The sequence below is a fragment of the Rhizobium sp. FG113 genome (assembly GCF_057809895.1).
The window spans coordinates 54,545-109,926 of record NZ_JBMDKV010000020.1 but is presented as its reverse complement, the minus strand read 5'-3'; the positions used below and the strand labels follow the sequence as shown (position 1 = coordinate 109,926).

General features: G+C 62.7%; 53 protein-coding genes and 1 pseudogene (2 of these 54 running past the window's edge). 30 read left to right on the top strand and 24 right to left on the bottom strand.

Annotated elements, in window-relative coordinates:
* The 4 genes from ACODTZ_RS30565 to ACODTZ_RS30550 all read left to right on the top strand — a co-directional run.
* A protein-coding gene (locus ACODTZ_RS30565) for an OsmC family protein (RefSeq protein WP_018902456.1) crosses the window boundary here: on the top strand, positions 1–368 show its 3' portion. The gene continues 64 nt to the left of window position 1, outside the view; the window shows 368 of its 432 coding nt (coding positions 65–432); its start codon lies beyond the left edge, outside the window; its stop codon occupies positions 366–368.
* Between the two features lie 341 nt (positions 369–709).
* Positions 710–1,318 carry a TetR/AcrR family transcriptional regulator gene (locus tag ACODTZ_RS30560; protein WP_489030352.1) on the top strand — a complete coding sequence of 203 codons (609 nt, stop codon included), beginning with the start codon at positions 710–712 and terminating at the stop codon, positions 1,316–1,318.
* A 55-nt stretch (positions 1,319–1,373) separates the two neighbouring features.
* Positions 1,374–2,522 (top strand): efflux RND transporter periplasmic adaptor subunit, encoded by a 1,149-nt coding sequence (locus tag ACODTZ_RS30555; RefSeq protein ID WP_489030350.1) that lies wholly within the window; start codon positions 1,374–1,376, stop codon positions 2,520–2,522.
* Between the two features lie 24 nt (positions 2,523–2,546).
* Positions 2,547–5,693 carry an efflux RND transporter permease subunit gene (locus tag ACODTZ_RS30550; RefSeq protein WP_489030349.1) on the top strand — a complete coding sequence of 1,049 codons (3,147 nt, stop codon included), beginning with the start codon at positions 2,547–2,549 and terminating at the stop codon, positions 5,691–5,693.
* 208 nt (positions 5,694–5,901) lie between these two features.
* On the opposite strand, the gene ACODTZ_RS30545 is transcribed toward ACODTZ_RS30550, so the two are convergent.
* The 3 genes from ACODTZ_RS30545 to ACODTZ_RS30535 form a co-directional block, all read right to left on the bottom strand.
* Positions 5,902–6,822, bottom strand: coding sequence for an ROK family protein (locus tag ACODTZ_RS30545; RefSeq protein ID WP_489030347.1), 921 nt, complete (start codon positions 6,820–6,822; stop codon positions 5,902–5,904).
* A gap of 73 nt (positions 6,823–6,895) precedes the next feature.
* Positions 6,896–8,230: a sensor histidine kinase gene (locus ACODTZ_RS30540; protein ID WP_489030345.1), complete on the bottom strand. Its 1,335-nt coding sequence runs from the start codon at positions 8,228–8,230 to the stop codon at positions 6,896–6,898.
* A complete protein-coding gene (locus ACODTZ_RS30535) occupies positions 8,227–8,886 on the bottom strand; it encodes a response regulator (RefSeq protein WP_111565273.1) in 660 nt (219 codons plus the stop codon). The genes ACODTZ_RS30540 and ACODTZ_RS30535 overlap by 4 nt, the downstream gene beginning before the upstream one ends.
* Positions 8,887–9,135: 249 nt before the next feature.
* Here ACODTZ_RS30535 and ACODTZ_RS30530 point away from each other — a divergent pair, with 249 nt between their 5' ends.
* From ACODTZ_RS30530 to ACODTZ_RS30495, 8 genes are all read left to right on the top strand, one after another.
* The gene (locus ACODTZ_RS30530; protein ID WP_111565274.1) at positions 9,136–10,086 is read left to right on the top strand and encodes a sugar-binding transcriptional regulator; all 951 of its coding nucleotides are present in this window, start codon (positions 9,136–9,138) and stop codon (positions 10,084–10,086) included.
* A gap of 150 nt (positions 10,087–10,236) precedes the next feature.
* Positions 10,237–11,550 (top strand): ABC transporter substrate-binding protein, encoded by a 1,314-nt coding sequence (locus tag ACODTZ_RS30525; RefSeq protein ID WP_047509795.1) that lies wholly within the window; start codon positions 10,237–10,239, stop codon positions 11,548–11,550.
* A 129-nt stretch (positions 11,551–11,679) separates the two neighbouring features.
* The gene (locus ACODTZ_RS30520) at positions 11,680–12,552 is read left to right on the top strand and encodes a carbohydrate ABC transporter permease (protein WP_047509793.1); all 873 of its coding nucleotides are present in this window, start codon (positions 11,680–11,682) and stop codon (positions 12,550–12,552) included.
* A gap of 1 nt (position 12,553) precedes the next feature.
* Positions 12,554–13,384: a carbohydrate ABC transporter permease gene (locus ACODTZ_RS30515; protein WP_047509791.1), complete on the top strand. Its 831-nt coding sequence runs from the start codon at positions 12,554–12,556 to the stop codon at positions 13,382–13,384.
* A gap of 18 nt (positions 13,385–13,402) precedes the next feature.
* Positions 13,403–14,383, top strand: coding sequence for an ABC transporter ATP-binding protein (locus ACODTZ_RS30510; protein ID WP_047509790.1), 981 nt, complete (start codon positions 13,403–13,405; stop codon positions 14,381–14,383).
* A gap of 102 nt (positions 14,384–14,485) precedes the next feature.
* On the top strand, positions 14,486–15,967 hold the full coding sequence (locus ACODTZ_RS30505; RefSeq protein ID WP_018902444.1) for a mannitol dehydrogenase family protein: 1,482 nt from the start codon (positions 14,486–14,488) through the stop codon (positions 15,965–15,967).
* Between the two features lie 77 nt (positions 15,968–16,044).
* Entirely contained in the window at positions 16,045–16,734 is a 690-nt protein-coding gene (locus tag ACODTZ_RS30500) for an HAD family hydrolase (protein ID WP_489030341.1), read from the top strand.
* Positions 16,734–18,317, top strand: a complete 1,584-nt coding sequence (locus tag ACODTZ_RS30495) for an FGGY-family carbohydrate kinase (RefSeq protein WP_489030339.1) — start codon at positions 16,734–16,736, stop codon at positions 18,315–18,317. The genes ACODTZ_RS30500 and ACODTZ_RS30495 overlap by 1 nt, the downstream gene beginning before the upstream one ends.
* Before the next feature lie 11 nt (positions 18,318–18,328).
* Here the strand turns inward: ACODTZ_RS30495 and ACODTZ_RS30490 are convergent, their stop codons facing one another.
* Complete coding sequence (locus ACODTZ_RS30490) at positions 18,329–19,183, bottom strand: MurR/RpiR family transcriptional regulator (protein WP_289729645.1); 855 nt, start codon at positions 19,181–19,183, stop codon at positions 18,329–18,331.
* A 219-nt stretch (positions 19,184–19,402) separates the two neighbouring features.
* Here ACODTZ_RS30490 and ACODTZ_RS30485 point away from each other — a divergent pair, with 219 nt between their 5' ends.
* On the top strand, positions 19,403–20,116 hold the full coding sequence (locus ACODTZ_RS30485) for a sulfate transporter family protein (RefSeq protein WP_112981789.1): 714 nt from the start codon (positions 19,403–19,405) through the stop codon (positions 20,114–20,116).
* 3 nt (positions 20,117–20,119) lie between these two features.
* On the opposite strand, the gene nth is transcribed toward ACODTZ_RS30485, so the two are convergent.
* On the bottom strand, positions 20,120–20,902 hold the full coding sequence (gene nth / locus ACODTZ_RS30480) for an endonuclease III (RefSeq protein ID WP_489030337.1): 783 nt from the start codon (positions 20,900–20,902) through the stop codon (positions 20,120–20,122).
* A 22-nt stretch (positions 20,903–20,924) separates the two neighbouring features.
* Between nth and ACODTZ_RS30475 the strand changes: the two genes are divergently transcribed.
* The 3 genes and pseudogenes from ACODTZ_RS30475 to ACODTZ_RS30465 form a co-directional block, all read left to right on the top strand.
* Positions 20,925–21,437, top strand: coding sequence for a DUF2244 domain-containing protein (locus ACODTZ_RS30475; RefSeq protein ID WP_489030374.1), 513 nt, complete (start codon positions 20,925–20,927; stop codon positions 21,435–21,437).
* An 80-nt stretch (positions 21,438–21,517) separates the two neighbouring features.
* The gene (locus ACODTZ_RS30470) at positions 21,518–22,390 is read left to right on the top strand and encodes a methylated-DNA--[protein]-cysteine S-methyltransferase (protein WP_489030335.1); all 873 of its coding nucleotides are present in this window, start codon (positions 21,518–21,520) and stop codon (positions 22,388–22,390) included.
* Between the two features lie 11 nt (positions 22,391–22,401).
* Positions 22,402–22,558 (top strand): annotated as a pseudogene (locus tag ACODTZ_RS30465) (endonuclease domain-containing protein); the annotation flags it as partial.
* A gap of 26 nt (positions 22,559–22,584) precedes the next feature.
* Here the strand turns inward: ACODTZ_RS30465 and ppk2 are convergent.
* From ppk2 to ACODTZ_RS30445, 4 genes are all read right to left on the bottom strand, one after another.
* Positions 22,585–23,502: a polyphosphate kinase 2 gene (gene ppk2 / locus ACODTZ_RS30460; protein ID WP_018902013.1), complete on the bottom strand. Its 918-nt coding sequence runs from the start codon at positions 23,500–23,502 to the stop codon at positions 22,585–22,587.
* A 207-nt stretch (positions 23,503–23,709) separates the two neighbouring features.
* Positions 23,710–25,014, bottom strand: a complete 1,305-nt coding sequence (locus ACODTZ_RS30455) for a DUF3422 family protein (RefSeq protein ID WP_209191768.1) — start codon at positions 25,012–25,014, stop codon at positions 23,710–23,712.
* Positions 25,015–25,167: 153 nt separating this feature from the next.
* On the bottom strand, positions 25,168–25,596 hold the full coding sequence (locus ACODTZ_RS30450) for a DoxX family protein (RefSeq protein ID WP_489030332.1): 429 nt from the start codon (positions 25,594–25,596) through the stop codon (positions 25,168–25,170).
* Positions 25,597–25,661: 65 nt separating this feature from the next.
* Positions 25,662–26,645 carry a sugar-binding transcriptional regulator gene (locus tag ACODTZ_RS30445; RefSeq protein ID WP_047509771.1) on the bottom strand — a complete coding sequence of 328 codons (984 nt, stop codon included), beginning with the start codon at positions 26,643–26,645 and terminating at the stop codon, positions 25,662–25,664.
* A gap of 421 nt (positions 26,646–27,066) precedes the next feature.
* Between ACODTZ_RS30445 and tal the strand changes: the two genes are divergently transcribed.
* Entirely contained in the window at positions 27,067–28,032 is a 966-nt protein-coding gene (gene tal, locus ACODTZ_RS30440) for a transaldolase (protein ID WP_113200039.1), read from the top strand.
* 81 nt (positions 28,033–28,113) lie between these two features.
* Here tal and ACODTZ_RS30435 read toward each other — a convergent pair whose 3' ends face one another.
* Positions 28,114–28,953 (bottom strand): amidohydrolase family protein, encoded by an 840-nt coding sequence (locus ACODTZ_RS30435; protein ID WP_489030330.1) that lies wholly within the window; start codon positions 28,951–28,953, stop codon positions 28,114–28,116.
* Between the two features lie 189 nt (positions 28,954–29,142).
* Here ACODTZ_RS30435 and ACODTZ_RS30430 point away from each other — a divergent pair, with 189 nt between their 5' ends.
* The 3 genes from ACODTZ_RS30430 to ACODTZ_RS30420 all read left to right on the top strand — a co-directional run bounded on the left by ACODTZ_RS30430 (position 29,143) and on the right by ACODTZ_RS30420 (position 31,923).
* Complete coding sequence (locus tag ACODTZ_RS30430) at positions 29,143–29,874, top strand: SDR family oxidoreductase (protein WP_018902007.1); 732 nt, start codon at positions 29,143–29,145, stop codon at positions 29,872–29,874.
* A gap of 70 nt (positions 29,875–29,944) precedes the next feature.
* Complete coding sequence (locus ACODTZ_RS30425) at positions 29,945–30,634, top strand: DUF1345 domain-containing protein (RefSeq protein ID WP_489030328.1); 690 nt, start codon at positions 29,945–29,947, stop codon at positions 30,632–30,634.
* An 80-nt stretch (positions 30,635–30,714) separates the two neighbouring features.
* Entirely contained in the window at positions 30,715–31,923 is a 1,209-nt protein-coding gene (locus ACODTZ_RS30420) for an adenylate/guanylate cyclase domain-containing protein (RefSeq protein ID WP_489030326.1), read from the top strand.
* Positions 31,924–31,933: 10 nt separating this feature from the next.
* Here the strand turns inward: ACODTZ_RS30420 and ACODTZ_RS30415 are convergent, their stop codons facing one another.
* A complete protein-coding gene (locus ACODTZ_RS30415) occupies positions 31,934–32,107 on the bottom strand; it encodes a DUF1328 domain-containing protein (RefSeq protein ID WP_047509759.1) in 174 nt (57 codons plus the stop codon).
* 174 nt (positions 32,108–32,281) lie between these two features.
* Here ACODTZ_RS30415 and ACODTZ_RS30410 point away from each other — a divergent pair, with 174 nt between their 5' ends.
* Genes ACODTZ_RS30410 through ACODTZ_RS30400 form a run of 3 tightly spaced genes read left to right on the top strand, consistent with a single transcriptional unit; the run spans position 32,282 to position 33,512 of the window.
* On the top strand, positions 32,282–32,611 hold the full coding sequence (locus ACODTZ_RS30410) for an ArsR/SmtB family transcription factor (protein WP_489030372.1): 330 nt from the start codon (positions 32,282–32,284) through the stop codon (positions 32,609–32,611).
* Positions 32,608–33,078 carry an SRPBCC family protein gene (locus ACODTZ_RS30405; protein WP_489030324.1) on the top strand — a complete coding sequence of 157 codons (471 nt, stop codon included), beginning with the start codon at positions 32,608–32,610 and terminating at the stop codon, positions 33,076–33,078. Before ACODTZ_RS30410 ends, ACODTZ_RS30405 begins: the two co-directional genes overlap by 4 nt.
* 20 nt (positions 33,079–33,098) lie before the next feature.
* On the top strand, positions 33,099–33,512 hold the full coding sequence (locus ACODTZ_RS30400) for a GFA family protein (protein ID WP_489030322.1): 414 nt from the start codon (positions 33,099–33,101) through the stop codon (positions 33,510–33,512).
* Positions 33,513–33,573: 61 nt separating this feature from the next.
* Here the strand turns inward: ACODTZ_RS30400 and ACODTZ_RS30395 are convergent, their stop codons facing one another.
* From ACODTZ_RS30395 to ACODTZ_RS30370, 6 genes are all read right to left on the bottom strand, one after another.
* Positions 33,574–35,001 carry a gamma-aminobutyraldehyde dehydrogenase gene (locus ACODTZ_RS30395; protein WP_489030320.1) on the bottom strand — a complete coding sequence of 476 codons (1,428 nt, stop codon included), beginning with the start codon at positions 34,999–35,001 and terminating at the stop codon, positions 33,574–33,576.
* A gap of 52 nt (positions 35,002–35,053) precedes the next feature.
* The gene (locus ACODTZ_RS30390) at positions 35,054–35,869 is read right to left on the bottom strand and encodes an ABC transporter permease (protein WP_489030318.1); all 816 of its coding nucleotides are present in this window, start codon (positions 35,867–35,869) and stop codon (positions 35,054–35,056) included.
* On the bottom strand, positions 35,859–36,827 hold the full coding sequence (locus ACODTZ_RS30385; RefSeq protein WP_489030316.1) for an ABC transporter permease: 969 nt from the start codon (positions 36,825–36,827) through the stop codon (positions 35,859–35,861). Before ACODTZ_RS30385 ends, ACODTZ_RS30390 begins: the two co-directional genes overlap by 11 nt.
* Positions 36,824–37,810 (bottom strand): ABC transporter ATP-binding protein, encoded by a 987-nt coding sequence (locus ACODTZ_RS30380; RefSeq protein WP_489030314.1) that lies wholly within the window; start codon positions 37,808–37,810, stop codon positions 36,824–36,826. Before ACODTZ_RS30380 ends, ACODTZ_RS30385 begins: the two co-directional genes overlap by 4 nt.
* Before the next feature lie 252 nt (positions 37,811–38,062).
* A complete protein-coding gene (locus ACODTZ_RS30375; RefSeq protein WP_018901999.1) occupies positions 38,063–39,220 on the bottom strand; it encodes an ABC transporter substrate-binding protein in 1,158 nt (385 codons plus the stop codon).
* 140 nt (positions 39,221–39,360) lie between these two features.
* Positions 39,361–40,269, bottom strand: coding sequence for a LysR family transcriptional regulator (locus ACODTZ_RS30370; protein ID WP_018901998.1), 909 nt, complete (start codon positions 40,267–40,269; stop codon positions 39,361–39,363).
* A 179-nt stretch (positions 40,270–40,448) separates the two neighbouring features.
* On the opposite strand from ACODTZ_RS30370, the gene ACODTZ_RS30365 reads away from it, so the two are divergent.
* Positions 40,449–41,159 (top strand): hypothetical protein, encoded by a 711-nt coding sequence (locus ACODTZ_RS30365; protein ID WP_113009201.1) that lies wholly within the window; start codon positions 40,449–40,451, stop codon positions 41,157–41,159.
* A gap of 305 nt (positions 41,160–41,464) precedes the next feature.
* Here ACODTZ_RS30365 and lysS read toward each other — a convergent pair whose 3' ends face one another.
* From lysS to ACODTZ_RS30350, 3 genes are all read right to left on the bottom strand, one after another.
* Positions 41,465–42,961: a lysine--tRNA ligase gene (lysS, locus tag ACODTZ_RS30360; protein WP_489030311.1), complete on the bottom strand. Its 1,497-nt coding sequence runs from the start codon at positions 42,959–42,961 to the stop codon at positions 41,465–41,467.
* Positions 42,962–43,188: 227 nt separating this feature from the next.
* The gene (gene gltX / locus ACODTZ_RS30355; protein WP_112944181.1) at positions 43,189–44,643 is read right to left on the bottom strand and encodes a glutamate--tRNA ligase; all 1,455 of its coding nucleotides are present in this window, start codon (positions 44,641–44,643) and stop codon (positions 43,189–43,191) included.
* Positions 44,644–44,874: 231 nt separating this feature from the next.
* Positions 44,875–46,644, bottom strand: coding sequence for an SLC13 family permease (locus ACODTZ_RS30350; RefSeq protein ID WP_018901994.1), 1,770 nt, complete (start codon positions 46,642–46,644; stop codon positions 44,875–44,877).
* A gap of 198 nt (positions 46,645–46,842) precedes the next feature.
* Here ACODTZ_RS30350 and ACODTZ_RS30345 point away from each other — a divergent pair, with 198 nt between their 5' ends.
* Positions 46,843–47,103 carry a hypothetical protein gene (locus ACODTZ_RS30345; protein ID WP_489030309.1) on the top strand — a complete coding sequence of 87 codons (261 nt, stop codon included), beginning with the start codon at positions 46,843–46,845 and terminating at the stop codon, positions 47,101–47,103.
* A 165-nt stretch (positions 47,104–47,268) separates the two neighbouring features.
* Here the strand turns inward: ACODTZ_RS30345 and ACODTZ_RS30340 are convergent, their stop codons facing one another.
* Entirely contained in the window at positions 47,269–48,027 is a 759-nt protein-coding gene (locus ACODTZ_RS30340) for a bestrophin-like domain (protein WP_209233849.1), read from the bottom strand.
* 153 nt (positions 48,028–48,180) lie between these two features.
* Here ACODTZ_RS30340 and ACODTZ_RS30335 point away from each other — a divergent pair, with 153 nt between their 5' ends.
* A complete protein-coding gene (locus ACODTZ_RS30335) occupies positions 48,181–48,729 on the top strand; it encodes a glutathione peroxidase (protein WP_047509736.1) in 549 nt (182 codons plus the stop codon).
* A 5-nt stretch (positions 48,730–48,734) separates the two neighbouring features.
* On the opposite strand, the gene ACODTZ_RS30330 is transcribed toward ACODTZ_RS30335, so the two are convergent.
* A complete protein-coding gene (locus tag ACODTZ_RS30330) occupies positions 48,735–49,565 on the bottom strand; it encodes a helix-turn-helix domain-containing protein (protein WP_489030306.1) in 831 nt (276 codons plus the stop codon).
* Positions 49,566–49,657: 92 nt separating this feature from the next.
* Between ACODTZ_RS30330 and ACODTZ_RS30325 the strand changes: the two genes are divergently transcribed.
* Positions 49,658–50,584, top strand: a complete 927-nt coding sequence (locus tag ACODTZ_RS30325) for a phytanoyl-CoA dioxygenase family protein (protein WP_489030304.1) — start codon at positions 49,658–49,660, stop codon at positions 50,582–50,584.
* A gap of 54 nt (positions 50,585–50,638) precedes the next feature.
* Here the strand turns inward: ACODTZ_RS30325 and ACODTZ_RS30320 are convergent, their stop codons facing one another.
* Positions 50,639–51,403 (bottom strand): TerC family protein, encoded by a 765-nt coding sequence (locus ACODTZ_RS30320; RefSeq protein WP_047509731.1) that lies wholly within the window; start codon positions 51,401–51,403, stop codon positions 50,639–50,641.
* Positions 51,404–51,607: 204 nt separating this feature from the next.
* Positions 51,608–52,279 (bottom strand): TetR/AcrR family transcriptional regulator, encoded by a 672-nt coding sequence (locus tag ACODTZ_RS30315; RefSeq protein WP_489030301.1) that lies wholly within the window; start codon positions 52,277–52,279, stop codon positions 51,608–51,610.
* A 154-nt stretch (positions 52,280–52,433) separates the two neighbouring features.
* Between ACODTZ_RS30315 and ACODTZ_RS30310 the strand changes: the two genes are divergently transcribed.
* From ACODTZ_RS30310 to ACODTZ_RS30300, 3 genes are all read left to right on the top strand, one after another.
* Positions 52,434–53,621: an HlyD family secretion protein gene (locus ACODTZ_RS30310; protein ID WP_018901985.1), complete on the top strand. Its 1,188-nt coding sequence runs from the start codon at positions 52,434–52,436 to the stop codon at positions 53,619–53,621.
* Positions 53,622–53,666: 45 nt separating this feature from the next.
* A complete protein-coding gene (locus tag ACODTZ_RS30305; RefSeq protein ID WP_111564930.1) occupies positions 53,667–55,262 on the top strand; it encodes a DHA2 family efflux MFS transporter permease subunit in 1,596 nt (531 codons plus the stop codon).
* A gap of 100 nt (positions 55,263–55,362) precedes the next feature.
* A protein-coding gene (locus ACODTZ_RS30300; RefSeq protein WP_489030299.1) for an alpha/beta fold hydrolase crosses the window boundary here: on the top strand, positions 55,363–55,382 show its beginning. 976 nt of this gene lie beyond the right edge of the window; 20 of the gene's 996 nt are visible here — the first part of the coding sequence; its start codon is at positions 55,363–55,365; its stop codon lies off the right edge, out of view.

Here is a 55,382-nt window from a genome sequence, read left to right as displayed (position 1 = left end):
TCTCGACGCAGAGCGGCGCGCTCAAATCCTACCCTTATGGCTTCGCCAGCCGTTTCGAAGGTCTCCCAGGCACCAATCCCGAAGAGCTTATCGGCGCCGCCCATGCCGGCTGCTTCACCATGGCGCTGTCGCTGATACTCGGCGAGGCCGGCTTTACCGCGACCAGCATGGAAACGACGGCGAAGGTGACGCTCGAAAGCGTCGAGGGCGGCTTCGCGATCAGCGCCATCCTCTTGACGCTGCGCGGCACGGTTCCGAATTGCGACGAGAAGACCTTCATCGAGCTCGCCGGCAAGGCCAAGGCCGGTTGCCCGGTTTCCAAGGCGCTGGCCGCAGTGCCGATCACGCTGGATGCGCAGCTGGCGTAAGCTGGTATTTATCGATTGTTTGAAATGCCGCGGTGCTTTGTGCCGCGGCATTTTTCGTTTGTGGGTGTGGTGATGACCCCTCCCCAACCCCTCCCCACAAGGGGGAGGGGCTAAACCGTGGCACCCGCAGCGTCCAACACTCAAGATCGTGGCTGTTGAGAGGTTGCGGCTTTCGGCAAGACATCTCGCCCAGCAAAGCCCCTCCCCCTTGTGGGGAGGGGTCTTTTGCGAGGGCGAGGCGGGGACTTTGCCGCAACGCAAAAGATTGACTTTCACCTCCTGATGCCTTACGACTGACGAAAATCGAAATTCGTCAGTCGTAAGGCAGCACGGCAGAAATCATGAGCGACACCGCCGAAAGCATTCTCGAAGCGACAAGACAGGAGAATGTGACCCGCATTCTCGATGCGGCCGAGCGTCTGTTTCGTCACTATGGCTACGCCAAGACCACGGTCGCCGATATCGCCCGCGATCTCGGCATGTCGCCGGCCAATGTCTATCGCTTCTTCTCCTCGAAAGTAGAAATCCACCAGGCGATCTGCGGGCGCATGTTGGCTGCGAGCTATCAGCAGGCCTACGAGATCTGCCATCTGCCGCTCAGCGCTTCCGAGCGGCTCAGCCGTTTCGTGCGCGGGCAGTACCAGATGACGGTCGAGACCATGCTTGACCAGGAAAAGGTGCACGAGATGGTGGTCGTCGCCATCGAGCGCGACTGGCATGTCATCGAGAAGCATGTCGACAGCATTCACGATCTGCTGGCCGAGGTGATCCGCGAGGGTATCGAGACCGGTGAGTTCGTCGATCAGGATCCCGCGACCGCGTCGCGTTGCTTTGGCGCCGCCACGGTGACGCTCTGCCACCCGATCATGGTGGCGCAATGTCTTGCCAAGACCAATCGAGCGACGGTGGACGAGCTGATCGACTTCTCCATCAGGGCTTTGAAGAGATAATCGGGCGGCACGGCCGCCAACAATTCAACACACAAACATACCGGGAGTGCGAAAGATGATTTCGCTGAAGACAGTCAAGTTGCCGTCCGTTGCCAGTTTCGCGCTCCTTGGCGCCGTTTCGCTCGCGCTTTCGGGCTGCAGCGAGGAGAAGAAGGCGGAGACCAAGGAGATCCTGCGGCCGGTCAAGGTCGTGGAAATCGCCAAGGCCGGCGAGACCCGAGCGCTTGATTATTCCGGTGCGGTGAAGGCGCGCGTCGAGATGAACCTCGGCTTTCGCGTGGCCGGAAAGATCACCGAGCGCCGCGTGAATATCGGCGACCGTGTCCAGCCGGGTGATGTAATCGCGCGCATCGATGCGACCGATTACGAGCTCGCGACGAAGACGGCTGAGGCCAATCTGGCGGCGGCCGAAAAGGGTGTCGGCACGGCGGATCTCGCCAACAAGCGCGCCCAGCAGCTGTTCGACAAGAGCGTGACGGCGAAGTCGCAGCTCGAGCAGGCGTCGCTCAGCTATGACCAGGCCGTCTCCACGCGCGACGCGGCTCGCTCCTCTCTCGATCAGGCGAAAAACCAGGTGAGCTACGCCGAGCTGAAGGCCGACCAGAGCGGTATCGTCACCGCGATCAGCGCCGACACCGGCACGGTCGTTGCCGCCGGCACGCCGGTCGCCACCGTCGCCCTCGACGGTGAAAAGGAAGTGCAGATCGCGGTGCCTGAGAACGACATCGCCGAGTTCAAGCCGGGCAAGACGGTCAAGGCGAGCTTCTGGTCTTCGGCCAAGCTGGTGCTCGACGGCAAGGTGCGCGAGGTCTCCGGCAGCGCCGACGCGCAGTCGCGCACTTTCGCGGTTCGTGTGAGCCTGCCGCATGACGATCGCGTCCTGCTCGGCATGACGGCGACGATCGAGGCCAGCGTCAGCAACTCTAACACCCATGTCGCCATCCCGCTCGCCGCACTTGCCGAAAAGGACGGCAAGAAGATCGTCTGGGTGGTCGATCGCGACCAGCAGACCGTGCATGCCCGCGACGTCACGATCGCCGATTTCACCGGCGACGGCGTCAATATTGCCGACGGGTTGAAGACCGGCGATCTCGTGGTTGCCGCCGGCACGCAGTTCATGACCGACAATCTCAAGGTCAAGCTGCCGGGCCAGCAGTCGGCATCCGCCGAAACTGCGGCCGAGACCGGCGACGTCGTTCGCTAAGCGGTCAGGAGAGGGAACGGGACAATGGACAATTCCACCACCGAGAAGAAGCCCTTCAACCTGTCGCGCTGGGCAATCGGCCATCCGAGCATCGCGCGCTTCCTGTTCGGCCTGATCCTCATCACCGGCGTGCTCGGGCTGATGCGGATGGGGCAGAAGGAAGACCCCGATTTTACCTTCCGCGTCATGGTCGTGCAGGCCGTGTGGCCGGGCGCCTCGATCCAGGAAATGCAGGATCAGGTCGTCAACAAGATCGAGCGCAAGCTGCAGGAAACCCCGCATATCGACTGGGTGAAATCCTATACGCGCGCCGGCTCCGCCGTCATCACGCTGCAGATCAAGGGCGATACCAACGGGGCTGATGTCGCCGACGCCTTCTACCAGGTGCGCAAGAAGGTCGGCGATATCTCCAACGAGCTGCCGTCAGGCCTGCTCGGCCCCTATTTCAACGACGAATTCGGCGATACCTTCATCACGCTGCAATCGATCAGCGGCGATGGCTACAGCTATCCGGAACTGAAGAAATTCGCGATCCAGGCGCGCGACATGCTGTTGACGACGCCGGGTGTCGAGAAGGCCGTGATCATCGGCGACCAGCCGGAGAAGATCTTCATCGACGTGTCCTCCCAGGCGCTCGCCGAACGCGGCCTGACGATCGTCGATCTGCAGAACGCCATCAAGGGCCAGAACAGCGTCGACCCCGCCGGCTCCGTCGATACCGGCACGCGCTCGGTGCGCATCGCCGTCGAAGGCGACGTGACCAAGGCCGCCGATATCCGCGAGCTCCGCCTCAAGGCCGGCAACCAGGTGACCCGCCTCGGCGATATCGCCACGGTCTATTCCGGCCTTCAAGACCCCTATCAGCGCAAGTACCGCTTCAATGGTCATGAGAGCGTCCAGGTCGGTGTCGTCATGGCCAAGGGCTACAAGGTCACCGATGTCGGCAAGGATGTAGAAGCGACCTACAAGCGCTTCGAGGAATCGCTGCCTTACGGCGTGTCGGTCGACCAGATTTCCAACCAGCCGGATGTCGTGACCGATGCTGTCAGCGAGTTCATGCATGCGCTCGGTGAAGCGCTGGCCATCGTTCTCGTCGTCTCGTTCCTGTCGATCGGCTGGCGTTCGGGCCTCGTCATCGCCATCGCCATTCCGCTGGTGCTGGCTGCCACTTTCGCCATCATGTACGAGCTCGGCATCGACCTGCAGCGTATCTCGCTGGGAGCGTTGATCATCGCGCTCGGGCTGCTTGTCGACGACGCGATGATCGTGGTCGAGTTGATGGAGCGCAAGCTTGAAGAGGGGCTCGTCAAGATCGAGGCGGCGAGTTTCGCCTATTCCTCCACCGCCTTCCCGATGCTGACGGGTACGCTGATTACCACGGCCGGCTTCATCCCGGTTGGCTTTGCGGCCTCCACCGCCGGGGAATACGTTCGTACGCTGTTTTATGTCGTCGGCATCGCGCTCGTGGTCTCGTGGTTCGTCGCGGTCTATTTCACGCCGTGGCTCGGCTACATGATCCTGAAGCAGCGCCAGCATGCCGGCGGCGCGCATCATGATGCCTTCGACACCAGCTTCTATCGCCGGCTGCGGTCGACGGTGGGCTGGGCCGTGCGCCACCGCATCATCGTCGTCGCCATGACGCTGGTGACCTTCGCCACCAGCCTCTGGGCCTTCCAGTTCATTCCGCAGAACTTCTTCCCGCAGTCCTCGCGTCCCGAGATTCTCGTCGATCTCTGGCTGCCTGAAGGTACCAGCATCAAGGAAGTCGAGACGCAATCGAAGGCGCTCGAAGCCAAGATCATGGATGACAAGGACAAGAAGTTCGTCGCCACCTATATCGGCGAGGGCGCGCCGCGCTTCTTCCTGCCGCTCGACCAGCAGCTTCCGAACCCGAACTTCGCGCAGCTGCTGATCATGGCTAATGACGAACCGGCCCGCGAACGGCTGATCGTCAAGCTCAGGACCATTCTCGCCGAGGACTTCCCCGATATCCGTGGCAAGGTCGACCGCCTGTTCCTCGGTCCGCCGACCGGCTGGCCGGTGCAGATGCGCGTCATGGGTCCGGATCGCCAGGAAGTCCGCAGAATAGCCGACCAGGTGAAGGCGAAGTTCCAGGAAAATCCGCTGCTTGGCGCCATCCATGACGACTGGCTGGAGCAGGTGCCGGCGATGAAGCTGGTGATCGACCAGGACCGCGCCCGTGCGCTCGGCGTCACCTCGCAGCGCGTCCGCCAGATGCTGCAGACGGCGATGTCCGGCGCGCCGCTCGACGATTTCCGCGACGGCGAGGAGACGGTGTCGATCGTCGCCCGCGAGCCGGAAGCCAATCGTTCGCTGCTGTCGGCCGTCAACTCGGTCTATGTGCCCACCGATTTCGGCGGCTTCGTGCCGGTCTCGCAGATCGCCAAGGTGGTGCCGGTTCTCGAACAGGGCATCGAATGGCGGCGTGATCGCCTGCCGACGATCAGCGTGCGCGCAACGCTGCCTGATGGCGTGCAGTCGAACGACGTGGTCATGAAGATGTATGCCGACCTGCAGCCGCTGCGCGACAGCCTGCCTGCCGGCTACAAGGTCGAGATCCAGGGCGGTGCCGAGGATTCGGCCGAAAGCCAGGCCTCGATCGCCGCCAAGGCGCCGATCATGCTTGTCGTGATCGTGCTTCTCCTGATGGCGCAGCTGCAGCACTTCGGCAAGGCGATGCTGGTGCTGGCGACCGGTCCGCTCGGGATCATCGGTGCCGCAGCAGCCCTCCTTATCTCCGGCGCGCCGTTCGGGTTCGTTGCGATCCTCGGCGTCATCGCGCTCTTGGGCATCATCATCCGCAACTCGATCATCCTGATCGACCAGATCGACCAGGACATCAAGGCGGGGATGCACCGGCAGGAAGCGATCGTCGGCGCGGCCGTGCGCCGTTTCCGCCCGATCATGCTGACGGCTTTGACGGCTGTCCTCGCGCTGATCCCGATCTCGCGCGGCGTCTTCTGGGGCCCGCTCGCCTACGCCATGATGGGCGGCATCCTGGTCGCCACGGTGCTGACGATCCTGGTTCTGCCGGCGGCCTATGCGCTGTTCTTCGGCAAGGAGCCGAAGGGCAAGGAGGATGAGGCAGTTCCGTCCGCTGAGGATGATGCGGTGGATCACGGGCATCCGCCGGCGATGGCGGCGGAGTGAGAATGCGGACGGCGCGGTGAGAACCGCGCCGTTTTTGTATAGGATTATTAATTGAGAACTGAGGGTGTGGCCCCCTCATCCGCCTGCCGGCACCTTCTCCCCGCTGGGGAGAAGAGACTCGGAGCTAGCGGCTCGCTCCCCCTCTCCCCTCGGGGAGAGGGTAGGGTGAGGGGGCTGCAGGCTCTGCGCCTTCGATTTGAGGTAGCCTCTACCCCGCCATCTCCGCTTCCGCCTTCAATCCCAGCAACGCCGCCCCAATCAACCCGGGCTCGACACGGCACTCACTGCGCACCACCAGCGGGCGGTCGAATTTGCGCAGGATGCGCTGGCGCACGGCCTTGTCGAGCTCATCCAGCAGCGGCTCCACATTGGAGAGCCCTCCGGCAACGGGGACGATGGTGGCGCCGGTGATGTTGACTGTTAGCGCCAGAGGAGAGGCGAGGAGATCAATGAAGACGTCGATCGTGCGGGTCGCCTTTTCCTCGCCGCGCAGCCACTGGCCGATGATCTCCTCGCTGGTGAAATCGAGACCATGGAGGGTCTTGTGCAGGCGTTCCATACCGCGCGCGCCGCCGACGGAATCGACGCAGCCGCTCTGGCCGCAGCCGCAGGCATAATGCGGGATCTCGACCGGCGGGTGGCCGGCGCGCAGCGCGACGATCGGGCCGTGGCCCCATTCGCCGGCAAAGCCGCCCGCCTCGTTGATCAGTCGGCCATTGGCGATCACGCCGCCGCCGACGCCGGTGCCGAGGATGACGCCAAGCACGATGCGGTGGCCTCGACCGGCGCCGAGGCCGGCTTCGGCCATGGCGAAGCAGTCGGCGTCGTTGGCGACCAGGACCGGCACGCCGAGCTCGGCCTGAAGATCGGCGGCGATGGTGCGCTGGTGAATGCAGGGAATGTTGGCGCAGGTGAGCAGCTGCGTATCCGGATCGACGACGCCGGCGATCGAGATCGACAGCAGCGTCGGCGTGCCGCCGGCTTCCGCGATGAAGGTTCTCAGCGTGTCGACGAAGGCGCCGAAATCATCGAGGGGGGTCGGGCGGCGGCCGAGCGGCGTGATCTCGGTTTCGGAAAGGGCAACGCCGCCCTTGATTGCCGAGCCGCCGATGTCGAAGGAGATGATCATTCGTATTCTGCTTGTTCCAAACGGTTAGAATCTGCTCGCATCGTTCGGTGCGATTTGCAAGCCTAAACCCTGATCAGGCAGGCAGCGTGATGCGGGCCTCGAAGCCGGAACTCTGGCCGCTGGCCGGCGAGATCAGGTCGAGCGTTCCGCCCATCTGCGAGACGATGCGATCGGCAATTGCCAGCCCAAGTCCGGAGCCTGAGGCGCTGGTGTTGCCGCGCCGGAAGCGCCTCTTCAGCGTCGCGATATCGCTTTCAGGCACCAAGGGCCCGCCATTGACGACACGCACGACACCATTCGCATCGAGATTGACATCGACCGATAGCTCCGGGTCGCCATGAACCAGGGCGTTCTCGATGAGGTTGCGCAGGATGATGCCGAAGGCGTCCATGTCGGCGTTGCGGACCAGCTTTGTCGCAGGGGCGGCGGTGTAGCGCAGGCGACCCTGCGAGCGGCTGTCGCGTTCGTAGTCGGTGACGATCATGTCGAGCACCGGGCGAAGATCCGTTGCCGTGGCGCTGCCACCGATGCCGGCCTCGGCGCGGGCGAGCTGCAGCAGTTTTTCGGCGAGGCGCCCGAGATTGACCAACGAGCTCTCAACCTGATGGGCGCGGGCCTTGGTTGGTCCTGGGGGCAGCTCCTCGGCAAGGCGCTGCGTCTGCGCCAGCGCGCCGGCGATCGGCGTTCTGAGTTCGTGGGCGCTGTTGGCGGTAAACTCGCGCTCGGCCTCAAGCGCGGAGCGCAGACGTCCGAGCAGCAGGTTCACGGAGCGGGCGATCGGCTTCAGCTCTTTCGGCAGACCGGCGCTCTCCACTTCCGCCAGATTGCCGCCGTCCTTGGTGCCGATATCCTGGCGCAGCGTATCCAGCGGCTTCAGCGCGCGGCCGACGATGAACCAGATGGCAAAGATGCTGGCGGGGATTAGCGCGATCAGCGGAATGAGCAGCGTGACGGCGCTCTCGCGCACGGCCTCGCGCCGGTTCTTGAAGCGGTCGGCGACTTGCAGGAAGAGCGAGCCGTCGGATGTCTTTTCCGTGTAGATACGCGCGGTCGCGCTGTCGAAGAAGCCTGTTTCGAGCGGGGCGGGGAAGGGTTCGGCAAGCGCGTCATTGGAGCGCAACACCACCTTTCCTGATGGATCACGAACCTGATAGGTCAGATACTCGCGGTTGGCGGCGGTGTTCAGCATGGCGATGCCATGCGGGTCGCCGATGCCGCGCTGGTCCATGTCGTCGAGGATCAGCGCCAGCAGCCGTTCCGTCGTTTCCTGCTGGGCGCTGTCGAAGATCTCGTCGAACTCATGCTGCATGACGCGGATGCTGAGGCCGATGGCGATAAGCCAGAAGATGACCATGACGGTCGTCAGTGCGGTGATGAGCGGGCGGGTGATACTGCGTTCGCGCTTCATTGTGATCCGAGTGTGTAGCCGATGCCGCGGGCCGTGCGGATGCGATCCTTGCCGATCTTCTTGCGCAGCCGGCTGACATAGACCTCGACCGTGTTGCTCTCGATTTCCGAGCCGAAGGCGTAGAGCGCCTCCTCGATGCGGTCCTTGGAGACGATCGCGCCGGGACGTGCGGTCAGGAGGTCAAGCACCGCCCATTCGCGGCTGGTAAGGATGACGGAAATACCGTCGACGGAGAGCTTGTGCTGCGGCCGGTTGATTTCGATATCGCCGATCTGCACCACCGGATGCGGGTTGGCGTCGTAGCGGCGGGCGACCGCCATGATGCGGGCTTCCAGCTCGCCAAGGTTGAACGGCTTGACGAGATAGTCGTCGGCGCCGGCGTTCAATCCCTCGATGCGGTCGGAGATCTGGTCTCGCGCGGTGAGGATGATGACGGGCGCGCGGATGTCGCGGCTGCGCAGCTTGCGCAGGAAATCGACGCCGCTGCCATCGGGAAGATTGAGGTCGAGCAGCACCAATCCATATTCGACGGGGCCCGTGGCGGCTTCCGCATCGGCGAGGTTCTTCACCCAATCGACGGCATGGAAGGACGCGGCGACGTGATCGCGCACCGCCTCGCCAATCATCTTGTCGTCCTCAACCAGCAGAATTCGCACGATTTTTCCCTCTGGCGCATAGTTAGCGTGCCGTTCGATGTCAGGTCAAGCATGGCTTCGCGGGCAAAGATGGCGCTGCAATGGCGGGGCTGAGCACCATCCACTGCTTGCGTTGAGGCTAAAATAGATTGTGCAATTTCTCAATGCACTCGACATTTGCCCGAATTTTGTTTTGATCTGGCGCGAACATAGCTTCAACCACATGCTTTGCCGGCGAAAGCCGGCGCAGTCGCGCGCAATGGATAGTCGATGGTGAAAAAGTCCGAAACTTCTGGTCGTCTCGATGACGCGGCGCGCGCCGGCTGGCTCTATTATGTGGCAGGGCGCACGCAGGACGAGATCGCCTCGTCCATGGGGATTTCGCGACAATCGGCGCAGCGGCTGGTGTCGCTTGCCGTGGCCGAGCGGCTGATCAAGGTGCGGCTCGATCACCCGATCGCCGCCTGTCTGGAACTCGCCAACGCCGTGCGCAACAAATACGGGTTGCGGCAGGTGGATATCGTGCCGAGCGATCCGGGCGCCGGCGCCGCGACCGTCGGCATCGCCGAGGCGGCGGCGGCCGAGATCGAGCGCTGGCTGAAGAAGACCGACCCGATCGTTCTTGCCGTCGGAACCGGGCGAACGCTGAAGGCTGCGGTCGATCAGCTGCCGGCGATCGAGTGCATCAATCATCGCATCGTCTCGCTCACCGGCAACATCGCGCCCGACGGATCGGCCGCCTATTACAACGTCATCTTCAGCATGGCCGACGCCGTCAAGGCGCGGCATTTCCCGATGCCGCTGCCGGTTCTCGTCACTTCCGCGGAAGAGCGCGAGACATTGCATGCCCAGCAGCTGGTGCGCTCGACGCTCGACATGAGCGCGCAGGCCGATGTGACCTTCGTTGGTATCGGTGAGCTCGGCATCGACGGGCCGCTTTGCGTCGACGGCTTCCTCGAGAAGGGCGAGATGATGGAGTTGATGGACAATGGCGCCGTCGGCGAGATCTGCGGCTGGATTTTCGACAGTGAAGGCAGGCTGCTCGACAACCCGATCAACGAGCGCGTCGCGTCCGCTCCGATCCCCTCGCGCGAGACCTCCGTGGTCATTGGAATCGGCAAGGGCAAGCGCAAGATGAAGGCGATCAAGGCGGCCGTGACCGGTCATCAGATCAACGGTTTGATCACCGATGAAGAGGTTGCCGAGTATTTGCTCACCTAGTGGGCAAAAATTTATTTCTTTTTAAATCAGTGTTTTAACTCATCGTTTCGCGGCTGCAGCAACGATTGGAGCTTGACATTTGTCGTCTGTCATTGAGTAATTGCCCATGAGCAAAGCGAATGCTCGCTAACATCTTCTGGGAGGAAGATCATGACATTTAAAACTTTTCTGCTCGGCGCCTGCTCCGTCCTGGCGTTCGCGGGCATGGCTTCGGCTGAAACGCTGACGATCGCGACCGTCAACAACGGCGACATGGTCCGCATGCAGAAGCTCACGGATGACTTCAAGGCAAAGAACCCCGGCATCGATCTCGAGTGGGTAACGCTCGAAGAAAACGTGCTGCGCCAGAAGGTCACGACCGATATCGCGACCAAGGGCGGCCAGTATGACGTTCTGACGATCGGCAACTACGAAGTTCCGATCTGGGCCAAGCAGGGCTGGCTTCTGCCGCTCGACAACCTCGGCGAAAAGTATGACGCCAAGGATCTGCTGCCCGCGATCAGCGCCGCGCTGACCGTCGACAACAAGCTCTACGCCGTGCCGTTCTACGGCGAAAGCGCGATGATCATGTACCGCACCGACCTCTTCGAAAAGGCCGGTCTGAAGATGCCCGACGCGCCGACCTGGGACTTTATCGCCGATGCGGCGAAGAAGATCACCGACAAGAGCGGCGAAGTCTACGGCATGTGCCTTCGCGGCAAGGCCGGCTGGGGTGAGAACATGGCGTTCATCACCGCGCTCGACAACTCCTTCGGCGGTCGCTGGTTCGACGAAAACTGGAAGCCCCAGTTCGATAGCCCCGAGTGGAAGGAAGCGCTTGGCTTCTACGTCAACCTTATGAAGGAAGCCGGCCCTCCCGGTGCATCCTCGAACGGCTTCAACGAAAACCTGGCGCTCTTCCAGACCGGCAAGTGCGGCATGTGGATCGACGCGACGGTCGCCGCTTCGTTCGTCTCCAACCCGAAGGAATCGAAGGTTGCCGACAAGGTCGGTTACGCTCTGTTCCCGACCAAGGGCGAGATGAAGAACCACGGCAACTGGCTGTGGTCTTGGAACCTCGCCATCCCTGCGACCTCGACCAAGGCTGAAGCCGCGCAGAAGTTCGTCGCCTGGGCGACCGACAAGGCTTACGGCGATCTGGTTGCGAGCAAGGAAGGCTGGGCAAACGTTCCTCCGGGCACGCGCACCTCGCTCTACGAAAACGCCGACTACCAGAAGGCCGCTCCGTTCGCCGCCAAGACGCTTGATGCGATGAAGGCAGCCGACACGCAGAAGCCGACCGTCAAGCCGGTGCCTTACACCGGTGGCCAGTTCGTCGCGATCCCTGAGTTCCAGGGCATCGGTACGGCCGTCGGCCAGCAGTTCTCGGCAGCTGTCGCCGGCCAGATCTCCGTCGATCAGGCCCTGCAGAGCGCTCAGCAGCTGACGACCCGCGAAATGACGAAGGCTGGTTACCCCAAGTAAGCCTCCCGAGACATGCGGCGTGCGCCTGCACGCCGCACCCCTAGGCCGCCGAATTGCCCGAACTGCATCGGCGGCCCTTTTTGTCCCTAAGGCCTTGCAGCCATCCGCTTTCAGAAAAGACGGTGAACCATGGCAACGTTACACACCCGCTCCGCGGCGCGCATGATGATGGCACCTTCGGTGCTCCTGCTCTTCGCGTGGATGATCGTCCCGCTCGTGATGACGATCTACTTCTCGTTCATCGACTACAATCTCCTGATGCCGAGCGACAATCGCTTCCTCGGCTTCCTCAATTACGAATTCTTCCTGACGGACCCGGCCTTCTTCGATGCGTTGATAAACACGCTCGTGCTGGTCTTGAGCGTCCTCGTCATCACCATCGTCGGCGGCATCGCGCTGGCGCTTCTGCTCGACCAGCCGATGTTCGGCCAGGGGATCGTGCGCATTCTCGTGATCGCGCCGTTCTTCATCATGCCGACCGTTGCTGCGCTGGTGTGGAAGAACATGTTCATGAACCCGGTCAACGGGTTGTTCGCCTATATCTGGCGTCTGTTCGGCGCGCAGCCGGTCGATTGGCTCGCCAACATGCCGCTGTTTTCGATCATCCTGATCGTTGCCTGGCAGTGGCTTCCCTTTGCCACGCTGATCCTCTTGACCGCGCTGCAGTCGCTGTCGGAAGAGCAGAAGGAAGCGGCCGAGATGGATGGCGCGGGCTTCTTCTCGCAGTTCGTCTACATCATCCTGCCGCACATGGCGCGCGCGATCACCGTCGTCATCCTGATCGAGACGATCTTCCTGCTGTCGGTCTTCGCCGAAATCCTCGTCACCACCAATGGCGGTCCCGGCACGAGCAGCACGAACCTGACCTACCTCGTCTATAACAGGGCACTCCTGCAGTTCGACATCGGCGGCGCTTCGGCGGGCGGTATCATCGCGGTCATCCTCGCCAATATCGTTGCTATCTTCCTCGTCCGCATCGTCGGCAAGAACCTGGAGACTTGAGATGGCCAGACGCATCACAACCCAGCGCAAGGTGATCGTCACGGCGGTCGCCTGGACCATCGGCATCGTGCTCTTCTTCCCGATCCTGTGGACCTTTCTGACAAGCTTCAAGTCGGAAGCCGACGCCATCGCATCGCCGCCGCAGTTCCTGTTTTTCCACTGGACGACGGAGAACTATCTGGAGGTGCAGAGCCGATCGAACTACTTCAGCCACTTCCTGAACTCGGTGATCATCTCCTTTGGCTCGACGCTTCTCGGCCTGATCATCGCGGTCCCGTCCGCCTGGGCGATGGCGTTCTCGCCGACCAAGCGCACCAAGGACGTCTTGATGTGGATGCTGTCGACCAAGATGATGCCGGCAGTCGGCGCGCTCATCCCGATCTATCTGTTGTTCCGCAATACCGGTCTGCTCGACAGCCGCATCGGCCTCGTCGTGGTGCTGATGCTGATCAACCTGCCGATCATCATCTGGATGCTCTACACCTACTTCAAGGAAATCCCCGGCGAGATCCTTGAGGCGGCGCGCATGGATGGCGCCTCGCTCAGCAAGGAAATCATCTACGTGCTGACGCCGATGGCGGTGCCGGGGATCGCCTCGACGCTTCTTCTCAACATCATCCTGTCCTGGAACGAAGCCTTCTGGACGCTCAACCTCACGGCCTCCAAGGCTGCGCCGCTGACGACGTTCATCGCTTCCTATTCCAGCCCGGAAGGACTTTTCTACGCCAAGCTTTCGGCAGCATCGACCATGGCAATCGCCCCGATCCTGATCCTCGGCTGGTTCAGCCAGAAACAACTCGTCCGCGGCCTGACGTTCGGCGCGGTGAAATAAGAAACAAGGGAGAGAAACATGGGCAGCATTACCCTTCAGAAAGTTTCGAAGGTCTTCGGCGAAGCCAAGGTCATCCCTTCGATCGATCTCGAAATCAAGGACGGCGAGTTCGTCGTCTTCGTCGGCCCGTCGGGCTGCGGCAAGTCCACGCTGTTGCGTCTGATCGCAGGCCTCGAGGATGTCAGCGGCGGTAAGATCGTCATCGACGGCAAGGACGCCACCGAGAGCGCGCCGTCGGAACGCCGGCTCGCCATGGTGTTCCAGTCCTACGCGCTCTATCCGCATATGAGCGTGCGCAGCAACATCGCCTTCCCGCTGAAGATGGCGGGCATGGCGAAGCCCGAGATCGACAAGAAGGTGGCGGACGCAGCCCGTGTCCTCAACCTCACCGACTATCTCGACCGCAAGCCGCGCGCGCTTTCGGGCGGCCAGCGCCAGCGTGTCGCGATCGGCCGCGCCATCGTGCGCCAGCCCTCGGCCTTCCTGTTCGACGAACCGCTATCGAACCTCGATGCCGCGTTGCGCGTCAACATGCGCCTCGAGATCAGCGAGCTGCACCAGCAGCTGAAGACGACGATGATCTACGTTACCCACGACCAGGTCGAAGCCATGACCATGGCCGACAAGATCGTGGTGCTCAACCGCGGCAACATCGAGCAGGTCGGCTCGCCGATGGAGCTCTACTCCAAGCCGCGCAACCTCTTCGTCGCCGGCTTCATCGGCTCGCCGAAGATGAACTTCGTGCCGCAGGGCTCGCAGACGCTGGGCGTGCGCCCCGAACATATCCAGCTTTCGATGGAGAGCGGCGAGTGGAAGGGCAAGGTCGTGGTCGCCGAACATCTCGGCTCCGACACCTTCCTGCATGTCAACGTCGAGGGCATCGGCCAGATGACGGCGCGCGGCGACGGCAGCTTCCCGGCCAAGGCCGGCGACACCGTTTACCTGACCGCAGACAAGGCTCGCATTCACAGGTTCAACGAGCAGGGCCTCGCCATCTGAGCGAGGCATCCGGGGTGGGGAAGAGCGCGCGTGCCGGACGAGGTGCCCGGCGCGCCAGTACCGGGGTCTTTAGACCCTGAAGACCTTCAAGAGGACTGAGACATGACGTGCAAACTATCGCTGGCAACGCTTTCCGACGCGGCTAAGACAGCCGCCGTACCGGCCTATGAGCGGGCGTCGCTGAAGGCGGGCATCGTGCACTTCGGCGTCGGCAACTTCCACCGCGCCCACCAGGCAATCTATCTCGACGACCTGTTCAACAAGGGTGAGGCTCACGACTGGGCGATCATCGGCGCCGGCATCCTGCCGTCCGATGCCGCCATGCGCGACAAGCTCGCCGCCCAGGACTTCCTGACAACAGTCGTCGAGCAGGACAACAACAAGACCTCGGCGCGCGTCACCGCGCCGATGATCGACATCTTGCCGGTCGGCGATGCCAAGACCATCATCGCCAAACTCGCCGATCCCGAAATCCGCATCGTCTCGATGACGATCACCGAGGGTGGCTACTTCATCGACGCGTCGGGCAAGTTCAATCCTGATCATCCGGCAATCGCAGCTGACGGCAAGAACCCCGCCGATCCGAAGACCGTGTTCGGCCTGATCGTCGCCGGTCTCAAGGCGCGCAAGGACAAGGGCCTTGTGCCTTTCACCGTCATGTCGTGCGATAACATTCCGCACAATGGCGTCGTCACCCGCAACGCCGTGGTCGGCACGGCGGCGCTGTCGGATCCCGCCTTCGCTGAGTGGATCAAGGCCAATGTCGCCTTCCCGAACGCCATGGTCGACCGCATCACGCCGGCCACCGGCCAGCGCGAGATCGATCTCCTGAAGGACGTCTTCGACATCGAGGACAACTGGCCCGTCTATTGCGAAGAGTTCAAGCAGTGGGTGCTGGAAGACAAGTTCACCGCCGGTCGTCCGGCGCTGGAGAATGTCGGCGTCACCTTCGTGCCTGACGTTACGCCCTACGAGCACATGAAGATCCGCATCCTTAACGGCGGCCATGCGGCGATCGCCTATCCGGCGGCGCTGATGGACATTCATTTCGTGCACGACTCGATGGAAGACCCGCTGATCCGCGCCTTCCTCGCCAAGCTCGAGAAGGACGAGATCATCCCGATCGTGCCACCGGTGCCGAATACTTCGCTGACGGACTATTTCGCGCTGATCGAGCACCGCCTGCTCAACCCGAAGATCGCCGACACCATCCCGCGCCTTGCGCAGGACGGCTCCAACCGCCAGCCGAAGTTCATCCTGCCGTCCACGCTCGACAACCTGAACCAGGGTCGCGACGTGATCGGCCTGTCGCTGGTCTCCGCACTCTGGTGCCGCTACTTCGCCGGCAAGACCGATACCGGCCAGGATATCGTCTTCAACGATGCCAGCGCCGACCGGCTGCATGCCGCGGCCATCAAGGCCAAGGACGACCCGATGGCGTTTCTCGCCTTCGACGACATCTTCGGCGAGGTTGCCAAGTCCGAGCTCTTCCGCAAGCGCTTCGCGCATGCGCTGAAGACGCTGTGGGAAAAGGGCACGCGCGAGACGCTGCAGCTTTACCTCGACAACAAGCTCGCGGCATAAGCATCAGGCGGCGGGCGTTCCCCGCCGCTATCCACCCATCTCTGCCTGCAATGTCTTGAACCCTGATTGGATGTGTCATGGCTGATGCTGAAACACGGCTTGTGATCTTCGACTGCGACGGCGTCCTCGTCGACAGCGAGCCGATCTCCGTCACCGTTCTCGTCAAGGCCATGAACGATCTCAACGTGCCGATCACCGAGGACGAGGTGTATGGCCGCTTTCTCGGACGCAGCCTCGCGACCGTGATAGAGACGATGAAGACGGAATATAACGTCCATCCCGGCGAAGCCTTCCTTGAGCAGATCCGCACCGATCTCTATGCGCGCTTCCGCACTGAGCTGAAGCCGATCGGCGGCATCGCGGATACGATCGATGCGCTCGATATCCCCTGCTGCGTCGCCTCGTCCAGCCAGGTCGAGCGTATCCGTCTGTCGCTGACAGTCACCGGGCTGATCGACCGGCTGCCGAATATCTTCAGCGCCTCGATGGTGAAGAACGGCAAGCCGGCGCCGGATCTGTTTCTGCATGCGGCAAGCCAGATGCAGGTCGATCCCGCTAACTGCGTGGTGATCGAGGACAGCCCCGCCGGCATCGAGGCCGCCAAGGCCGCCGGCATGACCGTCTTTGCCTTCACCGGCGGCTCGCATGCCAATTTCGCCGGCTATCGCGACGAGCTTGACCGCCTTTCCCCCGACGCTACGTTTGACGTCATGCCGGATTTGATCCACCTTATCAAAAAACATCAGCGGGACGGGAACGACCTTTAATGCCTCAGCATGTGGTTGCTGTTGATATCGGCACGGGCAGCGCACGCGCCGGCGTCTTCGATGCGCGCGGCCAGCTGCTGGGCAAGGCCGATCATCCGATCATCATGAACCGGCCTCGCGAAAACCACGCCGAGCACGATTCCGAGGATATATGGTCGGCGGTGTGCATCGCGGTGCGCCGCGCGATGGAGCAATCGGGTGCCGCACCCGAGAGCATCGGCGCGATCGGTTTCGACGGCACCTGCTCGCTTGTGGTTCGGGATATCGATGGCGGGCAGATCAGCGTGTCGACGGGCGGCGAGCGTCGTTTCGACACCATCGTCTGGCTCGATCACCGGGCGCTGAAGGAGGCGGATTTCTGCACGGCGACCGGCCACGAGGTGCTGGAGCATTCCGGGCATTTCATGTCGCCCGAGATGGAAATGCCGAAGCTGATGTGGCTGAAAAAGAAGCTGCCCGGCACATGGGCGAATACCGGCTATCTCTTCGACCTCGCCGATTTCATGACCTGGAAATCCACCGGCTCGCTGGCGCGGTCGCGCTGCACGCTGACGTCCAAGTGGAACTATCTGGCTCATCTCCAGGATGGCTGGCGCAAGGATTTTCTCGAGCAGATCGGCCTCGATGACCTGCAGGCGCGCGGGCGGCTTCCCGACGACACCGTTGCGGTCGGCGGCAGCGTCGGCACGCTGACGAAGGAGGCGGCCTCGGCGCTCGGTCTCACCACGGCCTGTCACGTCTCTTCCGGCATGATCGACGCCTATGCCGGCGCGCTCGGAACGCTCGGCGGCGACGCGCATGATCCGGAACGGCTGGAACGGCAGCTGGCGCTGATCGCCGGCACATCGAGCTGCATCGTCTCGTTTTCGCGCAAGCGGCGCCCGAGCCACGGCATGTGGGGCCCCTATTACGAAGCCGTGTTTCCCGGTACCTGGCTTGTCGAGGCCGGGCAGTCGGCGACGGGGGCTCTGCTCGACCATGTCGTCAGGATGCATGCGGCCGGCGGCGAGCCGACGGCGGCGTTGCACCAGAAGATCGTGTCGCGGATATCGCAGCTGCGCTCGGAAGAGGGCGATGCCTTCGGCGCCAGGATCTTCGTGCTGCCTGATTTTCACGGCAACCGCTCGCCGCTTGCCGACCCGCACGCGGTCGGCGCAGTCAGCGGGCTGACGCTCGACACATCGTTCGACGGGCTCTGCTCGCTTTACTGGCGCACCGCCGTGGCGATCGCGCTCGGCATCCGCCATATCCTGGAGCGGATGAAGGAATATGGCTACGCCCCCGATACGCTGCATGTGGCCGGCGGGCATGTGAAGAACCCTGTGCTGATGGAGCTTTATTCGGATGCGACCGGCTGCAAGGTCGTGGTGCCGAAGATGAACGAGGCGGTGCTTCTGGGCACCGCGATGGCGGCCTCCGTCGCCTGCGGTCTGCATGCCGATCTCGCGACGGCGGGTTCGGCCATGTATCCCGGCGGCGACGTGCATGTTCCCGACGAGAGCAAGCGCGCGCTCTATGATCGCGATTACCGCCGGCTGCTCGCCATGTATCGCCATCGCGCCGAGCTCGAGGCGATGGAATAGATTTCGGATCGCTACCGGTTGGGCTCTTCGCCCAGCATGACGCTGAACTCGGTCATGCGGCTCGCACGCGCGACGGCCTCATCACCGACAGCGCTGACAACCGCCGAGGACAGACAGTCGAGAAGCGCGATCACCGGAGGAAGGTTGTCCTGTTCTCCCGGCCGGGTCGGGGGGAGCGGCAGGATGAGATTGGCCTGATCGAGCACCCAGTTGGCGCTCTGGGCGCTGATGAGCACGACCTTGTATCCGTAGCGCCGGGCGATGCGGGCGAGCAGACGGGCCTTCTTGAAACGCTGGCTGTCGATGATCACGAGCAGCGCGCCTTCACCACTGACACGCGCGAAAAGCTCGGCGAACCGGTTTCCGCTGCCGTCGAGCGCATGCACGCCATCGCGCGCCTGCGTCAGGCGCTGGCTGAAATGCGTGGCGAAACTTGCCTGCGAGACATGGGTGGCGATGAACACCTCGCTTGCGGCGCGGATCATCGCTACCGCGTCGGTCCAGTGCTGCTGTCCTGTCAGATGATAGATGTGGTGCAGCGCCTGAATCTGCTCGGCGACCAGCACGGCGAGCGGCTTTCCGTCGGCGGCATCGACCTGCAGTTCCGACATCGAGGCCTGCATCTGCGTGGCCGAGACACCGGCGACGTCGCGGATCTGCACCTTGACGCTATCGAGCCCCTGATAGCCCAGCGCCCGCAGGAAGCGGCCGACGGTCATCGGGCTCAGATCCAGCCGGTCGGCCACCGAGGCCGCCGTTTCGAACGGAAGATCACTCAAGTGTTCGGTGAAATATTTCGCGATGCGACGTTCGGCGGGCGTGCCGGATTTCGCGTATTGGCGGAGCTTCTGAACAAAGTCTTCCACGGCAGCCGTCCCGATTTTGGGTGATGTTTCCTGTCTGCTTGAAACAAATCCTTGCGTCCGCAAATATTCGGAGCGCCCTGCAAGTAATCTTAGATGCTGATTTAAATATATATTATGAAAGGCTTTCGAACAACAATTCCCTCAATCCGGCGAAATAATTTCAGCCTTGCCGTTCAAAGATCAGATTCCTACATCATCGCCACAACCGGAGACGTCACCATGATCCTCGAAGCGGCGCGCCTTTCCATCACCAATCTCTTTGCCCCGGAAACGCGGTCGGTGTTCTGGAAAGTGCTCGGGCTGACCGTGCTCGCGCTGATCGGCCTGTGGCTGGCACTGCGCAGCGCGTTCATGGCTTTCGTCTTTCCCTGGATCGCCAGCTTCTTTCCCGCGATGCCCGATTGGGCGGGCTGGCTGGGTTTCGTCTTCGCCATCATGGCGGGGATCGGACTGGCGTTGGGGCTGGCACTTCTGCTGTCGCCGGTCACCGCGCTGATCGCCGGATTGTTTCTCGACGATGTCGCCGACGTGGTGGAGAAGCGCGATTATCCTGAAGACGTGCCGGGCACCGCCATGCCGCTTGGCCCGGCGATGCTGAGCTCGATCAAGTTCCTCGGCGTCGTCATCGTCGGCAATATCGTGGCGCTGTTTTTGCTGTTCATCCCTGGCGTCAACCTCGTCGCCTTCTTCCTCGTCAACGGCTATCTGCTCGGTCGGGAATTCTTCGAGTTCGCCGCCATGCGCTTCCGGCCACCGGCCGAGGCGCGGCTCTTCCGCCAGAAACATGCGCCGACGGTGTTTCTCGCCGGTCTCGTGATCACCGCTTTCCTGGCCATCCCGATCGTCAACCTGCTGACGCCACTGTTTGCCGCGGGCATGATGGTGCATCTGCACAAGCTGCTCTCGCGCAAGGAACTCGGCGTCCGGGTCTAGTCCTTAGTCGACGACTTCGCCGATCACCTGCGGCGGCAGTTCGACGAGCGGCGCCGGGATGTCGCAGCTCTTTTCGGGCGAGCGACAGAGATCGGCGATGACGCAGTGCTCGCATTCGGCGCGGCGGGCCTTGCAGGTGTAGCGGCCGTGCAGGATCAGCCAGTGATGGGCGTGGTAGAGGTAGTGCTTGGGCACCACCTTCATCAGCCGCTCCTCCACCTCGTCGGGCGTCTTGCCCGGCGCCAGCTTGATGCGGTTGGCGATGCGGAAGATATGCGTGTCGACCGCCATGGTCGCCTGGCCGAAGGCCATGGAGAGCACGACATTGGCGGTCTTGCGGCCGACGCCTGGGAGCATCACCAGCTCGTCTCGCGTCTGAGGCACCACGCCGCCGAAGACATCGACCAGCATGCGCGACAGGGCGATCACGTTCTTTGCCTTGTTGCGATAGAGCCCGATCGTCTTGATGTAATCGCGCACCTTCTCCTCGCCGAGATCGAGCATCTTCTGGGGCGTATCGGCCACCTTGAAGAGCGCGCGCGTTGCCTTGTTGACGCCGGCATCGGTTGCCTGCGCCGAGAGCGCCACGGCGACGACGAGCGTGAACGGATTGGAGTGCTCCAGCTCGCCCTTCGGCTCCGGCCGCTGCACGGAGAAGCGACGGAACATCTCCTCGCGCTCGGCCTCGCTATAGACGGAGCGGACGCTCGCCTTCTTCTTGCGGCGAACGACGGGTTTTTCGGGCTGCGACGATGTGGCGGAGGATTTGAGTTTCGGACTGGACATGGACAATCTATACTCGGCAGCCATGATGGAAAGCAACGCCGACAGCGCTGGTCAGCAGGCGGTTTTGGACCAGCCCGTGTTTTCAGCCGAGCTCTTTCCCCACCGGTCTCTCGGCCGCAAGGGGTTCAGGGTGTTCCTGCTGCTGTCGGGCGGCGTTTGCCTGCTCTACGGCCTGTTCTTCATCGCTACCGGCGCCTGGCCGATCGGCTTCTTCTTCGGCCTCGACTTCCTGCTCCTCTACGGTGCCTTCCGGCTGAATTACCGCTCGGCCAGGGCGCGCGAAATGGTGACCGTGTCGCGCACCGATATCGCGGTACGCAAGATCGCGCCTTCGGGGCGCATGGTTGAGCATCACTTCAACCCGTTCTGGACGCGCTTTTCGGTGCGCCGCCACGACGAGATCGGCATCCTCTCCATGCATATCTACGGACAGGGGCGGGCGACGGATATTGGCGGTTTTCTCAATCCCGATGACCGCGAGAGCTTCGCCAAGGCCTTCAAGCGGGCGCTGGCGACAGTCAAGCAGCGTATCTGATAATCATCTAATTCTGGCGCAAGAATCGGGTGGCTTCAACGATGCCGCTTGACTATCTCCTTGTGACAAGGAGAAAGATCATGAACATGGTAGCCAAGCTGAACCAAGACATCACGCCCGATGGTCCCGACTACGAGACCGTCCGCCAGGTGATCGAGCTGATCACCGAGGATTACCGTGAGCAGCCGTCGCTGGAAGCGATCGCCATGCGCCTCAATCAATCGCCGACGCAGCTGCAAAAGACCTTCACCCGCTGGGCCGGCCTTTCGCCGAAGGCCTTCCTGCAGGCGGTGACGCTCGATCATGCCAAGCGGCTGTTGCGCAAGGAGGAGCTGCCCCTACTGGAGACCTCCTTCGAGGTCGGTCTGTCAGGCCCCGGGCGGCTGCACGATCTCTTCGTGACGCACGAGGCGATGTCTCCCGGTGAATGGAAGGCGCGCGGCGGTGGGCTCACCATCCGCTATGGCTTCCACCCGTCGCCCTTCGGCATTGCGCTGGTCATGGCGACCGACCGTGGTCTGGCCGGCCTTGCCTTCGCCGATATCGGCGGCGAGGCGGCGTGCCTCGAGGACATGACCTGCCGTTGGCCGAACGCCGAATACGTCGAGGACCGCGAGGCGACGGCTCCTTACGCGACACGCATCTTCGAGCCGGGGCGCTGGACATCCGAGCAGCCGTTGCGCGTGGTGCTTATTGGTACCGACTTCCAGGTGCAGGTCTGGGAGAGCCTGCTCAAGATCCCCTTCGGCAAGGCCGTCACTTATAGCGACATCGCCAGCGACATCGGCCGTCCGACGGCGATGCGGGCGGTGGGGGCGGCAGTGGGCGCCAACCCGATCTCCTTCGTGGTGCCGTGTCATCGAGCCCTCGGCAAGAGCGGGGCGTTGACGGGTTATCACTGGGGGCTGACGCGCAAGCGGGCGATGCTCGGGTGGGAGTCGGCGCACGCTTGAGTGGGGTTGGGATGGATGGGGTTGTGGGTGTGGCCCCCTCATCCGACCCTTCGGGCCACCTTCTCCCCGCTGGGGAGAAGGGGAGGTTGGCGCGAGCGGCCCGCCCCGAATCTCTTCTCCCCAGCGGGGAGAAGGTGCCGGCAGGCGGATGAGGGGGCCTCACCCGCCGACGTCTCTACATCACGCGCCTCCAATCAATACTTCGACGGAACGTACAACTCCGGCGGCAGGACCTTGCGCTCGTAATCCGGGTTGAACACGCGCTCCGGCAAGGCGATCTCCTCGTGCGGCACGTCCTCATAGGGGAACTGCGACAAGAGATGGTCGATGCAGTTCAGGCGGGCGCGCTTCTTGTCGTTGCCTTCGACGATGTGCCAGGGAGCTTCCGGGATGTTGGTGCGGGCGAAGGTTTCTTCCTTGGCCTTGGTGTAGGCCTCCCAGCGGATGCGCGACTGCAGGTCCATCGGCGACAGCTTCCACTGCTTCAGCGGATCGTGGATGCGCACGAGGAAGCGCAGCTGCTGCTCTTCATCGGTGATCGAGAACCAGTATTTAACAAGGCGGATGCCGGAGCGGACCAGCATGCGCTCGAATTCGGGCACGTCGTTGAAGAACTGCTCGACCTGATCCTCGTCGGCAAAGCCCATGACGCGTTCGACGCCGGAGCGGTTGTACCAGGAGCGGTCGAAGAGCACGATCTCGCCGCCGGCAGGCAGATGCGGCACGTAGCGCTGGAAATACCATTGCGACTTCTCGCGGTCCGATGGTGCCGGAAGCGCCACGACGCGGGCGACGCGCGGGTTGAGACGCTGGGTGATGCGCTTGATGACGCCGCCCTTGCCGGCGGAATCGCGACCTTCGAAGATCACGACCACCTTTTCCTTGTGATAGGTGACCCAATCCTGCAGGCGGATCAGCTCGGACTGCAGCGCGATCAGCGAACGGAAATACTCGATGCGCGGCATCGATGGCGGGTGCGCCTTGCGGTAGATCTTGCGGATTTCCTCGGACAGCGCCGGCTCGGAGAGCTCGAGCTCGTAGTCTTCATCCAGCGTATCGGCCAGTTCGGCCTCGAGCCAGTCGGTTGAAGGCGTGCCTCTCATGGTGGTCATCTCGATCCCTGTTCAGATTTGTCGCTTCGGACGCTTGCGGAGCTGCCTAGCTTTGCGCCGCATGACGATATCATGAAAGCACGCACGGCAAGGCCACTCATGGCGCCAAATAAGCAGCGTGTCATGAAGGATATATGACGCTTCGGCCGGACGCAGAGATGCGTGCGGAAAGAGATCGGCAGGTGAGCGTGCTGCCGGCCTTTCGGATCAGCTCAGCGCGTCGGGGCGGTTGGCCTCTTTTACGTGGTCGTCGCTGTGCTTGCTGCGAATGCGGCGCACGGTGAGCCAGACGCCGAGGACGACGAAGGGCACGGCTGCACCCGTCAGCGTCTCCGGCGCGATCTCGACGCCGACGCCATGCAGAAGCTTGGCGAGATAGCCGACGAGGCCGATGACGTAATAGGAGATGGCGGCGACCGACAGGCCTTCGACCGTCTGCTGCAGGCGCAGCTGCAGATGCGCGCGCTTGTCCATCGAGGCCAGGATCTCGGTGTTGAACTTTTCCAGCTCGACATCGATCCAGCTGCGCAAAAGGGCCGTTGCGCGGGCGAGCTTGCGCGACAGGTCCGCCTGCCGCTCCTCGACCGACTGGCAGGTGCGCATGGCGGGCGCCAGCCGACGCTGCAGGAAGGCGCCGAGCGTCTCGTTGCCCGGGAGCGCCTTTTCGGCCAGCATGGCGACGCGCTCGAGCACGATGTTGTAATAGGCGCGGCTGGCGCCGAAGCGGTAGAGGCTGAGGGCAGCATTGGCCTCGAGCTCGGCGGCGAGGCGGGTGATCTCCGACAGCGTGGCGTCGGCTTCGGCGCGCGCATGCTGCTTCATGCCCTGCGTGATGGCGGTGAAGCTCGTTTCGATCTGGCGGATCTCGGGCGACAACGTCTGCGCCAGCGGCAGGCCCATCATGGCCAGCGTCCGGTAGGTCTCGATGTCGAGCAGGCGCTGCGCTAGCATGCCGCGGGCGCCATCCGTCATGCCATGGTCGAGCACCAGGAACTTGGTCAGCCCGTCGCCGTCCTGGCGGAAATCGGTGATCACGGTCGCCTGGCTATCGGCCACCATGCTCTGACAGAGGCTGGTCGGGTCGAAATTGGCGATGACGTCGGCGACATCCTCGCTATCGGGGCGGATCTCGATGCGAACGCCCGAGATGAAAGCGCCCGGTGCCGCAAAGCTGGCGCCGAAGGGATTGATGGGGATCTCGGCGCCGAATTCCGCCGGTGCCGGCGTGTCCCAGAAATAGGTCGAGAATTCCGTGTGGCGCTCCCAGCGCAGCGTGCCGCTGCCCCAGCTCATCGTGTGGTGGCTGGTGTCGGCGGCGGGCGCCGGAACACCCTGGGCAAGCGAGAGCGCCTTCAAGATCGCCTGGTCGGCGGCGAAGTTGGCCTCGGTCAGAAAAGCGACCTGGAAGATGACGCGGGAGACGGGGATCAGCGTATAGGGGCGCGAATGGATTTCGCCGAGCGCGCGGGCGCGGACATCGGCTACGGGAAACGAAAAGCTACGCTTCGACAAATCTTGCCTCCTGACTGTGCCCCCACGGCCAGTTCTTCCCTTGGCTATTATCAAATGGCCCGGCGCGTACGACGTGGCGGTTTGACGCAGAACGATCATGCGCCGGCCAATCGCGCCGTGTCGAGCGTTTCAGCTCCGTCCGCTGGGCCGAGGTCAGTGCGAAGCCGGCAATGGCCAGCGCGTCACCTTGCCGGCATAGAGCGCCCACCAGACGATGACCGGCTGCAGGGCGAGGCGCGGCAAATGATACCACCAACCCAAGGTGGCCGTGGTCGAGCCGAGATCGTCGATTGCGTGCTTTATGTTGGCCGGGAACACACAGACGGCATAGAGCGCCAGGCAGATGCCGGCCGGGCGGCGTAACCGTTCAGTCGTCAGGCCGATCGCGCCGGCAATTTCGCACAGGCCGGTGAACGCGATCATCGCGGCCGGGAAGGGAACCCAATCCGGGGTGATCGACAGGAACGCGGCTGGAAAGAGCAGGTGCGCGCAGCGGGCGATCATGTAGAGGCCGGCCAGGATAAATCTGCCGGTTGGGCTTTCCGCGTGGTCGGTGGAGGCATCTTCTGCGGCTTTGGTCATGCAGCATTTACGCAAATGACCGGCGTCTGGATGATGCGACGTATGTCGCCGATGCGCCCGATGCGTCAGGCGGCGTCGGCGAGCTCGATCAGGGCGCGGGCGGCGCTTTCGTCTGTGATCAGCGTGTTGCAGCCGATCCGCTTGATGGTGGCGCTGATGGCGACCGCGCGGTGGGCGCCGCCGGAGGAGAGCACGATGTGCTTGGCCTTCTTCAGCGTATCGAGATCGACGGACATCACCCGGCTGTTGATCGAATGATCGACAGTGTTGCCGTCCTTGTCGAGGAAATTGAACATGGTGTCGCAGACGCAGCCGGCATCGATCAGCTCCTGCAACTCGCCCTTGGAGATCCATCCCTCCGACAGCGAGGTCGAATGCGGGCCAATATCGCCGCAGCTGACGATCGCGAGATCGAGCGTCTCGGCGAGCCGGTAGATGGTATCGAGGCCGCACTTTTCGATGAGATTGCGCTTGGTCTCGGTGGAATCGACCAGAAGCGGCGCGAGGAACATGTAGCATTCGGCGCCGAGCTGGCTTGCGAGCCGCCAGGTATAATCGATCGGGTTGGTCTGATGGACGGCGACGATGCCGCCGAGCAGCGAGACGACCTTGCAATTGTCGCGGCGCGGCGGGCGGAAGCTCGACAGCGAGGCCGTCATGGTGCGGCCCCAGCCGACGCCGATCGTGTAGTTGTCGGGGATCGCTTCGGAGAGAAACTGGCCGAGCGCCAGCCCGACGCTTTTGGCCAGCGCATTCGGATCGGAGGTGACGGGTGCGGGCACCACGATCGCCTCGTCCAGGCCATAGGCGCGTTCCAGCTTCACCGACAGCTCGACGCAATCGCCGATCGAATCGTTGATCCAGATCTGCACCTCGCTGCGCTTCATCGCCTCGTCGAGCAGCCGGATGACGGTCGTGCGGCTGATGCCGAGTTGCTCGGCGACATCTTTTTGCGTCAATCCCTGGTTATAATAGAGCCAGGCAGCGCGCAGTCTGAGCGAGGAGGCTTCCGAATAGGCGGTGTGCGTGCCGCGTTTTAGCTTGACCACATCTCCTCCAAAAGCAAAGGCGCCCTAGATCCTGCTTAAGACAGGGCATGGTTTGTCGCCGCGATAATGACCGGTGTGACACTTATGTCAATTGAAATGCACAAATGTCCTTGACATTATGGCCCCGGAATAGCGATAGTCTTGGTAACTGGTCGTTCCGTCCATTGTAGGAGGCACTGTGCGGGCATATGGCAAATCGCAGCGGTCTTGCGCCGGGGCTCGATTGCCCTTGGACGTCTTCGTTGCGGCAGCCCGAGACGGGAACGATGGGGTGCTCGCCGACGTTTATGATGTAGGCCAAACGCGCGGGCACGATTTCACAGACAGCGACTTCAAAGACAGTACGGGCAATCCGTAGATCACCTCATTCGCCGGGTCTAAATGCTCCGGCTCGCAGCTCAAGTCAAAAGGACACGCGACCATGACATCCAAGCTTGACCAACTCCGCGAGATCACCACCGTCGTCGCCGACACCGGTGACATCGAAGCCGTTGCCCGCCTGAAGCCGGTCGATTGCACGACCAACCCGAGCATCGTTTTGAAGGCACTCGGCACGCCGATGTTCGCCGACGCGATCAAGGAAGCCGTTTCCTGGGGCAAGAAGCAGGGCGGCAATTCCGAAGCCGTTGCTTCCGCCGTTGCCGACCGTCTCGCCGTTTCCGTCGGTGCAGCGCTCTCCAAGCTCGTTCCCGGCCGCGTCTCGACCGAAGTCGACGCCGACCTTTCCTTCGACACCAAGGCGTCGGTTGAAAAGGCTCACGGCATCATCGCCGGCTACAAGGAACGCGGCATCGAGAAGGATCGCATCCTGATCAAGCTCGCTTCCACCTGGGAAGGCATTCGCGCCGCCGAAATCCTGCAGAAGGAAGGCATCGACTGCAACCTGACGCTCTTGTTCTCGCAGGCCCAGGCGATCGCCTGCGCCGACGCCAAGGCATTCCTCATCTCGCCCTTCGTCGGCCGTATCCTTGACTGGTACAAGAAGTCGACGGGCAAGGACTTCACGCCTGAGGAAGATCCGGGCGTACTCTCCGTTCGCGAGATCTACAACTACTACAAGGCCAACGACATCAAGACGATCGTCATGGGCGCCTCGTTCCGCAGCGCCGGCGAGATCGAAGCACTGGCCGGTTGCGACCGCCTGACGATCGCGCCGAACCTGCTCGACGAACTGTCGAACGACCAGGGCAAGCTGGAGCGCAAGCTGTCGCCCGAGGGCGCCAAGCCGATCTCCAAGATCGCCGTCGACGAAAAGACCTTCCGCTGGATGATGAACGAAGATGCCATGGCGACCGAAAAGCTCGCCGAAGGCATCCGCGCGTTTGCCAAGGACCTCGGCACGCTGCGCGCCATGGTCACCAAGGAACTGCAGCTCGCAGCCGCTTAAGGTTTTTGCGGGTAGTTGAATGACGGAAGGGCGGTGCCGGTGGCGCCGCCCTTTTTGCATTGTGGGGATATCGGGCCGCGTTCAGTCGATCGCCCAGATCCGCTTCGCATTCCCCTGATACAGCTTGTCGCGCTCGTCTTCGCTGCAGCCCGATGTCAGGGCGTGCGTGGCCGCTACCCAGGGCGTCAGTCCGCCGCCGAGGGTGCAGACGGGCCAGTCGCTGCCCCAGACGACGCGGTCCCAGCCGAAGCTTTCGATCGTGTGCTCGACATAGGGACGCAGGCTCTCGACCGACCAGCGTTCGAGATCGCCATAGGCGATGACACCGGAGATCTTGGCGGTGACGTTGGGTCGGCGGGAGAATTCGGTGATGCCGCGATGCCAGACGGTGCTCATGCCTGACTTGATCGGCGGATTGGCGCAGTGGTCGAGGATGAAGCGGACGTCCGGGTTGAGGTCGACAAGATCGAGAATGCGTTCGAACTGATGCGGGAAGACGCAGAGATCGAAGGTTAGCCGGGTATCAGCCAGGCGCGCGACGTTCTCGCGAAACAGCGGCCGCTCGGAGGTGTCGTCGGGCGCCACATGCAGGACGCGGCGGAAGCCCTTGATGAAGGGGTCCGCGAGGCAGCGTTCGAGATAGGCCGGAAAACCCTCATCCTCAGGACGGCAGGCGGCGATGGCGCCGCGCACGAGGCTTTTAGGCCTTTCGGCGATCTCCTTGATGAAGGTCGTTTCCTGTTCGATCGCATCACCTGATACATCGACTTCCATGTGCAGCACATTGGTGATGCCGCAGCGAAACGCGTCGCGCGCATAGTGCTCATAGAGGCTGTCGCGGTTAAGATCCGGCACGTCGGGGAGCCACGGGTAGTGCAGGCGATTACGGTCGATGACGTGCAGATGTGTGTCGAAGAGCATGCGGTTCCTCCCCCTTCATGCAGGCTTTTGTTGCCGTCCTCTCGTCCTTTGCCGGATTTTTCGATTGCTGACGCGGGCCTCCCACCCGTGTCAGCGTCCGGTGTCGGACAATGTGATTGACGACATAATGAATATAATGTTTGCATATGAATGAATGCGCCGCAAGCGCCACGCATCACGGGAGGAATTATGAGCCACGGTCTGGAAGGCAAGAAGGTCGTCGTCACGGCGGCTGGTCAGGGGATCGGACGCGCCAGCGCGGAGCGGTTCATTTCGCTCGGCGCCCATGTTTACGCCACCGATATCAACCAGGCGTCGCTTTCGACGCTGGCGGGCGCGACGACCACGGTTCTCGACGTGCTCGACGGGAACGCAGTTCGCGCCTTCGCAGAGGAGATCGGGCCGATCGACGTGCTCTTCAATTGCGCCGGCTTCGTGCATGCCGGCTCGATCCTCGATTGCGAGGAGAAGGACTGGGACTTCTCCTTCAACCTCAACGCCAAGGCGATGTACACCACCTGCCGCACCTTCCTTCCCGGCATGCTCGACAAGGGCAAGGGCTCGATCGTCAACATGGCGTCGGTGGCCTCGAGCGTGAAGGGTGTGCCGAACCGCTTTGCCTATAGCGCATCGAAAGCCGCCGTGATTGGGCTGACCAAGTCGATCGCGTCTGATTTCGTCGCCAAGGGCATCCGCGCCAACGCCATCTGCCCGGGGACCGTCGACAGCCCCTCGCTGCACGAGCGGCTGCGCGCTACCGGCGACTACGACAAGGCGCTCAGCGACTTCATCGCCCGCCAGCCGATGGGCCGGATCGCCACCGCCGAGGAGATCGCGGCACTCGTCACCTATCTCGCTGGCGACGAGGCCGGGTTCACGACAGGCCAGATCCATGTGGTCGATGGCGGCTGGACCGGCTGAGGCCATATTGCTCTTGCCGGTATCGAGCTGATATCGTTGGCGATCTCGCAGCGGCGGAGCATTTGGACCAATGACAGAGGTTACGTCTGGCGGCAGTGGCCGTCCCCTTCGGTTGCTGCGCAAGCACGCGATCTTCGTGATTGCAGTGCTCGTCGGCCTCGCGGTCTTCCTGCTTCTGACGACGCGCGAAGTGACGGCGCGCAATCTGTTGGCCGGCTGGAACGTCGCCGCGGTGATGTTCATCGTCGCCACATGGCGGCGGATGCTGAAGGCGAGCGTGGCGACGATCCGCAAGCGTTCTGCGGATCTCGATTTCTCGGACTCGCTTCTGATGTTCCTGTCGATCTCGGCAGCCCTTGCCAGCATCGCCGGCATCGGACTCGAGCTGCATCAGGTCAAGGAGGCGGCGCCCAGCGTCGCGCTCGGTCGGGCACTGGCGGCCGTCGTCACCATTCTGATCTCCTGGGTGTTCCTGCACACGCTGTTTACCGTGCATTACGCGCACCGCTTCTATGGCGGGGATGATGATGGCGATGGCGTCAAGGGAGACGGGCTGAAGTTTCCCGAGGGACTGGACGAGCCCGTATATTGGGATTTTCTCTACTACTCCTTCACGATCGGCGTCGCCTCGCAGACGGCGGATGTGGCGACGAGCTCGACTGTCATGCGCAAGCTGACGCTGCTGCATTCGGTACTGTCGTTTCTCTTCAATACGACCATCCTGGCGCTCGCCATCAATGTCGGCGCAAGCCTCCTTTAGAGGTAGGCGCACGCGATAGAGCCGTTTGGCAATCTGGTGTAAGAGAGGTTTCTTTCACCTGGGGTTGTTCTGGGGGCTTCATGGGGTCGTTGTCGCGCGAAAGATTGGCGGCGCTTGCCGGTTGCGATGCGGAGCAGCTGGATGCCGTGGCGCGGCTTCAGATCATCGAGGCCGGGCCGGAGGGCTATGCGGCCAGCGACGTCAGCCGGCTGCGGCTGGTGCTGGCGCTGAATGCCGCCGGCATCGCGCTGGAGACGCTCGCCACCGGTCTCAGACAACAGATCGTCTCGCTCGATTTCGCCAGCCAGCTGATGTTCGAGCCGGTCACCATGTCGGATATTTCGCTCGCGGACGCGCTTGCCGATGCGTCGCTCGATCTTGGCCGCGTCAATGCGCTGCATTCCAGCGCCGGGCTTTCGCCGATGTCGCCCAAGCGGGCGCTGCGGGAGGATGACGAGGAGTTCATCCGGCTGATCACCGAATGCACGGGGCTCGGCGCTTCCGACGAGGGCATGCAGCGGGTGCTGAGGGTGTTCGGCCAGTCGATGCGCCGCTGCGTGGACACGATGCGCGATCTCTTCCGCGCCGAGGTGGAAGCGCCGATGCTGGCGGCAGGTCTCAGCCATCGCGAGGTGCTCGCGGCAGGCGCGGCCACGCGGCTTTCGCTGCAGCGCATCGGCATTCGCATGCTCTTCCTGCTGCAGCGGCGGATGCTCGAGGAGGCGGTGTTCGACAATGTGGTCGGGCGGCTTCAGGACGCCTTGCGCGGGCTGGGTGCCGAAGCCGAAGGCGATCAGGCGCTACCGGCCGTGGCTTTCGCCGATCTCACAGGCTTCACCGCGCTGACGCGTGATATCGGCGATGTCAGGGCAGCCGAGAAGGCGGCGAGCTTCGAGGCGCTGGCGCAGCGTCTCGCCAATCTCGCCGGCGGGCGGATCGTCAAGACGCTGGGCGATGGGGTGATGATGCTGTTTCCGGATGCGGAGGCGGCGTTGAAGGCGTCACTGTCGCTCGTCGCCGAGAGTGCTGCGCATCAGCTGCCTGAGGTGAGAGTGGGTGTTGCAACCGGTCAGGTGGTGCCGCGCGATGGCGACATTTTCGGCCATACGGTCAATCTCGCTGCGCGGATCGCTTCGGTCGCCGCACCTTCGCAAGTGCTTGTCTGCGGCGGCACGCATGATGCCGCCACAGACGAGAGTTCGGAGATGAATTTCGAGGCGCTGGAACCGATGCCGCTCAAGGGCGTCGCCGATCCCGTATCGCTGTTTTCGGTCAAGACCGGGCTATAGAATAGGCTTCCTAGAGTATTGCCTGGCCGGCCATCAGCGCCAGGATCAGGAAGATCACGAAGATGATCAGCGCGATACCGAAGAGAACGCGCGCGATCGTCGCCGTCGCCGCGGAAATTCCGGAAAAGCCGAAGAAGCCCGCAATCAGCGAAATCACGAAAAAGATAAGAGCCCATTTCAGCATGGAGGCGTTCCTTCTAGTTGGTCCGATAGAAGACGCGCCAGAGCGAAAAAGGTTCCATATCCAATGAGATAGCGGTGACGTTTTGGAGTGTTGCAGGTTTCGCGGCGCGTTATGGCCATCAGTCAAAAACCAATTAGTATTGACTAATTGATTAGTGATTGCTATTGAATGACTATGACAGAAGCCGAGACCATCACGACAGTCATGCGCGCGCTTGCCGACCCCACCCGGCGGGCGGTGTTCGAACGCATCGCCAAGGCCGAGGAGATCACCGTGGCGGAGCTTACCCGGACAAGCAATGTGACCCAGGGGGCGATCTCGCAACATGTGAAGACCTTGAAACAGGCAGGCCTCGTCAGCGAGCGGCCGGAGGGTCGCAACGTCTATTATCGGGCGCAGCCGGCTGGCCTGGAGCCGCTGGCGGATTGGATGAGCCACTACGGCGTATTCTGGCGCGAGCGCTTTGCCGATCTGAGAGACCTGCTGAAGGAAATCGACCCATGACCGACCATGCCGACACGTCATCCATCGTCCTGGATGAGGTCTTTCCGCATAGACGCGAGATCCTCTGGAAGGCGCTGACATCGGGCGCGCTGATGGGGCGATGGCTGATGGAGCCCAAGGGGTTCGAGGCCGTCGTCGGCAATCGCTTCACATTCCAGACCAAGCCCGCCGGCGAGTGGGACGGCACCATCCTTTGCGAGGTGCTTGAGGTCGTGGAAGGGCAGCGGCTTTCCTATGCCTGGAGGGGCGGCCACGAGACCAATCAGGGCTACGGCTCGAAGCTTGAGACGATCGTCACCTTCACCCTTGCCGAAGCGGAAGCGGGCACGCGGTTGCTCCTGGTGCATTCGGGCTTCGTGCTGCCGAAGAACGATGCCGCCTATCGCAACATGAGCGAGGGCTGGAAGAAGGTCGTCGAGCGCCTGGACACTGTTGTCGCCGAGGAGGCGTCGCAGACGCTGCATTAAATCCAGAGGAGGAGAATGTCATGAACGCATCCTATACCGGCGGCTGCGCCTGCGGCGCCATGCGCTACGAGATCGCCGGCGAGCCCGTTGTCATGCTCGATTGCCAGTGCCGCCAATGCCAGCGCGACAGTGGCACCGGCCACCAGTCGCACCTGACCTTCGTTGCCGCCGAGGTGACGCTGAAGGGCGAGGTATCGCAATGGCAGAGCATGGGCGATGGCGGTACGGTGAAGCGGCGCGCCTTCTGTCCGACCTGCGGCTCGCATGTCTACCTGACATTTCCCGACATGCCGGATGTGTTCATCGTCACGCCATCAAGCCTCGACGATCCTAGCCGCTACAAGCCGCAACTGGTGGCATGGACCGCCGCCGGCCACGCCTGGGATCACCTCGATCCGGCCTTGCCGACATTCGAGGCCATGCCGCCGCGCTGAGTATTGACGAGAACGCCGCCGCTGTTGCCAACGGCGGCGTTCTCGGTCTGCATGGCATGCGTCAGCCGTGGTTGATCATCACGTGGCGGACGGCGGTGTAGTCTTCCAGTGCGTAGACGGACATGTCCTTGCCGTAGCCCGATTGCTTCAGGCCGCCATGCGGCATCTCGTTGGTCAGCATGAAGTGGGTGTTGATCCAGGTGCAGCCATATTGCAGGCGGGCGGCGGTCTTCATGCCGCGGCTGATGTCCTTGGTCCAGACGGACGATGCCAGGCCATAGTCGCTGTCGTTGGCCCAGGTGACGGCATCCTCGACATCGGTGAAGCGGGTGACGGAAACGACCGGGCCGAAAACTTCGCGGCGAACGATCTCGTCTTCCTGCGTGGCGCCGGCAATGACCGTTGGCGTGTAGAAGAAACCCTTGTCGCCCGAGGTCTTGCCGCCTGTCGTGATCTCCATGTGCTTGTGCTCGCCGGCGCGGGCGACGAAGCTCTCGACGCGGTCGCGCTGGCGCTTGGAGATCAGCGGGCCGATCTCGTTTTCGGCGTCGTCGGCAAGGTTGAACTTGATCGAGGAGACTGCCGAGGAGAGGTCGGCGACGAACCTGTCGTAGACCTTTGCGTCGGCATAGATGCGGCAGGCGGCGGTGCAGTCCTGGCCGGCATTGTAATAGCCGAAGGTGCGGATGCCCGAGACGACCGCATCGATATCGGCGTCGTCGAAGACGATCACAGGGGCCTTGCCGCCGAGTTCCAGATGGGTGCGCTTGACGGTCTTTGCGGCCGCCTGCAGCACCTTCTTGCCGGTGGCGACATCGCCGGTGATCGACAGCATCGAGATTTTCGGGTGGTTGATCAGCGCGTTGCCGACGCTTTCGCCGCGGCCGAGAATGACGTTGACGACGCCTTCGGGCAGGATGTCGGAGAGGAGCTTGGCCATCTTCAGCGCCGTCAGCGGTGTCTGTTCGGAGGGCTTGAAGACGACGGTGTTGCCGCCGGCAATCGCTGGCGCCAGCTTCCAGGCCATCATCATCAGCGGGTAGTTCCACGGCGCGATCGAGCCGACGATGCCGATGGCGTCGCGGCGGATCATCGAGGTGTGACCGGGTAGATATTCACCGGCGACCGGGCCGTGCAGGTTGCGCACCGCGCCGGCGAAGAAGCGGTAGCAATCGACGATTGCCGGGATCTCGTCGTTCAGCACCGCGTTGATCGGCTTGCCGCAGTTCAGCGCTTCCAGCGTCGCGAAGCCTGCGGCATCCTTCTCGATCGCGTCGGCGATCTTGAGCAGATAGCCGGCGCGCTCGCCTGGTGTCGTCTGCGACCACGCGGAGAAGGCTTTCTCGGCGGCGTCGACGGCGGCGTCGATCTGGCCGAGCGATGCCTCGGCGAGGCTCAGCACGGTTTCGCCGGTCTTCGGGTTCAGGATGTTTTCTTCGATCTCGGTGCCCGCTTCGAAGCGGGATCCAATCAGCATCGCGGTGTCCATGATGTTCTCCCTTGTTGTCGATGGGGCGGGATGGGGGTATCCCGCGCTCCGGTTATTTTCCAGCTCCGGCGACCTGATCGCCGTCGCGCGTGAGGTAGTAGGCTGCCAGGATCGGCAGGAAGGTGACGAGCACGACGACCATGGCGACCACGTTGGTGACGGGGCGCTGGCGCGGGCGGATCAGCTCTTCCAGCATCCAGATCGGCAGCGTCGATTGCTGACCGCCGGTAAAGGTGGTGACGATGACCTCGTCGAAGGAGAGCGCGAAGGCCAGCATGCCGCCGGCCAGAAGCGCGGTGCCGATATTCGGCAGGATGACGTGGCGGAAGGTCTGGAAGCCATCGGCGCCGAGATCCATCGAGGCCTCGATCAGCGAGCCCTGGGTGCGGCGGAAGCGGGCGACGGCGTTGTTATAGACGACCACGACGCAGAAGGTGGCGTGGCCGAGCACGATCGTCCAGACCGAGAAGGGGATGTCGAACAGGCTGAAGGCCGAGCGCAGCGCGATGCCGGTGATGATGCCAGGCAGCGCGATCGGCAGGATGACCAGCAGCGAGATCGCCTCGCGGCCGAAGAACTTCGTCTGGCTGACGGCGGCGGCGCAGAGCGTGCCGAGCACCAGCGCGATCGCGGTGGCGTTGCAGGCGACCTGCACGGAAAGCCCAAGGGCGGCCCAGACATCCGGCCGGTTCCAGGCAATCCCGAACCACTGCACCGTCAGCCCCGGCGGCGGCCACTGGTAGCTCTTCTCCTCCGTCGTGAAGGCGTAGACGAAGATCAAAAGGATCGGCAGGTGCAGGAAGAGCAGCCCGCCGGCGGCGGCGATCTTGAGCGCGAGCGGCGCGCGTTGGCCACGGTCAGAGCGCATCGAAGGCTCCCTGTTTCTTGGCCAGCCACAAATAGACGGCCATGATGACGATGGGGACGACGGAGAAGGCGGCGGCGAGCGGCACGTTCCCTGCCGTTCCCTGTTGCGCATAGACCGCCTGGCCGATGAAGAGGCGCGAGGAGCCGATGATCTGCGGGATGATATAATCGCCCAGCGTCAGCGAGAAGGTGAAGATCGATCCGGCGACGATGCCGGGCAGCGCCAGCGGAAAGAGCACGGTGCGAAAGGTCTGGCCCGGCGTGGCGCCGAGATCGGAAGAGGCCTCGATCAGGTTGCCCTGCACGCGCTCGAGGGCGGCCTGGGTCGGCAGGATCATGTAGGGCAGCCAGACATAGACGAAGACGAGGAAGGTGCCGATATAGCTCACCGACAGCGAGTTGCCGCCGACGACGGGCAGAGCGAGCACGCCGTCGAGCAGCCAGGCCAAATGCAACTTGGCGAAGAACCAGGTGAGGATGCCTTCCTTGGCGAGGATCAGCTTCCAGGCGTAGATCTTGACGAGATAGCTCGACCAGAGCGGCAGCATGACGCCGAGATAGAAGAGCGCCTTCCATTTGCCCTTGGCGTAACGAGCTGCGTAATAGGCGATCGGGAAGGCGACGACGGCGGAGGCCAGCGTCACCAGCGCAGCCATCAGCACCGTTCTCACGATGATGTCGAAATTGGTCGGCGACAGCAGCTGGGCATAGGTTGCCAGGGTGAATTCGTAGTTCACCAGGCCGGAGAAATCGTCGATCGAAAAGAAGCTCTGCAACAGAAGCGCCAGGAGCGAGCCGATATAGATGATGCCGAGCCAGAGCAGCGGCGGCGTCAGCATCAGGAAGAGCAGAAGCTTCGGGCGGCGCCAGAACATATCGGAGAGCCGGCCGAAGAAACCACCGCGTCCGGGCAGGATCGAGGTCGTCGTCTCCTCGTGGGTGAGCGCGATCGCGGTCATGCGGCGTCGTCCATGTAGTGCACATCGACCGGCTGCCAGGAGAGGCGGACATCGGCGCCGACTTCGGGGACAGTGGCGCCGGCGGGCAGCATGACATGCAGGCGCGTGCCTCGGGCCGCGACGGTCAGCCTCGTCGCGGCGCCGAGGAAGCTGGCGTTTTCGACGCGGGATTCGACGCCGTCTCCGGTGAGGCGGATCGCCTCCGGGCGCAGGCTCGCCCAGCGCTTCTCGCCGCCGAGCGCGGTCATCAGGTCGGGAGCGATCACATTGGAGGAGCCGACGAAATCGGCGACGAAGCGGGTTTTCGGGCGGTTATAGATATCCTGCGGCGTGCCCTCTTGCACGATGCCGCCATCGTTGAAGACGGCGACGCGGTCGGCCATGGAGAGTGCTTCGCCCTGGTCGTGGGTGACGAAGACGAAGGTGATGCCGAGCGCGCGCTGCAGACCTTTCAGTTCCTCCTGCATCTGCTCGCGCAGCTTCAGGTCCAGCGCGCCAAGCGGTTCGTCGAGCAGCAGCACGCGCGGCTTGTTGACCAGCGCCCGGGCGAGCGCCACGCGCTGCCGCTGGCCGCCGGAGAGTTGTCCGGGTTTGCGCGCGCCGTAGCCGGGGAGTTTCACCAGCTCCAGCGCCTGTTCGGCAGCTTTCGTACGCTCCATCTTGCCGACGCCCTTGACCATCAGCCCGTAGGCGACGTTGTCGAGGATGTTCAGGTGCGGGAAGAGCGCGTAGTCCTGGAAGACGGTGTTGACGTTGCGCCTGTATGGCGGCACGCCCTCGGCGGTCTCGCCGAAAATCTCGATATGCCCCGCTGTCGGCTGCTCGAAGCCGGCGATCAGGCGCAGGCATGTGGTCTTGCCCGAACCCGACGGCCCCAGCATGGCGAAGAACTCGCCCGGCGCGATCTCGAGATCAACGCCATCGACGGCGCGAACGGCGCCGAAATGGCGGGAGACCTTCTGGAAACGGACGGCGGGTGTCATTTGGGGGGCTCCTCGGGATTTCATCTTATTGTGGTCGTTGGGGACCGCTGTGCCGTGTGGCGCCCCCCTCTGTCCTGCCGGACATCTGCCCCACAAGGGGGGAGATCGACTCGTGGCTTGCTCCCGGCCAAACAATGAGCGTGGAGCGAGCGGCTGCGCCCAGCCAATCTCCCCACCTGTGGGGGAGATGCCCGGCAGGGCAGAGGGGGGTAACCCGGGCGCTGAGGCCGAGGCTAACGCTAAAGCTAAAGCCTACCGCCCCCCAATCACGCCGATATAATCCGACACCCAGCGGTGATAGGGCACGCATTCGCCCTGTTCGCACTTGGCGGTGGGCGTGCGCCAGAACTTGATCTTGTCGAAGTGATCATAGCCGTTGGTGGCGCAACCGGTGTCGGTCATCAATTCGTTGCCCTTGCAGGCAGCCGGAACCGAGGGGACGGCGCCGAACCAAGCGGCGGCGTCGCCCTGGACCTTGGCGGACAGCGAATGTTCCATCCACATGTAGGCGCAGTTCGGGTGCTCGCTGTCGGCATGCAGCATGGTCGTGTCAGCCCAGCCGGTGACGCCTTCCTCGGGGAAGGTGGAGGCGATCTTCTGCTTGTCGGCCTGCATCAGGTTGACCTGGAAGGGCCAGGAGCCGGAAGCGACGACGCCTTCGTTCTTGAAGTCGTCGATCTGGATCATCGCATCGTGCCAGTAGCGCGAGACGAGCTTGCGCTGGCCGCGAAGCAGATCCAGCGCTGCCTTGTACTGGTCCTCGTTGAGCTCGTAGGGGTTCTTGATGTTGAGTTCCGGCTTGTGGGCCATGAGATAGAGGGCGGCATCGGCGATGTAGATCGGGCCGTCATAGGCCTGAACGCGGCCCTTGTTGGACTTGCCGTCGGGCAGCGTTTCTTCCTCGAAGACCACCTTCCAGCTCTTCGGCGCCTCGCCCTTGAAGGCGTCGGTGTTGTACATCAGCACGTTCGGTCCCCAGAGATAGGGAACGCCGTAATGGACGCCGCCAACTGTGTACCAGGGCGCATCCTGCAGCCGCTTGTCGACATTCTTGAAGCTCGGGATGAGATCGGTGTTGATCGGCTGGACGCGCTTGCCGGCCACGAGGCGGAGCGACGCGTCGCCCGAGGCGGTGACGAGGTCGAAGCCGCCCTCGTTCATCAGCGACACCATTTCATCGGAGGTGGCGGCGGTCTTGACCGAAACCTTGCAGCCGGTTTCCTTTTCGAAGCCGGTGACCCAGTCGTAATTCTTGTCGCTTTCGCCGCGCTCGATATAGCCGGCCCAGGCTACGATGCTGACGGCGCCTTCGCCCTTGCCCAATTCCTTCAGCGGCTCGGCCGCCACGACCTGCGTCACGAAGCTCAGGGTCGCAAGCGCAGCCGTGCACGATTTCAGAAGATATTTCATCTGATGTCTCCCGGTTTTGGTGCCACTTCGTGGCGTTTTGTTCCCGGCAGAAAAGGTGACGCGAAAAAGCCGCTTTCGCAAATTCATTTATCAGAATGGCGATATCGGAAATTCCGATAGGTGGTTGCGTGCGCTAGGATTTAGCGTGGTCGTCCTGAGCGCATGGCCTCGGCGATGCCGACGAAATCCCTTGCGGCCTGCGGCAGGCTGGAACCCTTGCGCCAGACCATGCCGACCTGCACGACCGGAAGCGAGCCCGAGACATCGCGGCTTTCGATACGGTCGCCTTCCAGCGACCAGGGGCGGTAGACGAGATCGGGCAGCAGCGCCACGCCGGCGCCTGTCGCGACCAGGCTGCGCACCGCTTCGACGGATCGAGTGCGGAAGGCGACGTGGGGGCGGGCGCCGAGTGCCGACAGGAGCTTGCCGGTGTTCTCCTCGATTTCGTCGACGGTCAGCATGATCAGCGGTTCGCGGGCGATATCGGCGATCGAGATGATGTCGGCGGACACAAGCGGATGGCCCATGGGCAGCCAGAGGCGATAGGGCGAGGTTTCCAGGATCTCGGCCTGCAGCGCCATGCGGTCGCGCAGGTTGGAGATGACCATGACGGCGACATCGAGCTCGCCGCCGACCAGCAGATGTTCCAGATAGCCGCCATTGTCCTCGATGGCCGAGACCTCGACGCCGGGGCAGGCGCGGCGGTAGCGGGCGAGCAGGTCGGAGAGCACATAGCCGGCGACCAGGGATGTGACGCCGATGTTGAGCGTGCCCGAGGGCTGGTTGCTGGTGCCGGAAAAGCTGGCGCGGGCATCGGAGACGCTGGCCAGGATCTTGGTGGCATGGCGCAGGAACTGGTGGCCGTTATGGGTGATCGTCAGCCCGCGCGGATGGCGGTCGAAGAGCTCGACGCCGAGGTCGGTCTCCAGCTCCTTTAGTGCTTCCGTAACCGAGGATTGCGAGATCGACAGGTTCTGCGCGGCCCGCGTGATCGAGCCCTGCTCGGCCACTGCGATGAAGTATTGAATCTGGCGAAGCGTGAAGGCCATGGCATGTTAGAGCATGGCGCCCGAGGCCATTGCAAGCGTGCACCATGCTGGACCTTTTTTGGGATAAGTCTCTTTGTGGCACAAACTTCTTGCCCGCATTTAAGTATTCCGAAACGTCATTTCTCTAGCGTCCACACCAGTTTATTGCGTTGGAGTGACTTGATGGCGGAGCAGTTGGCGTGAAGGCCTTACTGCGCATCTTCCGGCCTTCCCGGAAATTGGTGCTGATCATCGGCGGAATTGCCCTTCTTGGGGGCGTTTCCGGCGGCGCAGCGCTGTATATCGGCAAGGACACCCTGCTCGGTCCTCCCGCGGAGACCGTGAACGGCGCCGCGTGCACCGACGTCAATCTCGTCACCATCAAGAAGCAGAAGCGGGTCTGGATTCGCAAGTATATCAAGACCGAACCGACCGACGGCATGACCCGCGTCAAGACGGCGCTGAGGGTAGCGAAAGCCGTCTACGACGCGCAGAAGCCGGATCTGGTGCAGGTCGTGGTGCTCGACGCCAACGGACCGACGCTGCGCTCCGATATTCGCGGCCGGGCGATCGGTGCCGACGTCGTCTATATCCCGCATCCCGATCCGATCGTTGAAAGCATCGAGGGCAACAAGACCTACACCGCGCGCTACTACGACGGGACGGCTGCGGCCAACGGCCTGTTTTTCGGCGAGCGCGTCGACCTGCCCGAGGACGAGATCACCACGCTCAACGCGTCGTTCAAGGACGTGTCCGATTGCATCGACCCGATCGCGGTGGCCGCGACCGAGGGCGGTGAGGGCAAGCCGGCCGCCAAGGGCGAGGGCGCGAAGCCGGCCGAGGGAGGACACGGAGCTGCACCGGCCGAAGGTGAGGCAGCCCCGGCGGCGGCGCCTTCAGGCGGGCACTGAGTGGTTGCTTGCGGTGCGCGGGTACAGAGCTTTTCAGCCTGACGCGACGCTATTGAGTTAGCGAGCGCGGTCCCCACAATCTCCCTCATCCCTGTGCCCAGACTTCGTCCGGGCGATGTCACAGGGATCCAGCGCGATCAAGTCCTTGATCGCAATAGACTCTCTTCGCCGCGCGGACGCGCGTCGGCTGGATTCCTGTGACAAGCACAGGAATGAGGGTGGTGGGAGAGGCGCTATCAGTGCAGCCAAACAAAAAGGCGGCCAACCCTCTCGGGCGGCCGCCTTTTGCGTGTTTGTAACCAGCCTTAGTCAGCCTTGGCCTTGCGGGCCGGGAAGAGGATGACGTCGCGGATCGAGGGGGCGTTGGTCAAGAGCATGGTCAGGCGATCGACGCCGATGCCGAGGCCGCCTGCGGGCGGCATGCCCTGGTCGATGGCGTCGAGGAATTCGTCGTCCAGCTGCTTGTCCTTCTCGCCGCGGGCATGGGCCTGCTCGAGCTGCTCGACCATGCGGCGGCGCTGTTCTTCCGGATCGTTGAGTTCCGAGAAGGCGTTGCCCAGTTCCCAGGCATTGCAATAGGTCTCGAAACGCTCGACGAGGCGCGGCTCGCCCGGCACTTCCTTGGCGAAGGGCGAGATGTCCTTCGGGAAGTGGGTGACGTGGCTCGGCTGGATCAGCGTGCCTTCGACCTTCTCCTCGAAGATGAAGGCGAGGCATTCGCCCCAGGTCCAGTCCTTCTCGACCTCGAAGCCGGCGGCCTTGGCGGCCGTGCGGGCTTCCTCGTCGGTCTTCATGGCGAGGAAGTCGATACCGGTCGCTTCCTTGACCGCGTCAGGCATGGGGACGCGCTTGAACGGACCCTTAAAGGAGATCTGCTTGTCGCCGAAGGGGAATTCGGTGGTGCCGTGAACCTGCAACGCCAGCTTTTCGAACAGGCGCTCGACGAGGTCCATGATGTCCTCGTAGTCGGCATAGGCCCAGTAGCACTCCATCATGGTGAACTCGGGATTGTGCCTTGTGGACACGCCCTCGTTGCGGAAGTTGCGGTTGATCTCGAAGACCTTGTCGGTGAGGCCCGACACCAGCGTGCGCTTCAGGAAAAGCTCGGGCGCGATGCGCAGGTACATGTCCTGCTTCAGCGTGTTGTGGTGCGTCTTGAACGGATCGGCCGTCGCGCCGCCGTAGACCGAGTGCAGCATCGGCGTCTCGACTTCCATGAAGCCGTCGTCTTCCATGAAGCGGCGGATGCCGGAAAGGATCTTCGAGCGCTGCTGGAAGCGGAGCTTGGATTCGTCGTTGCTCATGATGTCGAGGTGGCGCTTGCGATAGCGGATCTCGATATCGGCGATGCCGTTCCACTTCTCCGGCATGGGGAGAAGCGACTTGGTGAGCATGGTGATCTCTTGCGCGTTGATCGACAGTTCGCCGCGCTTGGTGCGCCGCACGGTGCCGGTCACGCCGATAATGTCGCCGATGTCGATCATGGCGAGCATCTCGCGGGCGGCCTCGGGCGTCACGTCCTTGTGGCTGAAGATCTGGATCTTGCCGCCGGCGTCATGGATATCCATGAACATGCCGGAATTGCGCGAGGAATAGACACGGCCGGCGACGGTGACGACGTCAGTCGTCTCGATGTCGGATTCCAGATCCTTGTACTTCTCGGCCAGCTCGGCATTGGTGATGGTGCGGTGGAAATGCGCCGGATAGACGTCGCCGATCTTTTCGCGCAGCAGCTTCAGCTTCTGGGCGCGAACCTCAGTCGCGTCGGAGGAGAGGGTGGCGGTTTCGGTCTTTTCGGTCATCTTGTCGGCCTTTTTCGGGCTGTGTTCGTTGCGGTTACCCCCCTCTGTCCTGCCGGACATCTCCCCCACAAGGGGGGAGATCGGCTGGGCTCACCCGATCGCCTACGCTCATTGTTTGGCGTAGGCCGGACCGCTGGTCGATCTCCCCACTTGTGGGGGAGATGCCCGGCAGGGCAGAGGGGGGTACTTCAGAATGCCGACGTTAACGCCGGCACTTTCTTGTCAAATTACTTCGGTCCCACCAGCGAGGCCACGGCCTGGGCGGCCAGTTTCAGGCGCTGGCGGACGACCGAGCGGCCGAGGATGGCCATACTGTCAAACAGCGGCAGCGAGCGCGACGAGCCGGAGACGGCGACGAAGAGCGGGGCGACGATGACCTTGAGCTTCTTGCCCATGCGGTCGCCGATGGCGCGCAGCTCGGCTTCGATGGATTCGACGTTCCACTCAAGGATCTTTTCCAGATCCGGCTGCACCGTGTTGAGGATCTCGAGGATCTCTTCCGGCGGCGACTTGATCTTGGCGAAGGCGGACGGATCGAGGTTGAGGTCCGACTTCAGGAGGAAGCCCATCAGCTCCGGCAGTTCGCCGAGCTTGGAAATGCGCGACTGCGACAGCGCCATGCCGGCCTTCAGGCGATCGTTTTCCATCGCCCAGGTGAGAACGCGGCTCTGGAACTCTTCTTCCGACATCTTCTCGCGGATCCACCGGCCGTTCAGCCAGTCGAGCTTCTGAATGTCGAAGATGGCGCCGGCCTTGGAGAGGTTTTCCGGGTCGAACTTGCCGGCCAGTTCCTCGATGTCGAGCAGTTCTTCGCCTTCGGCGATCTGCACGAAGAACAGGCCGAGGAAGTTCATCAGCGCTTCCGGAATGTAGCCGAGCGCGGAGTAATAGCTGATCGAGGTCGGGTTCTTGCGCTTCGACAGCTTCGACTTGTCTGCATTTCTCATCAGCGAGAGATGCATGAAGACAGGCTGCTCCCACTCGAAATAGCGATAGAGCAGGATGTGCTTGGGCACCGATGCCAGCCACTCCTCGCCGCGCGCGACGTGGGTGATCTTCATCAGATGGTCGTCGATGACGTTTGCCATGTGATAGGTCGGCATGCCGTCGCCCTTGATCAGGACCTGCATGTCGACCGAATCCCACGGGATCGAGACGTCGCCATAGACGCCGTCGGTGAAGTCGCAGGAACCCTCGGTCGGGATCTTCATGCGGATGACGGAGCTTTCGCCCGATGCCAGCTTGGCGGAGACTTCCTCGGCGGAATACTTCAGGCAGAGACCGTCATACTTCGGCGGCTTGCCGGAGGCGCGCTGGGCCTCGCGCATTTCGGTCAGGCGCTCGGGCGTGCAGAAGCAGCGGAAGGCATGGCCCTTGTCCAGCAGTTCCTGGGCGTAGGGCTGGTACATCTCCTTGCGGTCGGACTGGCGGTAGGGGCCGTAGGGGCCGCCGATATCGGGGCCTTCCGACCATTCCAGGCCGCACCACTTCAGCGCGTCGAGCACCTTGGTCTCGAATTCGGGCGTCGAGCGCGTGGCATCGGTGTCTTCGATACGCAGGATGAACTCGCCGCCGTGCTTCTTGGCGAAGAGATAGTTGAAGAGTGCGATGTATGCGGTGCCGACATGCGGCTCGCCGGTTGGCGAGGGAGCAATGCGGACGCGGACGCCGGAAGCTGTCATTTTATGTGCCCGTCAAATAAATGCCGGACGGCTTTCTGAGGGAAAGCAACGCTCGGCCTGAAGAATGCAGATAACTGGATCAGGAAACCGGCCGGAAAAGGGCATTTCGCCCGCTTGCCCGGCCAATTGTCCGTTTGGCTGGCTTTAAGGCCATATTCGGCTGCACACGTCAAGGAAAATGCCGCCCGTGCCGTCGGTTGCGCCAGTCCGGCACGCCCATCTGGTCACGTCTCAGGTAACCGGCCATACCCAGAGCAGCAGCGGCACGCTGACGAGGATGATCAGGAAGGAGAGCGGCAGGCCGAGGCGGGGGTAATCGCTGAAGCGATAGCCGCCGGGACCGAAGACCAGCGTGTTGCACTGGTGGCCGATCGGGGTCAGGAAATCGCAGCCGGCACCGATCGCCACCGCCATCAGGAAGGCGTCGGGCTTGTAGCCGAGGGTCTGGGCGAAGCTCGCGGCAATGGGCGCCATGACGAGAACGGTGGCGGCGTTATTGAGGAAGGGCGTGACGGCCATGGCGGTGATCAGAATCAGCGCCAGCGCGCCGTAATGCGGCATCTGGGCTGCGAGATGGCCGAGCCAACCGGCGATCAGTTCGCTTCCTCCTGTCGTCCTCAATGTATCGGAGACCGGGATGAGCGTCGCGAGCATGATCAGGATCGGGGCGTCGAGCGCCTTGTAGACATCGACCAGCGGGATGACGCGGAAGACGACCATGGCGAGCGCCGCGCAGAAGAAGGAGGTGGCGACGGGCACGACGCCGGTGGCGGTGGCGGCCATGGCGGCGAGCAGGATCAAAAGCGGCAGATAGGCGCGGCGCGAGGTGCCGAGCATGATGTCGCGCTGGGCAAGCGGCAGGCAGGCGAATTCCTGCAGGAAGGCGGGCAGGTTGCGGCGGTTGCCCTGCAGCACCAGCACGTCGCCGGCGCGCAGGCGAACTTCGCTCAGGCGCTCGTTCAGCCGGTGGCCCTTGCGGGAGACGGCGAGCAGGTTGACGCTGCGGCGGTTCGACAGCGACAGCTGCCGTGCCGACCAGCCGACCAGCTGCGATTCCGAGGCGACGATCGCCTCGATCGAGATGAGGTCGTTGCGCTCGGCGGGATCGGCGATCGGCTTGCCCGAGAGTTTCAGCTTGGCATTGGAGACGATGCGGTCGAGCGCGTCTGGGCTGCCTTCCAGCAGCAGCGTGTCGCCGTTTCTGAGTTCCACATCGGGGAAGGGCGAGAGGCGGGTGTGGCCGCGCAGGATGGCGGTCGCCACGGCGTCGCCGTCGCCGAGCTTGATGAGATCGCTGAGCGGCTTGCCCTCGACGGTCGATTCCTCTGCCACCGTGGCTTCGGAGAAGTAGGCCTTGGCGTCGAGCGCTTCCTCGAGCGAGGGGTTCTCATTCTTTCGCTCAGGGACCAGCCAGTGGAAGAAGATCAGGAAGACGACGCCAACCAGCGCCAGCGTGGCGCCGACGGGGGTGAAGTCGAACATGGTGAAGGGCGTGCCGGTGATCTCGCCGCGCAGGCGCGAGACGACGATGTTGGGCGAGGTGCCGATCTGCGTCATCAGGCCACCGAGCAAAGCCGCGAAGCTCATCGGCATCAGATAGAGCGAGGGCGACTTGCCGCTCTTGCGGGCGAACTGGAAGGCGACGGGGATCATGATCGCCAAGGCGCCGATGTTCTTGATGAAGGCGGAGAGGACGGCGACGACGATGAGCAGCAGGGCCAACTGGGTATGCAGCGTATCGAGATTGGGAAAGAAGCGCTTGATCGCGGTATCGACGATGCCCGAGCGGGCGACGCCGGCGCTGACGACGAGCGCGCTGCCGACGATGATGACGATATCGTCGCTGAAGCCGGAGAAGGCCTTATCGAAGGGCACGAGGCCGACCGCAATCGCCAGCACCAGCGCGCAGCAGGCGACGAGATCGTAGCGAAAGCGGTCCCAGATGAAGACCGCCATCATCAGGCCAATGACGCCGAAGGCGAGAATCTGCTGTGTTGTCATGCGTTTCCGGGAACTGGATCGGAAGCCGGGAGATTTCCCGGCCTTCGCGGATAACTGTGCCGAGCGCGATGCACTTCAATGGCTTAGGGCGTGCAAAATTCGTGAGGGCATGCGGCGCCTGGGGTAGTTCGCATTGAGATTTCGGTCGCGGTCGGTATATGGACGCTGATGGGCGGATCGTATCGCCGAGGAGTGAGCATGGGCAATGAGACGCGCAAGGGCGCTGCGGGCAACAAGCGTCCGGATGAAAGGGCGCCCGATACGCTCGCGCTCCTGAAGGCGATCGCGGACAGCCCGCGACGCGACAACTCGAGCTATCACGACGCGATGGCGCAGGCCCGCCAGGCATTCGAGGCGGCGGAAGCGGCGATCGGCGGTCCCGTCAGGGTCAAGACGAAGATCAAGACCAAGCGCAACGGCGACTATGTCGTGAAGTGGACCTTCAAGCCGGCTAAATAATCAGGCCGATCCGGGGGTGAAGCCGAAATAATAGACCATGGCCATGACCACGGCGACGGTGAAGATGATGGCGACGAACCGCGTCATGCCGCGGCGGGCTTTCTTTTCTGTGCTCTTCATACGGACCAAACCGATCAAGCAGCGATATGGTTCCGCATTTGGTCGTCAGCGTTGAAGTTCGGCCAGCGCGCGGCGCAGCGGCAGGTCGGAAATCTGGATGAGACCGCTGAAGGGGATATCCATGTCGAGCACCAGATAGATCGAGGCCGAGATCAGGACGGCGGCGATGACGAACATCGAGACGACGATGATGTTCTTCGGCGCGCGGTAGCCGAAGCTCGCGAAGATCAGGATCAGCCATGTCGCGAGCATGGCGATCAGCGGCCTCGGGATAACGCCTTCGGATTGCTCGACGAGGACCCAGCGCTGCTCGACGATGCGCTGGTATTGCTGGCGGGCATTGTTCAGGAGCGCGATATGGCCGGGATCATCAGGGGTGAGCAGCGCCAGGCTGTTTCCGACCTCGTTCAATGCGAACTCGGCGGCGGGGTCGCCTTTCACCAGCGGGTCGCTGGATGGCGGGACGTTGCCGAGCGCAATCTCCACGTAGGTGAAAAGCCGCCGCTTGGTCTCGTTGGCTTCCAGCCCGTAGGTTCGAAGCGTCTGGTCGAAGAGAATGATCTCGGTGGCGAAGCTGTGGACGTTGCTGTCGATGCCCTCGAAGGTATTCTTCGCCGAGTTGATCATCAGACTGAAGACCAGCGAGGTCATGACGACGAAGATATTGGCCACCAGGCGCACGACGGCGTTGGTCTCCTCCTGTCGGTGGTGGCTCGGCAGCCTGTGATAGCTGAGCATGGTGCCGATCGAAGCTGCGATCAGGCAGGCGCAGATAAAGGCTGCCAAAAACACTTCCCGAGACATCCCGATCATCCCCGCCCGATCCCCCAGATGGTGCCCGCGCCTTTCCCCTCAAAATTAGATGGTTTGGGCGATTTTGCCAGCGGGCGATTTTCCGCGCTGGACAAACCTGCGTGCGGGTATAGCTTCCGCGGCGGTATTTCATATTGGAGATTGATGATGACCGATGTTTTGAGCGTGCCGGTAAAGCTTGCCGATGGGCGCGAGACCACATTGAACGAATACAAGGGCAAGGTTGTGCTTGTCGTCAACGTCGCCTCGAAATGCGGCCTGACGGCACAGTATGAAGGGCTGGAGAAGCTCTACGAGGACAAGCGCGAACGCGGCTTGGTGATCGCCGCCTTCCCGGCCAACAACTTCAAGGGCCAGGAGCCGGGCACCGATGCGGAGATCGTCGAGTTCTGCACGCTGACCTACGACGTCAAATTCCCGATCTTCTCGAAGATCTCGGTGAAGGGCGACGATCAGCATCCGCTTTACAAGCTGCTGACGGGGTTGGACCTGCCGAGCACGGGCGAAGGACCGATGCGCGAAAAGCTGAGCGGCTTTGGTCTCGCCGTCGAGGGCGACACCGGCGTTCTCTGGAATTTCGAGAAGTTCCTGATCGGCCGCGACGGCAAGGTCGTCGCCCGCTTCGCGCCCGATGTGACCGCCGACGACCAGCGACTTGTGCAGGCGATCGACAAGGAACTGGCAGCCGGCTGATCGGTTCAGGCGCGACGGTGCCGGCGGCGAAATTCGCTCGGCGAGCACCGTTCGCGATCCTGGAACAGCCGCGAGAAATAAAAGGCGTCGTCGAGGCCGATCGTGCTCGCGATCGCCTCGATCGCAAGGTCCGACGTCGTCAGCAGCTGCTTGGCATGATCGATGCGCAGGCGCAGCTGGAAGGCCTTGGGCGAAAGCCCGGTCGCGGCCGCGAAGCGGCGCCGCAGCGTCGCCGGCGATAGGCCGAATTCCGAGGCGAGGGCGGTCATGTCGACCTGCTCGAACGCCCGCTGTTCCAGCGCTTCCACCACCTTCTCGATCGTTGCATCCGTCTTGGCGCCTGCTTTCCTGCGGGATGCCTGGCGGGCGGCTTCGACGACGATCCGGTAAAGCGTCGCGGCCGACGCGGCGAGGCCGAGCGGGTTGTCTTCGGTGAACTCGTCCTGCAGCGTGGTGAAGAGGTGTCGCATCTCGCGCGGGTTTTCGAGCGGCACCATCGGCGCTGCCTCGTCGATCAGGCGCTGGCGGAGCCATTCGTCGGCGAGGGTGCCTGAAAACAGCGCCCAGCGCTCGTCCCAGCTTTCGCCCGGATCGGGGCCATAGCCGTGCACCGTCCCGGTCGGCAGCCAGAAGAGCGCCGGTCCTGATATCTCGATCGTTCCCGCCTTGTCGCTATGCAGCCATCCATGCCCGCGTTCCACCATCACGACGGCATGCGTCGGCAATCGACGGTTCTCCAGCCGACTGGTGACGCGCTGGCGGCCGAAGCCTGTCACGGCCAGGCTCGTGGCGCCTGATGGAGGCGAGCGATAGAGGGCGATCGTAGCATCATTCATGAGCGAAAAGTCCAGCCCGTTCTTCCGTCCATGGTCTTCCTCTCCAGTGCAGGCGATAAAGCATTACGATATTCGCTTGGGAGGTGATCGAAATGTCAAGTCTTGCTGTTCAATCCCGTGACGCGCCGGCGATCGAGCTGTTTGCCGACGGCAAGCGCCTGTCGACCGCGCCGAACCGCATGGGGCGGCTGGAGGCGACGGATCCCGATATCGGGCTTGAAGCGATCCGCGAGCGATACGAGCGGGACGGCTATGTCTGGCTGAAGGGGTTCCTGAAGCGGGATGACGTGCTGGCGTTTCGCGGATGGGTGTTTTCGCATCTGGCGCGGTCCGGCCTGATCGAGGCGGGGTCAGACCCGGCGCTCGGGCTGGTCTCTGGCGCCGAGCCCGAGAAGCAGCTGGCCGACCGCATCCTGATGGCGCTGGTGCGCTCGGCGGCTTACGAGGGGTTTTGCGCGCAGCCTCGGTTGACGCGGTTCATGGACGAATTCCTTTCCGGCATCTCCTATCTGCACAAGCGCAAGATCATGCGCTTTACCCGGCCCGGCACGCCGACGGCAACGCCCGCGCATTACGATCTCGTCTATCTGCGCGGCGGAACTAGCCGGATCGTCACGGCCTGGATCCCGCTCGGCGATACGCCTGTCGATATGGGCGGACTGGTTTATCTCGAGGGCTCGCATGCGATCGGCAAGCGGATGGAGGTGGAGTTTGCCGAGAAGAGCGTTGAGTTGAGCGCGGAAGAGCGGATCAGCGCCTATAACAGGAACATGAGCGAGGGCGGCTGGGTGTCCAAGGATTTGCCTGGAATGGCCGAGCGCTTCGATACGCGCTGGCTGATCGCCGATTACGAGGCGGGCGATGTGGTGCTGCACAGCCCCTACATGATCCACGCGGCGACCACCAATCGCAGCGCTGAACATCTGATCCGGCTTTCGACCGATATCCGCTTTCAAAATGTCGAGGACGAGATCGATGCGCGCTGGGCGAACCACTGGACGCTCGGCGACATGCTCTGAACGACGGCTTTGATGCGAAACGGGCGCGGCCTGGTGGCCGCGCCCGTTTCGTTTTTAGTGCAAGGTTTCCTTGCTGGTGCCGCCGCGCTTTTTCTTCTTGGCGTTGCGGGCCAGCATATTGAGCACCTCGACGAGGGCGGAGAAGGCCATGGCGGCGTAGACGTAGCCCTTGGGGACGTGGAAGCCCATGCCTTCGGCGATCAGCGTCATGCCGATCATCATCAGGAAGCCGAGCGCCAGCATGACGATGGTCGGGTTCTTCTCGATGAAGTTGGCAAGCGGGGTCGCGGCAACCAGCATGACAGTGACGGCTGCGATGACCGCGATCACCATGATCGGCAGGTGCGGCGTCATGCCGACGGCGGTGATGATGCTGTCGACGGAGAAGACCAGGTCGAGAACCAGGATCTGGCCGATGACGGCGGTGAAGCTCGCGACGACAGCAGCCGACGCCGCGTCGTTCTCGTGGTCGACAGGGTCCACGGTGTGGTGGATTTCCTTGGTCGCCTTCCAGAGCAGGAAGAGACCGCCGGCGATCAGGATCATGTCCTTCCAGGAGAAGCCGTGGCCGAAGACTTCGAAGACCGGCGTCGTCAGCTTGACGATCCAGGCGACGGTGCCGAGCAGCGCCAGGCGCATGATCAGAGCCAGGCCGATACCGAGCTTGCGGGCCTTTTCGCGGGTTTCAGGTGGAAGCTTGTTGGTGAGAATGGAAATGAAGATGAGATTGTCGATCCCGAGGACCACTTCCATCACCACCAGGGTGACGAGGGCCACCCAGGCGGCCGGGTCCTGCACGAGCATCATGATGTCTTGCATCTATGTATATCCCTTTGCGCCACATTAGCGGTCGCTCGAATGTAATCGCGCGTCTTTGCTTAGCAAGTACGTCTTGCCAGCCAAGTCTTGGAAAGCGCGCAAGGGAGTATACGAAAGTCGGCGGGGTTTTATTCCGTGGCCGCGGTCAGCCAGGCGGAGTGCGCGGGGACCGCTCCTGTGCCGGAACGGTCCTGATGCTGGATGTCAGCGCTTGTTGGAGACCCCATAGGTCGCCATGAACATGCGCACGGCGCCATTGATGACGCGCTCCGTTTCTTCCTTCGACGGCGGCTTTTCCATGCTGCCAAACAGGCGGAACTTGAAGAAGCTGCCGCTGGAGAGATCGAGGAACTGGGCGGCCGCAAGTTCGATGTCTGATATATCGAGCTGGCCGGCTTCGACATAGCGAATGAGATAGTCGCGCAGGATGGTGCGCAGGTTTTCCGGGCCGTTGAAAAAACGCTGACAAAGCGCCGGCATACGGTCGCGAACACCGAGCACGGTGCGCATGGCGCTGATGACCTTCTCGTCGGTCATATGGGCGATGAAATCCATGCCGAAATCATGGAGACCGGCTTCCACGTCCTCGCGCTCGGCAAGGGTGGTGCGCATCGCGGCAACGAAGGCGGCGCGTTCGCTCTCGATCATCGCGGCGAACAGCTCTTCCTTGTTGGCGAAGTATACGTAGAGCGTACCCTTCGAAACGCCGGCCTCGCGCGTGATGTCGTTCATGCTGGCGGCATCGAAGCCGTACTTCATGAACGCGCGGCGGGCGCCGTCGAGAATCTGTTTGCGTTTTGCGGGGTCTTCACCCGCAGCCCATCTGCCTCCTGCAGATGCCGATTCCTCCACTGACACGTCGGAAAAGTCTGTCATAGCTCCTTAACCATATTCGCACATGCGAATGTTTCGTTAACAAAATCGAACCGGGTGGTTCGATACATCTTGATATGAACGTAAAAAGGCTCTATGTCAACTAAACCGAACCGTTCAGTTCGATCAGTTTTACTCGATTTACCGGTATTCTCTCATGTCGTCTAGCCAGAACGCCAATGTCACCAGGATTGTCAGCAAGCCTGCCGAAGGTGAGGCTCAGGAAGCCGTCACCGCGGAAGCCCCGCGCACGCCGCAGACCGTGGCCGCTCCAGTCGAGACGGCACCTGAGCAGAAGAAAAAGAAGCGCAGCCCCGTGCTCCCGATCCTCGGGCTGGCTCTTCTCGCGGGTGCCGCCTATTTCGGCTACCAGTGGTTCACGGTTGGTCGCTTCATGATCTCGACAGATGACGCCTATATCGAAGGTGATATCGCAACGATCTCTCCCAAGGTTACCGGCTACGTCGCCAAGGTGAACGTCGTCGCCAACCAGCAGGTCAAGGTCGGCGATACGCTGGCGACGCTTGATGACGGCGACTACAAGCTGGCGCTGGAACAGGCGCAGGCCTCGCTCGACACCGAGAAGCTTTCGCTGCAGCGCATCGACGCGCAGATTGCCGGCGGCGAGGCTAGCCTCGACCAGGCCAAGGCGCAGAAGGTTGCGCTCGATGCCACCGTTCGCGGTGCGCAGATCACCCAGACCCGCGCCAGCGAGCTGCAGGCGAAGTCGGTCGGCACCACCGCATCGCTCGACACCGCCAACATCGCGCTCGATCAGGCAAAGGCAAACCTCGTCGGCGGCGACGCCGCGATCGCATCGGCGGAAGCCAATGTGACGCTGCTGCACGCACAGCGCCGCGAAGCCGAAGGCACGATCCGCCAGCTCGAACTTGCCCGCGACAAGGCCGCGCGCGACCTGTCCTTCACGGTTCTCAAGGCGCCTTATGACGGCGTCGTCGGCAACCGCTCGGTTCAGGAAGGCGATCTGGTTTCGCCCGGTCAGCGTCTGATGGCGCTTGTTCCGGTCCGCCAGCTCTATATCGACGCGAATTTCAAGGAAACGCAGATCCAGCATCTGGTTCCGGGCTCCAAGGTCAATGTCCATGTCGACGCCTATGACGATCATGCGATCGTCGGCACGGTGGAATCGATCTCGCCGGCATCGGGCTCGGTGTTCTCGCTGCTGCCGCCTGAAAACGCGACGGGCAACTTCACCAAGATCATCCAGCGCGTACCGGTTCGCATCGCCCTGCCGCAGGACGCGCTCGATACGGGTCGCCTGCGCGCCGGCCTCAGCGTCGTTGTCGACGTCGACACGCGCACGGCGCCGGATGCCGCCAAGTAAGGCGCTTAGCGTTTAACTTGGCCACGTAATAGACGAGGTAGGCCGATGGCCGCGAGCACAACAGCAGGATCGATGCCGGCCGCGCCGGCAGCCGCCGACACCATGGACCCCCGCAAGCTCATCGCGTTCTTCGCGATGGTGGTGGGGATGTTCATGTCCATCCTGGACATTCAGATCGTGTCGGCGTCGCTGGCCGAAATCCAGGCCGGCCTCAGCGCCGGCACGGATGAAATCGGCTGGGTGCAGACGTCATACCTGATCGCGGAAGTCATCATGATTCCGCTGTCGGGTACGCTCGCGCGTATCATCTCGACGCGCTATCTGTTCGCCTTCTCGGCCGCCGGCTTCACGGCCGCCAGCGCGCTTTGCGCCACCGCGACGAATATCGACCAGATGATCGTCTATCGCGCGATCCAGGGCTTCATCGGCGGCGGCATGATCCCGTCGGTGTTCGCGGCTGCCTTCACCATCTTCCCGCCCTCCAAGCGCAGCATCGTCTCGCCGATCATCGGCCTGATCGCGACGCTGGCGCCGACCATTGGCCCGACGGTCGGTGGTTACCTCAGCCATGCCTTCTCCTGGCACTGGCTGTTCCTCGTCAACATCATTCCCGGCATCATCGTCACGATCGTCACCTGGAATTTCATCGATTTCGACAAGCCGGAATTCTCGCTGTTCAAGAAGTTCGACTGGTGGGGCCTGGTCTCGATGGGCGTCTTCCTCGGCGCGCTTGAATATGTGCTCGAAGAGGGCAACTCGAACGACTGGTTCAACGATCGCAACATCCTTCTCGGCGCCATCGCATCGGCCATCGGCTGCGTGATCTTCTTCTATCGCGCCTTCAAGGTGGATTTCCCTGTTGTCGATCTCAGAGCTTTCAGCAACCGAAACTTCGCGGTCGGCTCGCTGTTCTCCTTTGTCATGGGTATCGGTCTCTACGGCCTGACCTACATCTACCCGCTCTATCTTGGGCGCATCCGAGGCTACGATTCGCTGATGATCGGCGAGACCATGTTCGTTTCCGGTCTCGCCATGTTCTTCACGGCGCCGATCGCGGGCAAGCTGTCGACCAAGATGGACCTGCGCATGATGATGGTGCTCGGCTTCGCGAGTTTCGCCGCCGGCACCTGGATCATGACCGGCGTGACCACGGATTGGGACTTCTACGAGCTGTTCATCCCGCAGATCCTGCGCGGCTTCGGCCTGATGATGTGTATGGTGCCGATCAACAATATCGCGCTCGGCACGATGCCGCCGGCGCGCATGCGCGGCGCTTCGGGCCTGTTCAACCTGACGCGTAACCTCGGTGGCGCCGTCGGTCTCGCGGTCATCAACACCGTGCTGACGAACCGCCAGGACGTGCACTACCAGCGCATCCGCGAGCATCTGGACTGGGGCAACCCCGTGGCGAGCGACCAGATCAACAACATGGCGTCGAAATTCGACACCTATGGCATGGATGGTGCGGCGGTTGCGATCAAGCAGATGGTCGGGCTGGTGACGAAGCAGGCGATGGTGATGTCGTTCAGCGATATCTTCGTCATCCTCACCGGACTTTTCGTGGCGATGATCTTCGGCATCGTGCTGATCGACAAGCCGGCGCCGCCGCAAGGTGGTGGCGGGGGTGGCGGCGGCCACTGACGGTTCACGACAGCATTGACGAATTCTGGCGCCGGCTTGGGAAACCAAAGCCGGCGTTTTCGCGTATATGCGATGATATCATCGGGATCGACCGCGCTTCATGTTCAAAGCTTCCGCCAG

What these genes read in the sequence shown, in the direction of transcription:
- ACODTZ_RS30560 (WP_489030352.1), top strand. Translation starts at nt 710, where the DNA reads ATGAGCGACACCGCCGAAAGCATTCTCGAAGCGACAAGACAGGAGAAT.
- ACODTZ_RS30555 (WP_489030350.1), top strand. Translation starts at nt 1,374, where the DNA reads ATGATTTCGCTGAAGACAGTCAAGTTGCCGTCCGTTGCCAGTTTCGCG.
- ACODTZ_RS30550 (WP_489030349.1), top strand. Translation starts at nt 2,547, where the DNA reads ATGGACAATTCCACCACCGAGAAGAAGCCCTTCAACCTGTCGCGCTGG.
- ACODTZ_RS30545 (WP_489030347.1), bottom strand. Translation starts at nt 6,822, where the DNA reads ATGATCATCTCCTTCGACATCGGCGGCTCGGCAATCAAGGGCGGCGTT.
- ACODTZ_RS30540 (WP_489030345.1), bottom strand. Translation starts at nt 8,230, where the DNA reads ATGAAGCGCGAACGCAGTATCACCCGCCCGCTCATCACCGCACTGACG.
- ACODTZ_RS30530 (WP_111565274.1), top strand. Translation starts at nt 9,136, where the DNA reads ATGGTGAAAAAGTCCGAAACTTCTGGTCGTCTCGATGACGCGGCGCGC.
- ACODTZ_RS30525 (WP_047509795.1), top strand. Translation starts at nt 10,237, where the DNA reads ATGACATTTAAAACTTTTCTGCTCGGCGCCTGCTCCGTCCTGGCGTTC.
- ACODTZ_RS30520 (WP_047509793.1), top strand. Translation starts at nt 11,680, where the DNA reads ATGGCAACGTTACACACCCGCTCCGCGGCGCGCATGATGATGGCACCT.
- ACODTZ_RS30515 (WP_047509791.1), top strand. Translation starts at nt 12,554, where the DNA reads ATGGCCAGACGCATCACAACCCAGCGCAAGGTGATCGTCACGGCGGTC.
- ACODTZ_RS30510 (WP_047509790.1), top strand. Translation starts at nt 13,403, where the DNA reads ATGGGCAGCATTACCCTTCAGAAAGTTTCGAAGGTCTTCGGCGAAGCC.
- ACODTZ_RS30505 (WP_018902444.1), top strand. Translation starts at nt 14,486, where the DNA reads ATGACGTGCAAACTATCGCTGGCAACGCTTTCCGACGCGGCTAAGACA.
- ACODTZ_RS30500 (WP_489030341.1), top strand. Translation starts at nt 16,045, where the DNA reads ATGGCTGATGCTGAAACACGGCTTGTGATCTTCGACTGCGACGGCGTC.
- ACODTZ_RS30495 (WP_489030339.1), top strand. Translation starts at nt 16,734, where the DNA reads ATGCCTCAGCATGTGGTTGCTGTTGATATCGGCACGGGCAGCGCACGC.
- ACODTZ_RS30485 (WP_112981789.1), top strand. Translation starts at nt 19,403, where the DNA reads ATGATCCTCGAAGCGGCGCGCCTTTCCATCACCAATCTCTTTGCCCCG.
- nth (WP_489030337.1), bottom strand. Translation starts at nt 20,902, where the DNA reads ATGTCCAGTCCGAAACTCAAATCCTCCGCCACATCGTCGCAGCCCGAA.
- ACODTZ_RS30475 (WP_489030374.1), top strand. Translation starts at nt 20,925, where the DNA reads ATGATGGAAAGCAACGCCGACAGCGCTGGTCAGCAGGCGGTTTTGGAC.
- ACODTZ_RS30470 (WP_489030335.1), top strand. Translation starts at nt 21,518, where the DNA reads ATGAACATGGTAGCCAAGCTGAACCAAGACATCACGCCCGATGGTCCC.
- ppk2 (WP_018902013.1), bottom strand. Translation starts at nt 23,502, where the DNA reads ATGACCACCATGAGAGGCACGCCTTCAACCGACTGGCTCGAGGCCGAA.
- ACODTZ_RS30450 (WP_489030332.1), bottom strand. Translation starts at nt 25,596, where the DNA reads ATGACCAAAGCCGCAGAAGATGCCTCCACCGACCACGCGGAAAGCCCA.
- tal (WP_113200039.1), top strand. Translation starts at nt 27,067, where the DNA reads ATGACATCCAAGCTTGACCAACTCCGCGAGATCACCACCGTCGTCGCC.
- ACODTZ_RS30435 (WP_489030330.1), bottom strand. Translation starts at nt 28,953, where the DNA reads ATGCTCTTCGACACACATCTGCACGTCATCGACCGTAATCGCCTGCAC.
- ACODTZ_RS30430 (WP_018902007.1), top strand. Translation starts at nt 29,143, where the DNA reads ATGAGCCACGGTCTGGAAGGCAAGAAGGTCGTCGTCACGGCGGCTGGT.
- ACODTZ_RS30425 (WP_489030328.1), top strand. Translation starts at nt 29,945, where the DNA reads ATGACAGAGGTTACGTCTGGCGGCAGTGGCCGTCCCCTTCGGTTGCTG.
- ACODTZ_RS30420 (WP_489030326.1), top strand. Translation starts at nt 30,715, where the DNA reads ATGGGGTCGTTGTCGCGCGAAAGATTGGCGGCGCTTGCCGGTTGCGAT.
- ACODTZ_RS30415 (WP_047509759.1), bottom strand. Translation starts at nt 32,107, where the DNA reads ATGCTGAAATGGGCTCTTATCTTTTTCGTGATTTCGCTGATTGCGGGC.
- ACODTZ_RS30410 (WP_489030372.1), top strand. Translation starts at nt 32,282, where the DNA reads ATGACAGAAGCCGAGACCATCACGACAGTCATGCGCGCGCTTGCCGAC.
- ACODTZ_RS30405 (WP_489030324.1), top strand. Translation starts at nt 32,608, where the DNA reads ATGACCGACCATGCCGACACGTCATCCATCGTCCTGGATGAGGTCTTT.
- ACODTZ_RS30400 (WP_489030322.1), top strand. Translation starts at nt 33,099, where the DNA reads ATGAACGCATCCTATACCGGCGGCTGCGCCTGCGGCGCCATGCGCTAC.
- ACODTZ_RS30395 (WP_489030320.1), bottom strand. Translation starts at nt 35,001, where the DNA reads ATGGACACCGCGATGCTGATTGGATCCCGCTTCGAAGCGGGCACCGAG.
- ACODTZ_RS30390 (WP_489030318.1), bottom strand. Translation starts at nt 35,869, where the DNA reads ATGCGCTCTGACCGTGGCCAACGCGCGCCGCTCGCGCTCAAGATCGCC.
- ACODTZ_RS30385 (WP_489030316.1), bottom strand. Translation starts at nt 36,827, where the DNA reads ATGACCGCGATCGCGCTCACCCACGAGGAGACGACGACCTCGATCCTG.
- ACODTZ_RS30380 (WP_489030314.1), bottom strand. Translation starts at nt 37,810, where the DNA reads ATGACACCCGCCGTCCGTTTCCAGAAGGTCTCCCGCCATTTCGGCGCC.
- ACODTZ_RS30375 (WP_018901999.1), bottom strand. Translation starts at nt 39,220, where the DNA reads ATGAAATATCTTCTGAAATCGTGCACGGCTGCGCTTGCGACCCTGAGC.
- ACODTZ_RS30370 (WP_018901998.1), bottom strand. Translation starts at nt 40,269, where the DNA reads ATGGCCTTCACGCTTCGCCAGATTCAATACTTCATCGCAGTGGCCGAG.
- lysS (WP_489030311.1), bottom strand. Translation starts at nt 42,961, where the DNA reads ATGACCGAAAAGACCGAAACCGCCACCCTCTCCTCCGACGCGACTGAG.
- gltX (WP_112944181.1), bottom strand. Translation starts at nt 44,643, where the DNA reads ATGACAGCTTCCGGCGTCCGCGTCCGCATTGCTCCCTCGCCAACCGGC.
- ACODTZ_RS30350 (WP_018901994.1), bottom strand. Translation starts at nt 46,644, where the DNA reads ATGACAACACAGCAGATTCTCGCCTTCGGCGTCATTGGCCTGATGATG.
- ACODTZ_RS30345 (WP_489030309.1), top strand. Translation starts at nt 46,843, where the DNA reads ATGGGCAATGAGACGCGCAAGGGCGCTGCGGGCAACAAGCGTCCGGAT.
- ACODTZ_RS30340 (WP_209233849.1), bottom strand. Translation starts at nt 48,027, where the DNA reads ATGTCTCGGGAAGTGTTTTTGGCAGCCTTTATCTGCGCCTGCCTGATC.
- ACODTZ_RS30335 (WP_047509736.1), top strand. Translation starts at nt 48,181, where the DNA reads ATGATGACCGATGTTTTGAGCGTGCCGGTAAAGCTTGCCGATGGGCGC.
- ACODTZ_RS30330 (WP_489030306.1), bottom strand. Translation starts at nt 49,565, where the DNA reads ATGAATGATGCTACGATCGCCCTCTATCGCTCGCCTCCATCAGGCGCC.
- ACODTZ_RS30325 (WP_489030304.1), top strand. Translation starts at nt 49,658, where the DNA reads ATGTCAAGTCTTGCTGTTCAATCCCGTGACGCGCCGGCGATCGAGCTG.
- ACODTZ_RS30320 (WP_047509731.1), bottom strand. Translation starts at nt 51,403, where the DNA reads ATGCAAGACATCATGATGCTCGTGCAGGACCCGGCCGCCTGGGTGGCC.
- ACODTZ_RS30315 (WP_489030301.1), bottom strand. Translation starts at nt 52,279, where the DNA reads ATGACAGACTTTTCCGACGTGTCAGTGGAGGAATCGGCATCTGCAGGA.
- ACODTZ_RS30310 (WP_018901985.1), top strand. Translation starts at nt 52,434, where the DNA reads ATGTCGTCTAGCCAGAACGCCAATGTCACCAGGATTGTCAGCAAGCCT.
- ACODTZ_RS30305 (WP_111564930.1), top strand. Translation starts at nt 53,667, where the DNA reads ATGGCCGCGAGCACAACAGCAGGATCGATGCCGGCCGCGCCGGCAGCC.